This is a genomic window from Pseudomonas fluorescens, from assembly GCF_040448305.1.
Taxonomy (GTDB): domain Bacteria; phylum Pseudomonadota; class Gammaproteobacteria; order Pseudomonadales; family Pseudomonadaceae; genus Aquipseudomonas; species Aquipseudomonas fluorescens_BH.
Genome location: NZ_CP148752.1, coordinates 6,018,330 through 6,074,480, shown reverse-complemented (window position 1 = coordinate 6,074,480; position 56,151 = coordinate 6,018,330). Strand labels below are relative to the sequence as shown.

General features: G+C 61.0%; 56 protein-coding genes (2 of these 56 running past the window's edge). 32 read left to right on the top strand and 24 right to left on the bottom strand.

The genetic code is table 11. From position 1 onward, the window contains the following. The 3 genes from WHX55_RS27705 to WHX55_RS27695 all read right to left on the bottom strand — a co-directional run. Window positions 1-1,035 carry the 5' portion of an ABC transporter permease gene (locus WHX55_RS27705; RefSeq protein ID WP_057713119.1) on the bottom strand. 231 nt of this gene lie to the left of the window's left edge, so only the first 1,035 of its 1,266 coding nucleotides appear in the window; the start codon lies at window positions 1,033-1,035; its stop codon lies off the left edge, out of view. Between the two features lies 1 nt (window position 1,036). Next, window positions 1,037-1,747, bottom strand: coding sequence for an ABC transporter ATP-binding protein (locus WHX55_RS27700; protein WP_150757818.1), 711 nt, complete (start codon window positions 1,745-1,747; stop codon window positions 1,037-1,039). Window positions 1,748-1,882: 135 nt separating this feature from the next. After that, a complete protein-coding gene (locus tag WHX55_RS27695; RefSeq protein ID WP_150755397.1) occupies window positions 1,883-2,473 on the bottom strand; it encodes a DUF2796 domain-containing protein in 591 nt (196 codons plus the stop codon). A 135-nt stretch (window positions 2,474-2,608) separates the two neighbouring features. Here WHX55_RS27695 and WHX55_RS27690 point away from each other — a divergent pair, with 135 nt between their 5' ends. Continuing rightward, entirely contained in the window at window positions 2,609-2,947 is a 339-nt protein-coding gene (locus WHX55_RS27690; protein WP_151214211.1) for a hypothetical protein, read from the top strand. Between the two features lie 104 nt (window positions 2,948-3,051). Here WHX55_RS27690 and trxA read toward each other — a convergent pair whose 3' ends face one another. The 3 genes from trxA to WHX55_RS27675 form a co-directional block, all read right to left on the bottom strand. Then, entirely contained in the window at window positions 3,052-3,924 is an 873-nt protein-coding gene (trxA, locus tag WHX55_RS27685) for a thioredoxin (RefSeq protein WP_353741657.1), read from the bottom strand. Window positions 3,925-4,107: 183 nt separating this feature from the next. Next, window positions 4,108-4,761, bottom strand: coding sequence for a 50S ribosomal protein L11 methyltransferase (locus WHX55_RS27680; protein WP_150726893.1), 654 nt, complete (start codon window positions 4,759-4,761; stop codon window positions 4,108-4,110). Beyond that, on the bottom strand, window positions 4,758-5,222 hold the full coding sequence (locus tag WHX55_RS27675) for a YbaY family lipoprotein (RefSeq protein WP_150755394.1): 465 nt from the start codon (window positions 5,220-5,222) through the stop codon (window positions 4,758-4,760). Before WHX55_RS27675 ends, WHX55_RS27680 begins: the two co-directional genes overlap by 4 nt. A 127-nt stretch (window positions 5,223-5,349) precedes the next feature. Between WHX55_RS27675 and nrdR the strand changes: the two genes are divergently transcribed. From nrdR to WHX55_RS27620, 11 genes are all read left to right on the top strand, one after another. Then, window positions 5,350-5,814 (top strand): transcriptional regulator NrdR, encoded by a 465-nt coding sequence (gene nrdR, locus WHX55_RS27670; protein ID WP_003228656.1) that lies wholly within the window; start codon window positions 5,350-5,352, stop codon window positions 5,812-5,814. Continuing rightward, on the top strand, window positions 5,811-6,944 hold the full coding sequence (gene ribD / locus WHX55_RS27665; RefSeq protein ID WP_150716027.1) for a bifunctional diaminohydroxyphosphoribosylaminopyrimidine deaminase/5-amino-6-(5-phosphoribosylamino)uracil reductase RibD: 1,134 nt from the start codon (window positions 5,811-5,813) through the stop codon (window positions 6,942-6,944). Before nrdR ends, ribD begins: the two co-directional genes overlap by 4 nt. A gap of 47 nt (window positions 6,945-6,991) precedes the next feature. Beyond that, complete coding sequence (locus WHX55_RS27660; protein ID WP_151214210.1) at window positions 6,992-7,657, top strand: riboflavin synthase; 666 nt, start codon at window positions 6,992-6,994, stop codon at window positions 7,655-7,657. 16 nt (window positions 7,658-7,673) lie between these two features. After that, on the top strand, window positions 7,674-8,765 hold the full coding sequence (gene ribBA, locus WHX55_RS27655) for a bifunctional 3,4-dihydroxy-2-butanone-4-phosphate synthase/GTP cyclohydrolase II (RefSeq protein WP_150726897.1): 1,092 nt from the start codon (window positions 7,674-7,676) through the stop codon (window positions 8,763-8,765). 91 nt (window positions 8,766-8,856) lie between these two features. Beyond that, window positions 8,857-9,333, top strand: a complete 477-nt coding sequence (gene ribE, locus WHX55_RS27650; RefSeq protein ID WP_003228649.1) for a 6,7-dimethyl-8-ribityllumazine synthase — start codon at window positions 8,857-8,859, stop codon at window positions 9,331-9,333. Next, on the top strand, window positions 9,330-9,830 hold the full coding sequence (gene nusB / locus WHX55_RS27645) for a transcription antitermination factor NusB (RefSeq protein WP_150726898.1): 501 nt from the start codon (window positions 9,330-9,332) through the stop codon (window positions 9,828-9,830). Before ribE ends, nusB begins: the two co-directional genes overlap by 4 nt. A gap of 28 nt (window positions 9,831-9,858) precedes the next feature. Continuing rightward, on the top strand, window positions 9,859-10,824 hold the full coding sequence (gene thiL, locus WHX55_RS27640) for a thiamine-phosphate kinase (RefSeq protein WP_353741656.1): 966 nt from the start codon (window positions 9,859-9,861) through the stop codon (window positions 10,822-10,824). Beyond that, a complete protein-coding gene (locus WHX55_RS27635; protein WP_007970166.1) occupies window positions 10,821-11,324 on the top strand; it encodes a phosphatidylglycerophosphatase A in 504 nt (167 codons plus the stop codon). Before thiL ends, WHX55_RS27635 begins: the two co-directional genes overlap by 4 nt. A 267-nt stretch (window positions 11,325-11,591) precedes the next feature. Next, window positions 11,592-12,209: a GTP cyclohydrolase II gene (gene ribA / locus WHX55_RS27630; RefSeq protein WP_056728926.1), complete on the top strand. Its 618-nt coding sequence runs from the start codon at window positions 11,592-11,594 to the stop codon at window positions 12,207-12,209. Further along, window positions 12,206-12,625, top strand: coding sequence for an MFS transporter (locus WHX55_RS27625; protein WP_150726902.1), 420 nt, complete (start codon window positions 12,206-12,208; stop codon window positions 12,623-12,625). Before ribA ends, WHX55_RS27625 begins: the two co-directional genes overlap by 4 nt. Further along, the gene (locus WHX55_RS27620) at window positions 12,625-13,425 is read left to right on the top strand and encodes a cobalamin-binding protein (RefSeq protein ID WP_150755392.1); all 801 of its coding nucleotides are present in this window, start codon (window positions 12,625-12,627) and stop codon (window positions 13,423-13,425) included. The genes WHX55_RS27625 and WHX55_RS27620 overlap by 1 nt, the downstream gene beginning before the upstream one ends. A gap of 135 nt (window positions 13,426-13,560) precedes the next feature. Here WHX55_RS27620 and WHX55_RS27615 read toward each other — a convergent pair whose 3' ends face one another. From WHX55_RS27615 to WHX55_RS27600, 4 genes are all read right to left on the bottom strand, one after another. Beyond that, entirely contained in the window at window positions 13,561-15,444 is a 1,884-nt protein-coding gene (locus WHX55_RS27615; protein WP_353741655.1) for a TonB-dependent receptor, read from the bottom strand. 152 nt (window positions 15,445-15,596) lie between these two features. Continuing rightward, window positions 15,597-17,495 (bottom strand): 1-deoxy-D-xylulose-5-phosphate synthase, encoded by a 1,899-nt coding sequence (dxs, locus tag WHX55_RS27610; protein WP_150726906.1) that lies wholly within the window; start codon window positions 17,493-17,495, stop codon window positions 15,597-15,599. A gap of 91 nt (window positions 17,496-17,586) precedes the next feature. Continuing rightward, entirely contained in the window at window positions 17,587-18,474 is an 888-nt protein-coding gene (gene ispA / locus WHX55_RS27605; protein ID WP_150726907.1) for a (2E,6E)-farnesyl diphosphate synthase, read from the bottom strand. Beyond that, window positions 18,471-18,713 (bottom strand): exodeoxyribonuclease VII small subunit, encoded by a 243-nt coding sequence (locus tag WHX55_RS27600; protein ID WP_007970180.1) that lies wholly within the window; start codon window positions 18,711-18,713, stop codon window positions 18,471-18,473. Before WHX55_RS27600 ends, ispA begins: the two co-directional genes overlap by 4 nt. A gap of 368 nt (window positions 18,714-19,081) precedes the next feature. Here WHX55_RS27600 and WHX55_RS27595 point away from each other — a divergent pair, with 368 nt between their 5' ends. The 7 genes from WHX55_RS27595 to WHX55_RS27565 all read left to right on the top strand — a co-directional run bounded on the left by WHX55_RS27595 (window position 19,082) and on the right by WHX55_RS27565 (window position 30,413). Then, window positions 19,082-19,873, top strand: coding sequence for a DUF2135 domain-containing protein (locus tag WHX55_RS27595; RefSeq protein WP_353741654.1), 792 nt, complete (start codon window positions 19,082-19,084; stop codon window positions 19,871-19,873). A 39-nt stretch (window positions 19,874-19,912) separates the two neighbouring features. Continuing rightward, window positions 19,913-21,625 carry a DUF2138 domain-containing protein gene (locus tag WHX55_RS27590; protein ID WP_353741653.1) on the top strand — a complete coding sequence of 571 codons (1,713 nt, stop codon included), beginning with the start codon at window positions 19,913-19,915 and terminating at the stop codon, window positions 21,623-21,625. Further along, on the top strand, window positions 21,595-22,260 hold the full coding sequence (locus tag WHX55_RS27585) for a DUF1175 family protein (RefSeq protein ID WP_353741652.1): 666 nt from the start codon (window positions 21,595-21,597) through the stop codon (window positions 22,258-22,260). The genes WHX55_RS27590 and WHX55_RS27585 overlap by 31 nt, the downstream gene beginning before the upstream one ends. After that, the gene (locus WHX55_RS27580; RefSeq protein WP_353741651.1) at window positions 22,257-26,816 is read left to right on the top strand and encodes an alpha-2-macroglobulin; all 4,560 of its coding nucleotides are present in this window, start codon (window positions 22,257-22,259) and stop codon (window positions 26,814-26,816) included. The genes WHX55_RS27585 and WHX55_RS27580 overlap by 4 nt, the downstream gene beginning before the upstream one ends. A gap of 1 nt (window position 26,817) precedes the next feature. After that, window positions 26,818-28,437 carry a DUF2300 domain-containing protein gene (locus tag WHX55_RS27575; protein WP_353741650.1) on the top strand — a complete coding sequence of 540 codons (1,620 nt, stop codon included), beginning with the start codon at window positions 26,818-26,820 and terminating at the stop codon, window positions 28,435-28,437. Between the two features lie 3 nt (window positions 28,438-28,440). Next, window positions 28,441-29,253, top strand: coding sequence for a DUF2135 domain-containing protein (locus WHX55_RS27570; RefSeq protein WP_353741649.1), 813 nt, complete (start codon window positions 28,441-28,443; stop codon window positions 29,251-29,253). Window positions 29,254-29,483: 230 nt separating this feature from the next. Further along, window positions 29,484-30,413 carry a PDDEXK nuclease domain-containing protein gene (locus WHX55_RS27565; RefSeq protein ID WP_353743090.1) on the top strand — a complete coding sequence of 310 codons (930 nt, stop codon included), beginning with the start codon at window positions 29,484-29,486 and terminating at the stop codon, window positions 30,411-30,413. A 305-nt stretch (window positions 30,414-30,718) separates the two neighbouring features. Here WHX55_RS27565 and WHX55_RS27560 read toward each other — a convergent pair whose 3' ends face one another. From WHX55_RS27560 to WHX55_RS27520, 9 genes are all read right to left on the bottom strand, one after another. Beyond that, window positions 30,719-31,465, bottom strand: coding sequence for a S24 family peptidase (locus WHX55_RS27560; protein WP_150726938.1), 747 nt, complete (start codon window positions 31,463-31,465; stop codon window positions 30,719-30,721). A gap of 229 nt (window positions 31,466-31,694) precedes the next feature. Further along, window positions 31,695-32,222, bottom strand: a complete 528-nt coding sequence (gene ppa, locus WHX55_RS27555) for an inorganic diphosphatase (protein ID WP_007990564.1) — start codon at window positions 32,220-32,222, stop codon at window positions 31,695-31,697. A gap of 113 nt (window positions 32,223-32,335) precedes the next feature. Continuing rightward, window positions 32,336-33,148 (bottom strand): M90 family metallopeptidase, encoded by an 813-nt coding sequence (locus tag WHX55_RS27550; RefSeq protein WP_046041660.1) that lies wholly within the window; start codon window positions 33,146-33,148, stop codon window positions 32,336-32,338. 4 nt (window positions 33,149-33,152) lie between these two features. Then, window positions 33,153-33,809 carry a DedA family protein gene (locus WHX55_RS27545; RefSeq protein ID WP_150757783.1) on the bottom strand — a complete coding sequence of 219 codons (657 nt, stop codon included), beginning with the start codon at window positions 33,807-33,809 and terminating at the stop codon, window positions 33,153-33,155. 270 nt (window positions 33,810-34,079) lie between these two features. After that, a complete protein-coding gene (locus WHX55_RS27540) occupies window positions 34,080-34,541 on the bottom strand; it encodes a GNAT family N-acetyltransferase (RefSeq protein WP_007990572.1) in 462 nt (153 codons plus the stop codon). Window positions 34,542-34,655: 114 nt separating this feature from the next. Next, window positions 34,656-35,480 carry an ethanolamine ammonia-lyase subunit EutC gene (gene eutC / locus WHX55_RS27535; RefSeq protein WP_353741648.1) on the bottom strand — a complete coding sequence of 275 codons (825 nt, stop codon included), beginning with the start codon at window positions 35,478-35,480 and terminating at the stop codon, window positions 34,656-34,658. A gap of 8 nt (window positions 35,481-35,488) precedes the next feature. After that, a complete protein-coding gene (locus WHX55_RS27530) occupies window positions 35,489-36,883 on the bottom strand; it encodes an ethanolamine ammonia-lyase subunit EutB (protein WP_150726941.1) in 1,395 nt (464 codons plus the stop codon). 196 nt (window positions 36,884-37,079) lie between these two features. Continuing rightward, window positions 37,080-38,453, bottom strand: coding sequence for an ethanolamine permease (gene eat, locus WHX55_RS27525; protein WP_353741647.1), 1,374 nt, complete (start codon window positions 38,451-38,453; stop codon window positions 37,080-37,082). A 256-nt stretch (window positions 38,454-38,709) separates the two neighbouring features. Then, window positions 38,710-40,230 (bottom strand): aldehyde dehydrogenase family protein, encoded by a 1,521-nt coding sequence (locus WHX55_RS27520; RefSeq protein ID WP_353741646.1) that lies wholly within the window; start codon window positions 40,228-40,230, stop codon window positions 38,710-38,712. 299 nt (window positions 40,231-40,529) lie between these two features. On the opposite strand from WHX55_RS27520, the gene WHX55_RS27515 reads away from it, so the two are divergent. The 4 genes from WHX55_RS27515 to WHX55_RS27500 all read left to right on the top strand — a co-directional run bounded on the left by WHX55_RS27515 (window position 40,530) and on the right by WHX55_RS27500 (window position 44,812). Beyond that, window positions 40,530-42,443, top strand: a complete 1,914-nt coding sequence (locus tag WHX55_RS27515) for a sigma-54-dependent Fis family transcriptional regulator (RefSeq protein ID WP_353741645.1) — start codon at window positions 40,530-40,532, stop codon at window positions 42,441-42,443. 113 nt (window positions 42,444-42,556) lie between these two features. Next, on the top strand, window positions 42,557-43,906 hold the full coding sequence (gene mpl / locus WHX55_RS27510; protein ID WP_150726945.1) for a UDP-N-acetylmuramate:L-alanyl-gamma-D-glutamyl-meso-diaminopimelate ligase: 1,350 nt from the start codon (window positions 42,557-42,559) through the stop codon (window positions 43,904-43,906). Beyond that, on the top strand, window positions 43,903-44,535 hold the full coding sequence (ubiX, locus tag WHX55_RS27505; protein WP_150726946.1) for a flavin prenyltransferase UbiX: 633 nt from the start codon (window positions 43,903-43,905) through the stop codon (window positions 44,533-44,535). Before mpl ends, ubiX begins: the two co-directional genes overlap by 4 nt. Beyond that, window positions 44,528-44,812 (top strand): YceK/YidQ family lipoprotein, encoded by a 285-nt coding sequence (locus WHX55_RS27500; RefSeq protein WP_150726947.1) that lies wholly within the window; start codon window positions 44,528-44,530, stop codon window positions 44,810-44,812. The genes ubiX and WHX55_RS27500 overlap by 8 nt, the downstream gene beginning before the upstream one ends. Window positions 44,813-44,978: 166 nt before the next feature. Here the strand turns inward: WHX55_RS27500 and WHX55_RS27495 are convergent, their stop codons facing one another. The 3 genes from WHX55_RS27495 to WHX55_RS27485 all read right to left on the bottom strand — a co-directional run bounded on the left by WHX55_RS27495 (window position 44,979) and on the right by WHX55_RS27485 (window position 47,936). Then, window positions 44,979-45,620, bottom strand: a complete 642-nt coding sequence (locus tag WHX55_RS27495) for an oxidoreductase (RefSeq protein ID WP_150726948.1) — start codon at window positions 45,618-45,620, stop codon at window positions 44,979-44,981. 27 nt (window positions 45,621-45,647) lie between these two features. Beyond that, window positions 45,648-47,366, bottom strand: a complete 1,719-nt coding sequence (locus WHX55_RS27490) for a C13 family peptidase (RefSeq protein WP_353741644.1) — start codon at window positions 47,364-47,366, stop codon at window positions 45,648-45,650. Window positions 47,367-47,480: 114 nt separating this feature from the next. Further along, entirely contained in the window at window positions 47,481-47,936 is a 456-nt protein-coding gene (locus tag WHX55_RS27485) for a MaoC family dehydratase (protein ID WP_046041672.1), read from the bottom strand. A gap of 193 nt (window positions 47,937-48,129) precedes the next feature. Here WHX55_RS27485 and WHX55_RS27480 point away from each other — a divergent pair, with 193 nt between their 5' ends. From WHX55_RS27480 to WHX55_RS27465, 4 genes are all read left to right on the top strand, one after another. Then, window positions 48,130-48,492: a CidA/LrgA family protein gene (locus WHX55_RS27480; protein WP_150726950.1), complete on the top strand. Its 363-nt coding sequence runs from the start codon at window positions 48,130-48,132 to the stop codon at window positions 48,490-48,492. Next, window positions 48,489-49,205, top strand: coding sequence for an LrgB family protein (locus tag WHX55_RS27475; protein ID WP_347909344.1), 717 nt, complete (start codon window positions 48,489-48,491; stop codon window positions 49,203-49,205). The genes WHX55_RS27480 and WHX55_RS27475 overlap by 4 nt, the downstream gene beginning before the upstream one ends. Before the next feature lie 10 nt (window positions 49,206-49,215). Next, on the top strand, window positions 49,216-49,806 hold the full coding sequence (locus WHX55_RS27470; RefSeq protein WP_007998442.1) for an LON peptidase substrate-binding domain-containing protein: 591 nt from the start codon (window positions 49,216-49,218) through the stop codon (window positions 49,804-49,806). Between the two features lie 223 nt (window positions 49,807-50,029). Continuing rightward, on the top strand, window positions 50,030-50,398 hold the full coding sequence (locus WHX55_RS27465; protein WP_150755376.1) for a hypothetical protein: 369 nt from the start codon (window positions 50,030-50,032) through the stop codon (window positions 50,396-50,398). A 195-nt stretch (window positions 50,399-50,593) separates the two neighbouring features. Here the strand turns inward: WHX55_RS27465 and WHX55_RS27460 are convergent, their stop codons facing one another. Both WHX55_RS27460 and WHX55_RS27455 read right to left on the bottom strand, forming a co-directional pair. Next, entirely contained in the window at window positions 50,594-51,910 is a 1,317-nt protein-coding gene (locus tag WHX55_RS27460; protein ID WP_353741643.1) for a bifunctional DedA family/phosphatase PAP2 family protein, read from the bottom strand. Between the two features lie 158 nt (window positions 51,911-52,068). Next, window positions 52,069-52,779: a DNA-3-methyladenine glycosylase gene (locus WHX55_RS27455; RefSeq protein WP_353741642.1), complete on the bottom strand. Its 711-nt coding sequence runs from the start codon at window positions 52,777-52,779 to the stop codon at window positions 52,069-52,071. Between the two features lie 177 nt (window positions 52,780-52,956). On the opposite strand from WHX55_RS27455, the gene WHX55_RS27450 reads away from it, so the two are divergent. The 5 genes from WHX55_RS27450 to mrdA all read left to right on the top strand — a co-directional run. Continuing rightward, window positions 52,957-54,228 carry a glutamate-5-semialdehyde dehydrogenase gene (locus tag WHX55_RS27450; RefSeq protein WP_353741641.1) on the top strand — a complete coding sequence of 424 codons (1,272 nt, stop codon included), beginning with the start codon at window positions 52,957-52,959 and terminating at the stop codon, window positions 54,226-54,228. A 1-nt stretch (window position 54,229) separates the two neighbouring features. Further along, a complete protein-coding gene (nadD, locus tag WHX55_RS27445; RefSeq protein WP_150726955.1) occupies window positions 54,230-54,919 on the top strand; it encodes a nicotinate-nucleotide adenylyltransferase in 690 nt (229 codons plus the stop codon). Window positions 54,920-54,991: 72 nt separating this feature from the next. Beyond that, window positions 54,992-55,486 (top strand): ribosome silencing factor, encoded by a 495-nt coding sequence (gene rsfS, locus WHX55_RS27440; protein WP_007975896.1) that lies wholly within the window; start codon window positions 54,992-54,994, stop codon window positions 55,484-55,486. A 9-nt stretch (window positions 55,487-55,495) separates the two neighbouring features. Further along, the gene (gene rlmH / locus WHX55_RS27435; protein WP_003185785.1) at window positions 55,496-55,963 is read left to right on the top strand and encodes a 23S rRNA (pseudouridine(1915)-N(3))-methyltransferase RlmH; all 468 of its coding nucleotides are present in this window, start codon (window positions 55,496-55,498) and stop codon (window positions 55,961-55,963) included. A gap of 10 nt (window positions 55,964-55,973) precedes the next feature. Beyond that, on the top strand, window positions 55,974-56,151 hold the 5' portion of the coding sequence (gene mrdA, locus WHX55_RS27430; RefSeq protein WP_150726956.1) for a penicillin-binding protein 2. It continues 1,718 nt past the right edge of the window; the window shows 178 of its 1,896 coding nt (coding positions 1-178); its start codon is at window positions 55,974-55,976; its stop codon lies off the right edge, out of view.

The window sequence follows — 56,151 nt, the reverse complement described above, 5'->3', positions numbered from 1 at the left end:
GGCAAAGGCCTCGAGCACCAACAGCGTCGCGATGTGCCAGGGGCGTGCGCCCACCGAGCGCAGGATCGCCATTTCCCGGCGGCGTTCATTGAGGCTGGTGAGAATGGCCGTGAGCATGCCGATCAACCCGGTCAGCACCACAAACAGCGAGACCACGAACAAGGCTTTTTCCGCGGTGCCCATCAGGCTCCACAGCTCTTGCAACGCCACGCCCGGCAAGATCGCCAGCATCGGCTCACCGCGGAATTCGTTGATTTCCCGTTGTAGGGCAAAGGTCGAAATCTTGTTGTTGAGACCGAGCATGAACGCGGTGATCGCCTGCGGCGTGAGGTCCATGTTGCGCGCCTGATCGGCCGTGATGCGCCCCTCGCCCCGGGCCGGCACGCCGTTATGCCAGTCGATGTGAATCGCTTCCATGCCACCGAGGCTGATGTGCAGCGTGCGGTCCACCGGCGTGCCGGTACGCTTGAGAATGCCGACCACGGTGAACGGTTTGTCGTCGTGCTTGACCAGGCTGATCGCTGCCACGCCGTGGGCCAGCACCAGTTTGTCGCCGAGTTTGTAGTGCAGCGCATCGGCCACTTCGGCACCGAGCACCACTTCGAACGGGTCGGTAGCGAAGGCGCGGCCATCGCTCAGTTGCAGGTGTTGCTGGCGACCGTACTGATAATGCTCGAAGTAGGCTTCGGTGGTGCCCATCACCCGGTAGCCACGATGGGAATCGCCGAGGGACATCGGGATCGCCCACTTTACTTTCGGGTTGCTGGCGAAGTGTTCGAAGCTGTCCCAGCGGATGTTGTTGGTGGCGTTGCCGATGCGGAACACCGAGTACAACAACAGGTTCACCGAGCCGGAGCGGGCGCCGACGATCAGGTCGGTGCCGCTGATGGTGCTGGCGAAGCTGGCCTTGGCTTCGGTGCGCACGCGCTCCACTGCCAGCAACAGGCACACCGACAAGGCAATGGCGAACGCCGTGAGGATCGCGGTGAAGCGGCGGTTAGCCAGGCTGGCCATGGCTAGACGAAACAGATACATCTCAGACCTCGGACGGGGTGGCGGCGCGATTGAGTTCGGCCAGCGACAGGTTGTGGTCGAACAGCGGCGCCAGGCTCTGGTCGTGGCTGACGAACAACAGGCTCGACCCGGCTTCGCGGCACTCGGCGAACAGCAGGCGAATGAAGTTCTCGCGGGCGTCGTAATCGAGGGCCGAGGTCGGCTCGTCGGCGATCACCAGTTCCGGTTGCCCGATCAGCGCGCGGGCGGCGGCGACCCGTTGCTGCTGGCCGATGGACAGCGAGTCGGCGCGACGAGCGAGGATGTTTTCATCCTTCAAACCCAGGTGGGCGAGCAGCGTCGCCGCCGCTTTGTCGACGCTGCCGTGGCGTTGTTTCGCCCGTTCGGCGCGCAGTCTGGAGAAGTGGCAGGGCAGTTCGACGTTTTCGCGCACCGACAGAAATGGCAGCAGATTGAACTGCTGGAAAATGTAGCCGGTGTGGTCGACGCGAAAGTGGTCTCGGGCGCCGGCCGAAAGTTGCGTCAGCTCCTGGCCGAGCAGGCGGATGCTGCCGCGATCAGGCTTTTGCACGCCGCCGAGCAGGCCGAGCAGGGTGGTCTTGCCGCTGCCGCTGGGGCCTTTGAGAAACAGGGTTTCCCCGCGCTCCAGGCGAAACGCCGGGATGTCCAGCAGCGGCGGGTGACCGGGCCAGCTGAAGCCCAGGTCGGACAGTTCGATGAGTGCTTGGGTCATTTAGCCGATTTCATGGGTGTTGATTGACCTGTGGGAGCGAGCCTGCTCGCGAATGCGGTGTGTCAGAGACATTGATGCAGACTGATACGACGCCTTCGCGAGCAGGCTCGCTCCTACAAGGGATCTTCAGTGAATTCAGAATTTCAGGTTGGCAGCCTTGGCCGTCACTTCAACCCCTTGCTGCCCGCTCGGGCCGATCAGTTGTACCTGAATTGTCCGGGTCGCCGGGAAGCTATTGAAGAGAGTCGCCAGGTCCAGCGACTTCAGTGCCGCCGGCGTGGCGCAGGTGAACTGATAGTGAGCGTGGATTTCGCTGTGATCATGGTGATGTTCGTGGCCGTCTTCGTCCTTGGCGTCTTCGTCGTGATCATCGTCAGCATCGGGCTTGTCGCCGAACAGCGGGCTTTCCAGTTCCTGGTTTTCCACCACGCAACCAGCGGCCTTTGGCAGGTTGAACAGGGCCAGTGGTTGCTCGAGTTGCGCGCGGGCGGCGGCGACTTTGGCTTTGTCTGCGTCGCTGGTGGCGACGTGCTCGAAACCCACCAGGTTCATGGCCGGGCTTTCCAGCTCCAGCTCCAGGGTCTTGCCGTCCAGCGCAGCGTTCAGGCGTCCCACGCCATGTTCGTGGGCGGCCAGGCTGCCATGCTCATGATCGTGTTCGTCGGCGGCATGGGCGACAGCCAGCGGCAACATGGCAAACGGCAGAGCGAGAAGCAGACGACGCATGACGAGTCTCCGAAAAGTAAAATGAAGAAAATGTTATGTAATCTTATAACGCAAGTGCGGAGAGTTTGACTGCCTGCTTGGCGTTGCACAAGTCCCATGGGAGCATGCAGGGATGAAATGTGCGGGAGCAGACCTATGTTGCGAATTCGCGGAAGCATCGGCGACTGGCCGGTGGATTTGACCCTGGAGATGGACGACGCGGACTGGGCGCGACTAGGGGCGCAGTTGCAGGTGGAGAAATCCCCAGTCAGCGTGCCAGCGGCGAAACCGCTGAATCAGGATGATGCGTTGTGGCAGATAGCCAGAGATTTGCTGCGCAAGGCCGGGCAGTTGAGCGGGCCGGATTTGCTCGATCAATTGGAAGGCCTGACCGGCAGTGCGGCGGCGGGCAAGCGCCTGTTAGTGCGTTTGCGCCATAGTCCCGAGGTGAAGGTGGTGAGCGGCGGTGATACACCGATCTATAGCTGGTTGTAGGAGCGAGCTTGCTCGCGAGAGATGCCAGAGCGCCGCGATTACACAGCTAGCCATCGTTATCGTTGGCGTCCATCGCGAGCAAGCTCGCTCCTACAAGGGCGTGATTAGTACAGTGCCGCAAACAACTTGCGGCGGTACGTGCTCACCAACGGATGATCGTTGCCCAGCAATTCGAACACCTGCAGCAAGGTCTTGTGCGGCAAACCTTCGCTGTAGCTGCGGTTGCGGATGAACAACTTCAGCAAGGCATCCAGCGCGGCGTCGTACTGCTGACGGGCCAGTTGCTGGATCGCCAGTTGATAGATCGCCTCATCGTCCAGCGGGTCTTTCGCCAGTCGGGCCTTCAGGTCGGCGGCATCCGGCAGGTCCTTGGCCAAACCGAGAAACTTGATCTGTGCCTTGGCGCCGGCCAGCGCGGCCTTGTGTTCGTCGCTCTTGACCGCATCCAGCACGGCTTGCGCTTCACCCAGTTCACCGCGCTCGGTCAGGCAGCGGGCGTACAGGATCAGCGCCTTGGCGTTGGTGTTGTCTTCACCCAGGATCACTTTGAGCAGCGCTTCGGCATCGGCAAACCGGCTGTCGTCGAACAGCGCCTGGGCCTGTTCGAACGGATCGGCGGCGGCCGGTGGCGGCATCTGCACATGGGGTTCGAGCAGGGCGCGCACAGCGGATTCCGGCTGGGCACCGGCAAAGCCGTCGACAGGCTGACCGTCCTTGAACAGCACCACGGTCGGCAGGCTGCGAATGCCGAAGCGGGCGACGATGTCTTGTTCGAGGTCGCAGTTGACCTTGGCCAGCAGCAACTCACCCTGATAGCTCTCGGCAATGCTCTGCAACATCGGCATCAGCACTTTGCAGGGCGCGCACCATTCGGCCCAGAAATCCACCAGCACCGGCTTGTGGAAAGAGTTCTCGATCACCGACTGGTCGAAATCGGCAGTCGTGGCGTCGAAGATGTACGGCGTTTCCTGACTCATGGGCAATCTCGTAAAAGCGTGAATGGGGCAACTATACGGCTTGGTGGGGGCGCGCCGGAAGCGGGGAGGCCGTTAGAGATGTTTCGTCTGACAGGACGTCATCGCGAGCAAGCTCGCTCCCACAGGGGATTTGTGGACGACACGGATCCAGGGTAGGAGCGAGCCTGCTCGCGAAGCTTTTAGCTAGCGTTGCGCGTGGTACAGGCTCACATGCCGAAACTCGTGGGGCTCGGCCAGATCCGGCAGGGTCATCGCCTCCAGCATCTCTATGCGCCGGTACAACGGATGGCGAAAATCCCGCACTCGGGAATCCGCCACCAGCGCCTCTCGGCCGCGGCTGAGGAACTGGTCGAGCAGCGGCAGGTTGGCCCGGTCGTAAAGCACATCCGCCACCAGGATCAAATCGAAGCGATCGGCCTCGGCGAAAAAATCCGTCGAGTAGTTGAGCTCTACGTCATTGAGCTCGGCATTGGCCCGACACGCGGCAATCGCCAGCGGGTCGAGGTCGCAGGCCAGCACTTCGAGTGCGCCGGCCTTGGCAGCGGCAATCCCCGCCACCCCGGAACCGGCACCGAAATCCAGCACCCGCTTGCCTTCGACCCAATGCGGGTTTTCGGCCAGATAACGGGCCACGGCCAGGCCGCTGGCCCAGCAGAAACTCCAGTATGGCGGCTCATGCAGGATGCGCCGGGTCTCTTCCGGGCTGAAGGCGCGGTCCATGTTGTCGCCGTCGATCAGCCACAACTTCAGGTCGGTCCCTGGTAACTCACAGGCGACCAATTGCGCATCACCGAGCAGTTCACCCAACGCCTTTTGCAGGTCGAGCGGTGCACTCATGGGGCTTTGACGAATTGCAGTTGGCCCAAGGCCTGGGTGGTCGGCTGGGTAATCAGCTGCGATGGCAAGTGCAGGATCAACTGCCCGGACTGACTGGCGCGGCCTCGCAGTTCAACACGGGACCCGACCGGGAAGGCTTCCGGATTGAAACGCAGGTGAAACGCCAGCACCTGGTTGTTGCCGATCAGGCTGGAACTGGCGAGCAATTGTTGCGGGCGGTCCTTATCGTCGATCACCAGCAATGCCAGTTCGACTTCAGCACCGGCCGGTACGCCTTGCAAGGTGCCGCTCAGTTCACGCTGATAGGCGGGCAGAGGACCGAGCTCGGCGGCCTCCCGGGCCTTCTTCTGCGCTTGCTGTGGCGCCGGGCCAGGCGTTGGCGGCTGGGGCTTGGGTGCATCGCTGCCGCAAGCCACCAGCAGGCTGAAAACACTGAGCAAAATGAGCGGACGTAACGACATTGGTGGCTCCATAAAGCTGAATTCCATGGATCAAGTGATCATCCCGTCTGTATACCGCAAACCCTATGGCTTGTCTTGCCACCGGGATGCGCTACCATGGCCCTCCCTTTTTTTGTTGCCTGCCACCATGCACTGTCCCTTCTGCGGTGCCAACGACACCAAGGTCATCGACTCGCGTCTGGTCGCCGAGGGCGAACAGGTGCGCCGCCGGCGTGAATGCCTGGCCTGCGGCGAGCGCTTCACGACGTTCGAGACGGCTGAACTGGTGTTGCCGCGCCTGATCAAAACCGACGGCAGTCGCCAGCCGTTCGACGAAGAAAAACTCCGCGCCGGCATGCAGCGCGCGCTGGAAAAGCGCCCGGTGAGTGTTGAGCGCCTCGAGTCGTCGCTGGTGCATATCAAACACAAACTGCGCGCCACCGGCGAACGCGAGGTCAAATCCCTCGTGGTCGGCGAACTGGTGATGGCCGAGCTGCAGAAGCTCGACGAAGTCGCCTACATCCGCTTCGCTTCGGTATATCGCCGCTTCCAGGACCTCAACGAGTTCCGCGAAGAGATCGATCGCCTGGCCCGTGAACCGGTGAAAGAATGACCACTCCCGCAGAACAAGCCATCCTCGATGCCCATTTCATGGCCCGTGCCCTGGAACTGGCGCGCAAGGGGCATTACACGACGCACCCCAATCCGCGGGTCGGTTGCGTGATTGTGCAGGGCGGGCAGATTGTCGGCGAAGGCTGGCATGAGCGCGCCGGCGAGCCCCACGCTGAAGTCCACGCCCTGCGCGCGGCCGGTGAGCAGGCTCGTGGCGCCACCGCTTACGTGACGCTTGAACCTTGCAGCCACCACGGCCGCACACCGCCTTGCGCCGATGCACTGGTGAATGCCGGTGTGGCCCGCGTTGTCGCGGCGATGCAGGACCCGAACCCGGAAGTCGCCGGTCGCGGTCTGCAACGCCTGGCCCAAGCCGGCATCGCCACCGAAAGCGGCGTGCTGGAAGGCGAGGCGCGCAAGCTCAATCAGGGCTTTCTGAAACGCATGGAGTACGGTTTGCCGTTCGTACGGGTCAAGTTGGCCATGAGCCTGGACGGGCGCACGGCGATGGAAAGCGGCGAAAGCCAGTGGATCACCGGCCCGGCGGCGCGCTCGTCCGTTCAGCGTCTGCGCGCGCAAGCCAGTGTGGTACTGACCGGTGCCGATACCGTGCTGGTGGACAACGCACGGTTGACCGTGCGCGCCGATGAACTGGGTCTGGATGCTGAACAAACGGCACTGGCCATGAGCCGACCACCGCTACGGGTGTTGGTCGACGGGCGCCTGCGGGTGCCGCTGGATGCACCGTTCTTCAAGGCCGGCCCGGCGCTGGTCGCTACCTGCGTGGCGGTGGAAGAGCAATACGCCAACGGCCCGGAATGCCTGATCGTGCCCGGCTATGATGGTCAGGTCGATCTGCGCCAGCTATTGGTTGAACTCGCAGCCCGTGGTGTCAATGAGGTGTTGGTCGAGGCCGGCCCGCGCCTGGCAGGTGCCTTTGCCCAACTCGGTCTGGTGGACGAGTTCCAGATTTTCATTGCCGGCAAGTTTTTGGGTTCCTCGGCGCGGCCGCTGCTGGACTGGCCGCTCGCGCAAATGAAGGATGCGCCCGAGCTTAAAATCATCGAAATTCGCGCAGTGGGCGATGACTGGCGAGTCATTGCCATTCCTACGTCAACCGCGAGCGTATAATTTCCGGTCAACGCTACAGCGCTGGCTTTGTTCTCGAGGAGAACCTCATGTTTACCGGCATCATCGAATCCATCGGCAGTATTCGTGCATTGACCCCAAAGGGCGGTGATGTACGGGTTTACGTCGAAACCGGCAAGCTCGACCTGAGCGACGTCAAACTGGGCGACAGCATCGCGGTCAACGGCGTGTGCCTGACCGCCGTTGAGTTGCCGGGCAATGGCTTTGCGGCGGACGTCAGTCGCGAAACCCTCGACTGCACCGCCATGAACGACCTGAAAAGTGGCAGCCCGGTCAATCTGGAAAAAGCCCTGACCCCGACCACTCGCCTCGGCGGGCATCTGGTCAGCGGTCACGTCGACGGCGTGGGCGAAGTGGTTGCCCGTACCGAGAACGCGCGGGCCGTGGAATTCCGTATCCGCGCGCCGAAGGACCTGGCCAAGTACATCGCCCATAAAGGCTCGATCACCGTTGACGGCACCAGCCTGACCGTGAACGCGGTCGATGGCGCCGAGTTCCTGCTGACCATCATTCCTCACACCCTGAGCGAAACCATCATGGCGTCGTACCAGCCAGGCCGCCGGGTGAATCTGGAAGTGGACTTGCTGGCCCGTTATCTGGAGCGCCTGCTACTGGGCGATAAGGCCGCCGAGCCGACTGCCGGCAGCACCATTACCGAAAGCTTTCTGGCCGCCAACGGCTACCTCAAATCCTGACTCAAGGGGGTGCCTTGTGGCGCTCAATAGCATCGAAGAACTGGTTGAAGACATCCGCCAAGGCAAGATGGTCATCCTCATGGATGACGAAGACCGCGAGAACGAAGGCGACCTGATCATGGCCGCCGAGTGCTGCAAGCCCGAGCACATCAACTTCATGGCCAAGCACGCCCGTGGCCTGATCTGCATGCCGATGAGCCGCGAGCGCTGCGAACTGCTCAAGCTGCCGTTGATGGCACCGCGCAACGGTTCCGGTTTCGGCACCAAGTTCACTGTATCGATCGAAGCGGCCACCGGCGTGACCACCGGCATTTCCGCCGCCGACCGTGCGCGCACCGTGCAGGCTGCCGCCGCCCGTGATGCCAAGGCTGAAGACATCGTCAGCCCCGGTCACATCTTCCCGCTGATGGCCCAGGCCGGCGGTACCCTGGCCCGCGCCGGCCACACCGAAGCGGCGTGCGACCTGGCGCGCATGGCCGGTTTCGAGCCGAGCGGCGTGATCTGCGAAGTGATGAACGACGACGGCACCATGTCCCGTCGGGCCGAGTTGGAAGCTTTTGCCGCCGAACACGACATCAAGATCGGCACCATCGCCGACCTGATTCACTACCGGATGATCCACGAACGTACCGTTCAGCGGATTGCCGAGCAGCCACTGGACAGCGAACTGGGCCAATTCAACCTGGTGACCTATCGTGATTCGGTGGAAGGCGACGTGCACATGGCACTGACCCTGGGCAATGTCTGCGCCGAAGAACCGACCCTGGTTCGGGTGCACAACATGGACCCGCTGCGTGACCTGCTGATGGTCAAGCAACCAGGCCGCTGGAGCCTGCGCGCCGCCATGGCCACGGTTGCCGAGGCCGGCAGCGGTGTTGTGCTGTTGCTCGGTCACCCGCTCGATGGCGACGTGTTGCTCGCGCACATCCGCGAAACCGCCGATCACGCCGTGGTGAAAAAACCGACCACCTACAGCACTGTCGGTGCCGGTTCGCAGATCCTGCGTGACCTGGGTGTACGCAAAATGCGCCTGATGTCGGCACCCATGAAATTTAATGCGATATCCGGTTTCGATCTGGAAGTTGTAGAATACGTGCCCTCCGAATAATGACCGGTTGTTTCCGGCCTTGAATTCGCGGTTCAAATATCACCGAGGGACGCGTACGAGACGCGTCCCGGCTCTTTAAGAGATCTATCGAATGACCCTGAAGACCATCGAAGGTACCTTCATCGCCCCTAAAGGCCGCTACGCTCTGGTAGTGGGCCGTTTCAACAGCTTCGTCGTTGAAAGTCTGGTCAGCGGTGCAGTTGATGCCCTGGTTCGCCACGGCGTGAGCGAAAGCGACATCACCATCATCCGCGCACCTGGCGCCTTCGAAATCCCGCTGGTTGCGCAGAAAGTCGCCCAGAAAGGCGAATTCGCGGCAATCATCGCCCTGGGCGCGGTCATTCGTGGCGGCACTCCGCACTTCGAATACGTGGCGGGCGAGTGCACCAAGGGCCTGGCCCAGGTGTCCATGGAGTTCGGCGTTCCGGTCGCTTTCGGCGTCCTGACCGTTGATTCCATCGAGCAAGCCATTGAACGTTCCGGCACCAAGGCCGGTAACAAAGGTGCTGAAGCTGCCCTGTCCGCTCTGGAAATGGTTAGCCTGCTGGCGCAGTTGGAGGCCAAGTGATTAGCGACGAAAGCGATCGTTTCAACCCGCGCGATCCAAAGCCTGCGGATGCCGGCAAGCCATCGAAAAGCGTCAAGCGTCGCGAAGCCCGTCAGCTCGCGACCCAGGCGCTGTACCAATGGCACATGGCCAAGCAATCGCTGAACGAAATCGAAGCGCAGTTCCGGGTCGATAACGATTTCACCGATGTCGATGGCGCCTACTTCCGCGAGATCCTGCACGGGGTTCCGCAGTTCAAGACCGAAATCGACACCGCGCTCACGCCATGCCTGGACTTGACCATCGAAGAACTGGACCCGGTTGAACTGGCGGTTCTGCGCCTGTCCACCTGGGAACTGCTCAAGCGCGCCGACGTGCCGTACCGCGTTGTGATCAACGAGGGTATCGAACTGGCCAAGGTCTTCGGTTCCACCGACGGCCACAAGTTCGTCAACGGTGTGCTCGACAAGCTGGCCCCGCGTCTGCGTGAAGCTGAAGTGAAGGCTTTCAAGCGCTGATCGGCGCTTGGAATGTCGACACGAAGCCATGGGCGAGTTTGAGCTGATCCGCAATTTCTTCGCCGCCGCGCCTTGTGCGCAGGGCGGCGAAGGCGTTGCCCTCGGGATCGGTGATGACTGCGCCTTGCTGGCTGTTCCTCCCGGGGAGCAGTTGGCAATTTCTACCGATACGTTGGTGGCCGGCGTGCACTTCGCCGATCCCTGCGATCCGTTTCTGCTCGGTCAGCGTTCGCTGGCCGTGGCCGTCAGCGACCTGGCTGCCATGGGCGCCACCCCGATTGCCTTTACCCTTGCCCTGACCTTGCCGACGGTGACCGCCGATTGGCTGCAAGCCTATGCCCGTGGTTTGAACCAGATGGCGCAAAGCTGCGGCGTGGCGCTGGTGGGCGGTGACACGACCCGTGGGCCGCTGAGCCTGACCATGACCGTGTTCGGGCGCGTGCCGGCCGGTCTGGCGCTGACCCGCAGCGGTGCGCAACCGGGGGACCTGTTGTGTGTCGGCGGCAACCTGGGCAATGCCGCCGGCGCCTTGCCCTTGGTGCTCGGCCAGCGCACAGCCGAAGCGAGCATTGCCGAGCCGTTGCTGGCGCATTACTGGTCACCGCAACCGCAGCTCGGATTGGGTCAGGCGCTACGGGGCAAGGCCACTTCGGCAATGGATATCTCTGACGGCCTGCTCGCTGATTGCGGGCATATCGCGCTGGCTTCGAAGGTCGGAATCGAAGTCGAGCGGGATCGTTTGCCGCTGTCGCAGAGCCTGGTCGACTTTCTCGGTCATTCGGCCGCACAGGTCGCGGCCCTGAGCGGCGGCGACGATTACGTCCTGGCCTTCACCTTACCGTCCGTCGAGTTGCCGCTATTGCTGGCCGACGGCTGGCCGATCCATGTGATTGGGCGGGTGGTAACCGGGCAGGGCGTGAGGCTGCTGGACGCCGATGGCAAAGACATCACCCCGCAAACCCGGGGTTATCAACATTTTCGGGAGTCACCGTGACAGATCATCCCAAACAGGTCCCGGCGGAATTCGTACCGCCGTCGGTCTGGCGCAATCCGTGGCATTTCCTGGCGTTCGGCTTTGGCTCGGGCACCTTGCCAAAGGCGCCCGGTACTTGGGGGTCGTTGGTTGCGCTGCCCTTTATCCCGTTGTGGCAGATGCTGCCCGACTGGGGTTACTGGCTGATGCTGGGCATCACCATGCTGTTCGGCTTCTGGCTGTGCGGCAAAGTGGCCGACGATTTGCGGGTACACGACCATGAAGGCATCGTCTGGGACGAAATGGTCGGGATGTGGATAACCCTGTGGCTGGTGCCGGAAGGCTGGCAGTGGTTGCTGGCGGGTTTCCTGATGTTCCGCTTCTTCGACATTCTCAAGCCATGGCCAATTCGCTGGATTGACCGGCACGTACATGGCGGCGTCGGCATCATGCTCGATGATGTCCTGGCCGGGGTGTTCGCCTGGTTGGCGATGCAGGGACTGGTGTGGTTTTTCGCCTGACCGTTTGATTCGAATGCTTTCCAGATCCGATGACCGACATAGAACCCTGTGGGAGCGAGCCTGCTCGCGATGGCGGAGTATCAGTCAATATTGATGTCGCTGACAGCACGCAATCGCGAGCAGGCTCGCTCCCACAGGGTCTGTGTCGGGGCGTATATCAAACATTTTGATAGTTATCGCCGATAATTCAGCCTAAGCGTCCTCCGGAACCTGCTGTTACAATGCCGGCTCTGCGAATCTTCAGACTTTTAGATCAGGAGCACACCGGTGCCTGTCGTTTTTGTCGCCGCTTCCAAGCTGCCAACGCCTTTTGCGCAATTCACCATGCATGGCTTTCTCGATGAAGCCACCGGCCGCGAGCACGTTGTGCTGAGCCTGGGTGAGATTGCCGACGGTGCCCCGGTACTCGGCCGGCTGCACTCCGAATGCCTGACGGGCGATGCCTTGTTCAGCCAGCGTTGCGACTGCGGCTCGCAACTGGAGGCCGCCTTGCAGGCCATCGCCCGCGAAGGTCGTGGCGTCTTGCTCTACCTGCGCCAGGAAGGCCGTGGCATTGGCCTGCTTAACAAGATCCGTGCCTATGAGCTGCAGGACGGTGGCGCCGATACCGTCGAAGCCAACGAACGCCTGGGCTTTGCCGCCGACCAGCGTGACTACGCCATGTGCCTGCCGATGCTGGAGCATCTGGGCGTGAAGTCCCTGCGCCTGATGACCAACAACCCGCGCAAGGTCAAGGCCTTGACCGACATGGGTATCGTGGTCGCCGAGCGCGTGCCGCTGCACACCGGCCACAACCCGCATAACAGACTCTACCTGGCGACCAAGGCCAGCAAGCTCGACCACATGATGGGCAATGAGCATCAGGGCGAGGTAGATCGGGCGTGACCCGCGGTCAGGTGCGGCGGCGACTGTCCGTCAACTGGTGGCAATACCTGGCATTGGCCTTGTTGCCGCTGTTTGTGATCAACGCGGTGTTCGGCCAGAGCGAAGCCATTCTGCCGGTGTTGGCGATGCCGTTGTTCATCGCCGGCGTTGCCTCGATGTTTGTCAGCCTGAAGTTTTTCGGTGCCTACAAACACGCACTGATCGCCACCCAGAAAGCTCTCGATACCCCTGAAGAACCTGGCGCCTGGATCAGTCTGGCGACCAAGCGGCGCACGGCATTCCTGGCCGCCGGGCTGCCGGCCTGGATCGGTGCCCTGGCGGTGTTCGTTGGTCTCGAAGCCGTGCCGCTGATGCTGCTGGCACTGTCGACCGCCGTGCTGTTCTACCTCTACCGTATTCCGCGTCAACTCGGTTGATGCGCGCGATCTGGCTGGCGGTGTTGCTGCTGGCCGTCAGTGGCTCGGCAGTCGCGGTCGAACGGGTTGTCAGCCTCGCCCCGTCGCTCTCTGAAATCGTCGTTGAACTGGGCTCCGCTGACCTCCTGGTCGGTGTGCTAGACGCTGGTGAACGACCTGCCGAACTCAAGAACCTGCCCTCCGTTGGCCGCTATGGCCAGCTGGACATGGAGCGCTTGCTCAGCCTGAAGCCCGATCTGTTGCTGCTATGGCCCGGTAGCGTCGGCCCGGCCCAGCGTGATCAGCTCAAGCGTCTGAATATTCCCACCTACGTCGCGGAACCCCACAGCCTGGACCAGCTCGCCGCACAGATCGAGGCCATTGCCGCTCAGCTTGGTCGGCCTGAACGCGGAACTTCATTGGCCAGCGATTTACGCCAGCGGCTGGATGAATTGCGCCAACGCTATCGACGGGACAAGCCGTTACGGGTGTTTTATCAGGTCTGGGATCGGCCGCTGTATACGGTTGGCGGTGAGCAGATCATCAGCGATGCACTGGAGGTCTGCGGTGCGCAAAACGTATTTGGTGACCTGAAGCTACCGGCACCGCAAGTCAGCGTGGAAGCGGTGTTGCAGCGCAATCCCGAGGTGATTCTGGTCAGCGAACAGGCGCAGCTCGATGCGTGGAAAGCCTGGCCACAGGTGGCGGCGGTGGAGCAGGGCCAATTGCGTTTGGTGACAGATAAAGGCCTGGAGCGACCGAGCGGGCAGATGATTGAGGCAACCGCCAAGCTTTGCCAATTGATTGCGCCAGACCTCTGAGACCGAGGTGCCTTCATCGCGAGCAAGCTCGCTCCCACAGGGATCCGGTTTGATCGCAAATCTGTAATCCAACCGCAATTCTGTGGGAGCGAGCTTGCTCGCGATGAGGCCATTCCATGCGCCGAAAACTTCAGGTCAACTCCCCGGCGTCCAGGTCACCCCGAACATCCACGCCCGACCTTCCTCGCGATACCCGTACTGGCTACCTTGGAAGCTGTACAACGCCCGGCTGTAACCCTTGTCCAGCAGGTTATCGACCTTCAGCTCCAGCCTGATTTCACGATTGAGCTCCCAACTGCTACGCAGTCCCAACAATGCATAACCACCCAACGGCTGTTGATTGTTCAGATCGTCATAGCTGCTGCTGACCGCTTGCCAACTCGCGCCGAGGCCCAGGCGATCGAACTGTCGGTCCAGGTCCCAGCTCAAGGTGCGTCGCGCGCGACGGGCCAGGGTATGGCCCGTGTCACGGTCGCGTGGGTCGATGATCGCAATGCCAAGATTGCTCTGCCAGCCAAACAGTTCCTGCTTCAGTGCGGCTTCGAAGCCGTTGATTCGCGCGGAAGCAACGTTCTCGGGGCGCGAGTTGCTGCCGAAGATGATCGCGTCTTCAAGGTCGGTGCGATACAGCGACGTCTCCAGGCGACTGTTCTCGGTCAATTGGCTGCGCCATTGCAGCTCGTAGCTTTTCGAGGTTTCAGGCTTCAGGTCCGGGTTGCTGAAGTCGGGGTAGTACAGGTCGTTGAACGTCGGCGCGCGGAAGCCTTCGCTGTAGGTCAGCAGCACTTCGTTGTCCGGGTTCAGCGGCAGGGTGAAGGTGCCACTCCAGGTGTTCTGGCTGCCGAACTGCTGGTTATCGTCGTGACGCAAGCCCAGCTCTGTGGAGAAACTGTCGGCCCGATAGTGATGCTGGATGTACGCCGCACGGTTCCAGCGACTGTCCTCATCGAATGCGGTGCTGCTGTTGATGCGGTCTTCATACCAGTCACCGCCGAGCAGCAAACTGTTGCGCTCGTTGAGCGTCAGGTCGTTCTGCCAGTTCACCGAATCGCGGTAGGTGTTGAACACGCTGCGCTCATCGCTGAGCTTGTCCAGGGTCTTCTCGCGGTTTTCGCTGTGGCCGAACTCGATGCGGGTTTTCCACAGATCATTGATGCGCGCGTCGATGTAACTGCTGACACTGCTCACATCGAATTCGTTGTAGGGCTGCTGTTGGACCGACTCGAACGTATTCATGTCGAAGCGCCCGAACGGGTTGTCGAACTCGCTTTTGCCGCGGTTATCCAACGCGTTGGCGCCGATTTCGATGTCATCGCTGAGTGCGTGGCTCAAGCTCAGGCTGAACGACTGGTTTCGGTACTCGTCATGGTCGCCGTCGCTGGGGTATGACTCATGGGTGCGATTGATCCCGGCGGTTTCATCGAGGCTGGCGCCGAGGTTGAAGCGGGTTCGCTCATCACCACCGGACAGGCCAAGGCCGCGCTCCCAGGTCTGATTGCTGCCGAAGCCGACGTGCATCCGCGGCTGCAGACCTTGTTCGCCGCCACGACGGGTGAAAATCTGGATCACACCGCCAATCGCATCGCTACCGTAAATCACCGAGCGGGAGCCACGCAGCACTTCCACGCGCTCGACCTGCTCGATATTGATGTGTTGCAGGTTGCTGTCGCCGGAGGTCGAGCTGCCAATGCGTTGGCCATCCACCAGCACCAGGCTCTGGGCCGACTGGGTGCCGCGGATGTAGATACCCGGAAGGCTGCCGCGCCCGCCGGTCTGCGAGACTTGCACGCCTGGCACCCGACGCAACAGATCAGTGACGCTTTCGGGTTGCAGGCGATCGATGTCTTCGCGGGTGAATACGGTGTTGGCGGCGCTGCTGTCATTGCGTGCTTCGACCTGGCGGTTGGCGCTGATCAATACGTCGGGCAGCTTCAGGGCCTGGTCGCGTTCGAAGGTGTCGGCATAGGCGTTAGCGGTGGGCAGCAGAAGCAGGGGCAGGGCGAGGCGGGAGAACTTCATTGGTAGTCCGTTGGTGTTTCGTGGCGCACACAAATCAAATGTGGGAACGGGCTTGCTCGCGAAGGCGGAGTGACAGTCAACTTCTCAGTTGAATGATCCGACGCTTTCGCGAGCAAGCCCGCTCCCACAGGGTGTTGCATGTATCCAGGGATTTAGATGTTGAGCAGTTGCAGGCGCTCGCGAATGGACGCTTCGATTCCCGCCTCATCCAAACCACACTCAGCCAGCATTTGCGCAGGCTTGGCGTGTTCGACGTAAATGTCCGGCAAGCCCAGGTGCAGCACCGACTTGAGGATGTTCTCGCGAGCGAGGAATTCGCTGACCGCGCCACCGGCGCCGCCCATGATCGCGTTTTCTTCGACGGTCACCAGCAGTTCGTGGCTGCCGGCGATTTCGCGAACCAGCGCTTCATCCAGCGGCTTGACGAAACGCATGTCGACCACGGTCGCGTCCAGCGTCTCGGCGACTTTCAGGGCTTCGGCCAGTTGCACGCCGAACACCAGCAGGGCGACTTTGCTGCCCTGGCGGCGGACTATGCCTTTGCCGATCTCGATCGGCTCGAGGTCTTTCTCGATGGTCGCGTTCGGGCCGTTGCCGCGCGGGTAGCGCACCGCCGCCGGGCCTTCGTACAGGTGACCGGTGGTGAGCATCTTGCGCAGCTCGTTTTCATCGCTCGGCGTCATCACCAGCATGCCGGGAATGCAGCGCAGGAACGACAAATCGAAGCTGCCGGCGTGGGTCGGACCGTCTTCGCCCACCAGACCTGCGCGGTCGATGGCGAACAGCACGTCGAGATTCTGCACCGCGACGTCATGCACCAATTGGTCGTAGCCGCGCTGCAGGAAGGTCGAATAGATGGCCACCACGGGTTTGGCGCCTTCGCAGGCCATGCCGGCCGCGAGGGTGACAGCGTGCTGCTCGGCAATGGCTACGTCGAAGTAGCGCAGCGGGAAACGTTCGCTGAAAGCCACAAGGTCCGAGCCTTCCTTCATCGCCGGGGTAATCCCGACCAGGCGCGGATCGGCAGCCGCCATGTCGCACAGCCATTCACCGAACACACCGGAGTACTTCGGCCCGCTGGCCTTTTTCGGCGCGGCGGCCGGGGCGTCCAGCGGTTCGAGTTTGGTGATGGCGTGGTAACCGATCGGGTCGACTTCCGCCGGGGCGAAACCTTTGCCTTTCTTGGTGACGACGTGCAGGAACTGCGGGCCTTTCAGATCGCGCATGTTGCGCAGGGTGGCGATCAGGGTCGGCAGGTCGTGGCCATCGATCGGGCCGATGTAGTTCCAGCCCAGCTCTTCGAACAGCGTGCCGGGAACCAGCATGCCCTTGGCATATTCTTCGGTGCGACGGGCGATTTCCCACGCACCGGGCAATCGCGACAGCACTTTCTTGCTGCCTTCGCGCATGCTCGCATACGTGCGGCTGGAAAGGATCTTCGCCAGGTAGTTCGACAGGCCACCGACGTTGCGCGAGATCGACATGTCGTTGTCGTTGAGGATCACCAGCATGTTGGCGTCCACTTCCGGCGCATGGTTCAGCGCCTCGAACGCCATGCCCGCGGTCAACGCGCCGTCGCCGATCACCGCGATCGCCTTGCGCTCGCTGTTTTGCAGGCGGGCGGCAATTGCCATGCCCAGCGCTGCACTGATCGAGGTGCTGGAGTGGCCGACGCCAAAGGTGTCGTACTCGCTCTCGGAGCGGCGCGGGAAGGCAGCGACGCCGTCCTTCTGGCGCAGAGTGCCCATGCGCTCGCGACGACCGGTGAGGATCTTGTGTGGATAAGCCTGATGACCCACGTCCCACACCAGCCGGTCGTCCGGGGTGTCGAAGACGTAATGCAGCGCGATGGTCAGCTCGATCACGCCCAGGCCGGCACCGAAATGCCCACCGGTCTGGCCGACCGTGTAGAGCAATTCCAGGCGCAACTCATCGGCCAGGGTTTCCAGCTCGGCTTCGCCTAACCGGCGCAGGCCGTCCGGCGTGTTCGCGCGGTCGAGCAGGGGCGTGGTCGGGCGCTTGCGGGGAATCTCATGAAACGTCGTGGGCATCAGGCGAATCGTTATAGGTATAAAAGATGCGGCAGTTTACCTGATGCATCGGTCCCTGCCCACGCGTTGGTTTTTTTTGGCGGATTCGCCGTCAGCTGCGGCGATCGACGATATACCGGGCCAGATCGCGCAACGGCTCGGCCGCTGCGTCAAACGGTCGCAGGGCGTGCAGGGCCTGGTCGCGCAGCTCCAGGGCATAGGCCTTGGCGGCGTCGAGGCCGAGCAGGGCCGGGTAGGTCGGTTTATCCCGGGCAATGTCGGCACCCTGGCGTTTGCCGAGGGTTTCGGTATCGCTTTCAACGTCGAGAATGTCGTCCTGCACCTGGAATGCCAAGCCGATGGCCTGTGCATAAGTCTGCAGGGACTTGAGTTCGTCTTTCTCGGCACGCCCGCTGGCCAGGGCGCCGAGTTTGACGCTGACCTCGATCAACGCGCCGGTCTTGTGCCGGTGCATGTACTCCAGGGCTTTCTGATCAAGCTTCAGGCCGACCGAGCCGAGGTCGATGGCCTGACCGCCGACCATGCCCGCGGGGCCTGCCGCCAGCGCCAGGGCGCTGACCATTTGCAGGCGGATTTCAGCCTCCGAAGTGCTCAGGCGTGGATCGAGCAGGGCGCTGAAGGCCAGGCTCTGCAAGCCGTCGCCGGCGAGGATCGCGCAGGCTTCATCGAATTTCTTGTGGGTGGTTGGCTGGCCGCGACGCAGGTCGTCATCGTCCATCGCCGGCAAATCGTCATGCACCAGCGAATAGGCGTGGATCAGCTCCACCGCACAGGCTGCGCCGTTGGCTTGCTCGGCCTTGCCGCCCAACGCTTCGCACGCGGCGTAGGCCAACAGTGGACGGACGCGTTTGCCGCCATTCATCACGCTGTAGCGCATGGCCTCATACAGTCGCGCCAGCTCGGGGCTTGGCGCAATGAACAGGGTTTCCAGAGCCGCATTGACACGGGCCTGGCTGCTTGCCGAGTACGCTGCAATCATTCTGGCTGATCCGCGTCGAAGGGTTCCTCGGCCAACTCGCCATCGCGCTCGAGCAGCACCTGAACCTTTTGCTCGGCCTGGGCCAGCGCCGCCTGGCAGTCGCGAGTCAGACCGATGCCTTGCTCGAAAGCGGCCAGCGAGTCCTCCAGCGACAATTCGCCATTCTCCAGACGCTCCACCAGCGTTTGCAGGTCGGCGAGGGATTGTTCGAAATCCAGTGCAGCTTTTTTGCGGGCCATGGCGGCGATTTCCGGTTGACGTTAAACCGGCGCGACACTAGCAGATAGGGGGGTCATGGGCAAATTAAGGGGGGATTCGAAAGCCTTGGTTGTGAGTGCCACAAAGTTCGTGGCAACCCGACGATACGGATTATTCGGCTCACTTTATGAGCCGAATAACATCGCTATTCGGCTCACCGTCCACCCGTTACCGTGATTCCCACCGCAATTTCGGAGCCATTCGATTGTTAAAAAACACCCGAATGGCTAACCTTCGAGCCCTATACGACCTGGCAGTCACGGGTCTTTCAGACGAAACGCAGTATCCACATCTGTAACGCGCCCAGGATCAGGCGCAAGGTTTCGTCATGCATGGCAGGAGGCGTCGCATGCGCTCATTTCTTTTGCTGCTGATCGGGCTGGTTTTCGCGCCTGTGATTCTGGCCGCGCCGAGTGCTGAATTATCGGAACCGGTGGGCGGCTGGCGTTACAACGGTCTGCTGGACCGTAGCGAAAACCCGCAAGTCGCCTATCCCACGCCACCCATCGACCGCGGCGTGCAGCGCAATCGCACGATGATCGAAGGCCAACTGAAGGCCCTGGGCACCCAGCGTGGGCCGCACACCTTGGCGGTCAACGGTAATCCGCTGAATCTCTATACCGACGAGCAAGGGCGTTTCGCCCGGCCCTATGCGTTTGGCGCCGGCTCCAACAGCGTCGAAGTGCGCAGCGCCGAAGGCCAGTCCCTCAAGCGTGTTCAATTCTATGAAGCCAACAACCTGCGCACCCCGGCGCGGATTCGCGTGGTGCTGGGTTGGGACGATCCGAAAGCCGAACTCGACCTGCATATTGTCACGCCCGATGGCCAGCATGCCTTTTGGGCGCATCCGGCCTTGACCAATGGCGGCGGCCTCGACCCTGACGGCGTCGATGGCCCGGGCCCGGAAATGTTCACCATGACCGCACCGCTGCATGGCACTTATCTGGTTTACGTGAACTATTGGGGCAACTTCGGCAGCGGCGGCTATAACTTCGATGAGTCCGGCAACCAGAATGAGGTGATTACCTCGCAGATCAACCTGGTGCTCAACGAAAACACCGTCGATGAAAAACGCGAGACGTTCATCGTGCCCCTGCGCGCAATCGGCGACCTGCTGCTGGTCAAGACTTTCAACTACTAAGCATCCCCGCTCCACGGATGAACATCGGGTTTTGTGAACATGAGTGATAGCACTGTTACTCCGGCCGCTGGCGCCCCAGCGGTCAAACCTTCCCTGCATTGGCCCACGCTGCTGATCGGGATATGCCTGGTCGTTGTTGTGGCCGGTGGGCTGGGGTGGTTCATGCACAAGCCCAAGGCTCCGGCACCTGTGTTGGCCAGTGACAAACTGGGCATGAGCCGCCCGGATGGCCTGCTGGAAACCCATTCCCTGAGCCAGTTGCCCAAGGACCTGCTGGCGGTGCCGTTCCTCAAGGAAACCCTGACCGAAGATTTCGTCTTCTATTACGAAACCCACGCCGATCGCCTGGGGTTGATCGGCAGCTTGCGGCGGATCATCTACGAACATGACCTGAAGTTGCAGGACACCTTGATCGAGCAACTGTTCGATCAACCTGCAGACGTAGCGTTGTGGCGCGGGGCGGATGGGCGGCTCAAGGATTTCCTGCTGGTGATGGATCGCGGCGGGCTGGCCAAGGTGCTGGAGCCGCTGGCCAAAGTGGCGCTGGACGACTCGCAGTTGAGCAAGGTCGCTGACTTGAAAGTCGGTACCGATGACGTGGCGCTCTTTCAACTCAGTTACAACGCCAGCAAGGCGCTGCTGTTCGCGTCCCGTGGCGACAAACTGGTGGTGCTGTCCAACCCGGTGAAACTCTACGATCCGCAAAGTGGCGCAACGGAAGAATCGGGCAGCGTATCGACCACGGCCATTGCCGCGTTGCTCAATGGCGACAAACTGTTCCCCGAAGCCTTCGGCCTGCCGCCTCGTGCACCGGAGGTAAAACAACGCCTGTCGGTGAATGCCAGCGTGCTGGCCATGGGTTACCAACGCTTCATTCCGAACTTCGCCGGCTTGCGCTTCGACATGGACGACAAGGGCTGGCACAGCTTCCTGGCCATGGATGAGCTGGAGAATCAGCCGGACTTCGATTTCAAACCGATCTGGCAAGCCATGCCCATGGGTGCCAGCGCTTGCGTGGCGTTGCCGCTGGCTGCCGAACAACAGAAACCGCTGCTGGTGAAACTCGGTGCCGAAGATGACGTGGCACAAGCGTTGACCGAACACATGGCCGGCGCGGCGGGGCTTTGCTGGTACGCTGATTCGCGTCTGTACACGCCGTTGCTGGTGGCCAGTCTGAACGACGAGGATGGCGGCACGCTCGATGGCGATCTGGGCAAGCTGTTCGGCTCGATGGTCGGCGCCTATGAAGGCAATGTCGCCGAGCACGCATTCCCGGTGGTGGAGAAACAGGAAGGGCAGAGCCATCAGTGGCAGCGGCAAGTCAGTTCCAGTTTCGGCCCGTACAAAGCCAAGGACGCCGAAAATCCGGAGGCGATCAGCGGCAAGACGTTCATGCGTGTGAGCCTGGCCCGCCATGGCTCAACATTGCTGTTTTCCCTCGACGACAAGCTTGTGGATAAGGCCCTCGGCACCCTCGACAAACGCTTCCCGCCGATGGCCGACGTGGTACCGAAAGACCTGTTGATGCCGGTGTATTTCGGCCCCGATTCCATGGCGCAATTGATGCAGCAGGAAACCCTCGACAGCCTGCCTCAGGACATGGAACCGGTGTTCTACAACGCCGCGCAAACCTACCTGATCCCGAAACTGCGCAAGCTCGGCGGCTACGGTAAATACGCCCTGACCTTGCCCGAAGGCAGCGAGCCCGACGGCCATTGGCAATGGCTGCCGCTGGAGTGGAAAGCGCTGTGACGGCGTTGATCCGAAGTCTCGGCCTTCTGGCGTTGTTGCTGAGCGCGGGTGCCCACGCTGTCGAGGCACCATCGCTCGACCCACAGCAATCCCAGGTGTTTCGCGCCTGGTTCGTGCGCATCGCCCAGGAGCAACTCAGCCAGGGCCCGAGCCCCCGTTGGTATCAGCAAGACTGCGCCGGGCTGGTGCGTTTCGCCGCTAACGAAGCGCTGAAAGTCCATGACGACAAATGGCTGCGCAGCAATGGCCTGTCCAATCGTTACCTGCCGCCGGAGCTGCAACTGAGCGACGCCCAGCGCGGTCTTGCCCAGCAATGGCAGCAGGGCGGCGGCAAGGTCGGGCCATACGTCAATGCGATCAAATTGATCCAGTTCAACAGCCATCTGGTCAGCCGCGATGTGTCTCAAGCACGCCCTGGCGACCTGATGTTTTTCGATCAGGGCGATGACCAGCACCTGATGATCTGGATGGGCCGCTACATCGCCTATCACACCGGCACCAGCACACCCACCGACAACGGCATGCGTTCGGCAAGCCTGCAGCAACTCATGACATGGAAGGACACCCGATGGATACCCGACGCAGCCAACCCCAACTTCATCGGCGTCTATCGACTGAATTTTCTTTCCCAATGACCGGTGCCCGCATGCTGCGTTTTCTGTCTCTGATGTTGGTATTGGTGCTGCCTTTCTCGGCGGTTGATGCGGACGACTCGGTCCCGGCCAGCGGCTATGCGCCGGTGGCCGGCGAGAGTTTTTTCCTGCTGGCCGACAGCAGTTTTGCCAGCGATGAACCGGCGATGGTGCGCCTCGAAGCGCCGGGTCGCGACTATCGCCGGTTTCGCATGGAACCCTACGGCGGCGCAGACATTCGGGTGTATCGCATCGACAAGCCGCTGGATTTTCTCAAGCGCCAGAAGAACCTGCATCGGGTGGTCAGCGATGGCCAGTTCAAGGGAGAAGGTCTGTCCAATACCCTCGCGTACCTGTGGGACAACTGGTATCGCAAATCCCGTCGGGTGATGCAGCGGGCGTTTTCCTACGAGTCGCGTAAACAGGTCACCGAGGAAGTGCCGGAACTGAAGATGGGCAACGCGATGGCCGCGCCAACGCCCTACGATGCGCAGCCGCAATTCGCGCTGATACCGGGTTTGCCGGTGGTCACCCAGTTCCGTTATCCGTTGTGGCAGGCCAAGCCGATCCAGCCACCTGCGGGGGTGAACCTGGCCGGTTCTTCCAGTGAGTTCGTCAGCGTCGCGCCGGGCAACGTATACATCCCGTTGGGCAATCTCAAACCGGGTCTGTATCTGGTGGAAGCGCTGATCGGCAAGTACCGCGCGACCACCATGGTGTTCGTCTCCAACACCGTGGCGGTGAGCAAGATCGCCGGTGACGAATTGCTGGTGTGGGCCGCGCGCAAACACGAAGGCAGCTCGGTGCCGAAGGTCAATGTGTTGTGGACCGATGGCCTCGGCGTCATGAGCAGCGGCGCCACCGATACCGACGGCTTGCTGCGCCTGAAACACGTCAGCCCCGAGCGCTCGTTCGTGATCGGCGAAGACGAAGAGGGCGGGGTGTTCGTCTCCGAGAATTTCTACTACGACAGCGAAATCTACGACACCAAACTCTATGCCTTCACCGACCGGCCGCTGTATCGGCCGGGGGATTGGGTGTCGCTGAAAATCGTCGGGCGGGAGTTCAAGAACGCGCGGGACTCGGTGCAGCCAGGCGCGGCCGATGTCAATGTGACCGTGCTGGATGCGACCGGCACGGCGCTGCAATCCCTCGATCTGAAGCTCGATTCCAAGGCAGGCACTCAAGGCCGATTCCAGTTACCGGACAACGCCGTGGCCGGTGGATATGAACTGCGTTTCAACTACAAGGATCAGGCCTACAGCAGCGCCTTTCGCGTCGCTGAATACATCAAGCCGCACTTCGAGATTTCGCTCAATCTGACCAAGCAGGATTACCGTACTGGCGAGCCGGTCAAGGGCAACCTGGTGCTGCTGTACCCGGACGGAAAACCGGTGGCCAATGCGAAATTGAGCCTGAGCCTGCGCGCCCAACAACTGTCGATGGTCGACAACGAACTGCAATACCTCGGGCAATTTCCGGTAGAGCTGACCAGCACCGAATTGACCACCGACGCCAAGGGCAATGCGTCCCTCGATTTGCCGGCAGCGGACAAACCGAGTCGCTACATGCTCACCGTGTTTGCCAGCGACGGTGCGGCGTATCGGGTCAAGACCACCAAGGAAATCCTCATCGACCGTGGCGCGGCGAATTTCCGCTTGAGCGCGCCTCGGCGTTTCAGCGCGGTGGGTGACAAGGTTGCCTTCAGCTACACCCGCGAAGGCGAGCAGGCCGATGCCGTTACGCCGGGCAGCTATGGCTGGGTGCGTTTGGAGGACCAGAGCACCGGCGAAGGCAAACTTGCGGCAACCGACAAGGGGTTCATCCTGGCCTTCGATCGGCCGGGCACCTACAACCTGACGCTCAAGGATGATCATGGCCGGGTGGTCGGCGCCACCGGCCATTCGGTTACCGGCGAAGGTGTCAAAGCCGTACCCGGCACCGTGGAAATCGTCCTCGACAAGTCCGAGTACATCGCAGGCGATGAAGCGCTGGCGCTGATCACTTTCCCCGAGCCAGTGAGCGATGCGCTGCTTTCTCTGGAGCGCGATAAGGTCGAAGCGACCGCGCTGCTGTCCAGGGGCGGCGACTGGCTGAAGATGGAAAAACTCAGCGATACCCAATACCGCGCGCGCATCCCGGTGAAGGACGGCTTCGCGCCGAACCTGACCTTCTCGGTGCTGTACACCAAGGGCGGCCAGTACAGTTTCCAGAACGCCGGCATCAAGGTGGTGACACCACAGATCGACGTGGCCATCACCACGGATAAGGAAACCTATCAGCCGGGTGAAACCGTCTCTGTAGACCTGACCACCCAGTTCGCCGGCAAAGCGATTCCCGCGCACCTGACGGTCAGCGTGGTCGATGAAATGGTCTACGCCCTGCAACCGGAAGTGGCGCCGAGCATCGACCAGTTCTTCTATCACCCACGGCGCAACAACGTGCGCACCAGCGCCAGTTTGTCGTTCATCAGTTATGACGTCGCCTTGCCGGGTAGTCCCGGTGCACCGGGCAAAGCCAACCGCAGTGAACGCGGCGTGAAAGTGCTGGAGCGACCGCGTCGCGAGGACGTCGACACCGCTGCGTGGCAGCCTGAATTGCTGACCGATGCCAACGGCAAAACCCGCTTCACCTTCAAGATGCCTGACTCCCTGACCCGCTGGCGCATCACCGCCAGGGCCATCGCCGATGGCGGGCAGGTCGGGCAGAAGAAGCAATTCGTGCGCTCGGAAAAACCGCTGTACCTGAAGTGGAGCGGCCCGACCCGATTCCGCGCCGGCGACAAACCGGACCTCGGCGTGTTCGCTTTCAGCCAGGCCGAGAAACCGGTCAAGGCCGAACTGGTGACCCGTTACGCCGGCAACGAACAGCGGGTGCCCGTGACCCTGAACAGTGGCATCAACTACATCCCGTTGCCGACCTTTGAACTGGCCAATGGCGAGTGGAGCGCCGAACTGGTGCAGGATGGCAAAACCGCTGATGCCCTGGCGGTGCGCCTGAGCGCGACCGGTGAAGGCTGGCAGGTGACTCAAACCCAGAGCCTTGATGTGGGTGAGGGCGATACGCCGCTGACGTTGCCGGCGGACGCCAGTGATATCCGCCTGCGCCTGGATGACAGTCCGCAAGCGTTGTTCCGTTCTGCCCTCGACGATCTCTTGAGCTACCCCTACGGTGGCGTCGAGCAGACCGCCAGCCGCCTGCTGCCGTTGAGCATCGCCTACCCGACGCTGGCGGCGAATCCGCAGATCCGTGATCGTCTGCGCCTGATCATGCAAAACAGTCGCTTGCGCCTGGTGCAAATGGCCGGCCCTTCGGCGAGCTTCACCTGGTGGGGCATGGACGGCGAGCCCGATGCCTTCCTCACCGCCTACGCCTATTACGCCGACTGGCACGCTAGCCAGGTGCTGGAACTGAGCCTGCCGCCGGAGCATTGGCAGCGGGTGCTGGAGGTCTACGCCAAGCAGGCGAAGAACACGCCGCTGTTGCAGCGGGCGCTGATCCTGTCGTTCGCCAAACAGATGCAGTTGCCGGTCAACACCTTGCTCAGTGGCTTGATGGACGACCTGGCGAATGCGGGCGAGGGCACTGCCGCGAACCTGATGGAGGACGGCGAAGACAGCCTCGTCATGAGCGATCCGGATTCCGCCTTGGGGCTGGCTGCCGCTCGAGCGCTGACGGCATCACTGGCCAGGCAAGCGAAGGTCGTTTTGCCGGACGCGTTCAATCGGCAACTGGCCGACGCGCAGCAACGTCTGGCGGTCAGTTCCCAGCCGTTTGCCGAAGCGCTGAACCTGTCGCTGCAACCCTTCGATCAGGCTCACGCCCAGGCCTTGCTGCAACGTTTGCTGCCACAGCAATCGACTCTGGAACGTGCGTTGGCGTTGACCTGGCTGCAACGCAGCATCGAGCAGGCATCGCCCACCATTGCGTTGGCGCCGGGTGACGGCTGGAAGAAGCAGTACGGGGTTTCTGGTGAGATGTATTGGACGTGGCAGGGGGCTGCGCCAGTGCCGACGGTATTGACGCTGACCGGCGCCCAAGAGCGTCCGCTGCGCGCTGCATTGAGCTACCGCAGCCAACAGCCGGCGGTCGATCCGATGGCCGTGACCATCACCCGTCGCCTGTCGCGACTGGTGCCGGGGGATGAGGCCTTTACCTTCAAACTTGAGGCGGTCGGCAACGCGCCGCTGTCCAGCGACAACCTCTATCTCGACGAAGTGATCGTCACCAGCAAAGCCGCCAAGCCGTTGCGTTACGGGATGCTGGAAGTGCCGTTGCCACCGGGCGCCGATGTCGAGCGCACGACCTGGGGCATCAAGCTCATGGGCAAGGCTGGCACCGAACCGACATCGCTGGAGAAGGCGCGATTCGAACCGGGGCAAATGGCTTACGCCGTTCCGGTCGATGCCTTGAGTGGCGAATTGCGCCTGCGGCACTTGGTGCGTTTCTCGCAGAAGGGCCAGTTCAACTTGCCGCCGGTGCGTTTCACGCAGGTTTATGCGCCGCAGCATCAGGCGCTTGAACAAAAGGCAGCCCTTGGCCAGGTCACGGTTCACTGACGTGCACAGGCTGCTGATAGGTTGGTTGCTGTGTTTGATCCCTGTGCTGGCAGCGGCGCAGGACGAACCTTTGCGCCTGGCCTTCAAGGGCGACTTGTTGTCGCTGAGCCGAACGCAGGTGATCACCCGCGAGCCGTTGCCGCAGACGTTGCAGACGCCGCTGGGCAGTGTGTGGAAGTTGTTCGTCTACGCCTGGCTGGTGGACACCGGCGCGCGTGAGCCGGCTTATGAATGTCGCGGCCAGTCGAAGGAAGAGGTTTATTGCTGCACGGCGGGCGGCAGGATCGAGCGTGATCAGGCGTTGGTGAAGTCATGCGGTCTGTATTTCGAGCCCGCGCGGTTGGGCATCGGCGATGCCGACTGGCGAGCCTATTGGCAGGCGCGCCAGGCGCCGCAATGGTTGCTGGATTTGCCTTCGTTGCAACCGGCTACACGGGTTTCGGTAGCAGAACTGTTGAAGGTGTTGGCCGTGCTGCCGGCGCAGGATCAAGCCCGACGTGTGTTGCTCGATGTGGTGCTCAATGCCGCCGATGGCCATGTCGTCGGCGAACTCGGAAGCCGCCTGCGGGTCAAGACCTGGAGCTGGCTGGCGGATCAGGATGCTGCATCGCGTCAGGGCGGGTTTGCCGGTTGGACGGCGGACGCTACACCGGTCTGGGCCGGCGGGCGCGGTACGAGTCAACGGGTTCTTCGAGATTACGCGCAGGCACTGTCTACGGTGATCCCTGTTGCATGGCCTGTGGATGCAGGGCAGTGCGTAGAGGTCGACCTGTTCTCCCGCTATCCACTTCGGCGCGTGCTGTCAGAGGGCACCGCGTTGATTTCCGGGGCATTGCAGGGTGATTACCGCGTCGAATTCGCCAACGGCAATGCGCTGGATATTCACAGCGACGGTGAACTGTTTCTGATGAGCGACAAGCTCGTGGCTCGTCTGGATCGCGAAGAGTACGTTGCCCGTGTTCTTCAGCGCGAAGCCAGTGCCGAACCGGTCGAGGCCGCCAAAGCCCTGGCCGTGGCCATCCGCACTTACCTGCTGCAAAACGCCACGCGCAGCGGTGACTGCCTCAGCATCGATGACAGCAGCAGCCGTCAGCGGGTCGCACCGCGTCCGGCGTCGTCCGAGGCTCGCGACATCGCCGCCTGGACCAGCGACCTGGTGCTGGCCGGCAGCACCGTCACCTACCATTCCGATCAACCCGGCCCGGACAAACTGTCCTGGCAGCAAGCCGTCGAACAGGCCCGTGCCGGCCAGCGCTACGACGCCATCCTGCTGCACGCCTACCCACGCGCCAGTCTCAGTCGCTGGGACAACCCGGTCGCGTCCTGCGAAGCGTTGCCCGCCGCGCACGAATGGCTGCAGAAACAACGGCGCGGCTGGCGCCAGAAACTTGAAAGCGAAACCGGCTACAACGAAGTCAGCACCTTCGCCGTCTGCCGCCTGGCCTTCGGCCGCCCCTATGTCGACCGTGAACGTCAGCGCATCTACGTGCGTGGCGCGCAGACACTGCAAGACCGCCTCGACCTGACCCACGAATACCTGCACCTGGCCTTCGACGCACACCCCAACGGCCAGGACGAAACCTACATCGAAGGGCTCGCCCGCCACCTCTTGCTGGAATAGTCCATGAAACTCCGTTATCCACAGGTCTTGCTGTTGCTCTGTTCGCTGGTGGCGTTGCCATCGGTGATGGCGGCTGACAGCGTCAAACTCGACACCCCCGCAGGCGGTTGGCGCACCGGCGCGCCTGAGGGCGAAGGGGAAAACTTCCGGCAGACCGTCAACTACCCGGCCTCGTCGGTGAATACCCCGGCAGGGCAGGCCAACACCGCTCGCATCAGCGGGCAGATCAAAGCCACAGCCAAATCCACAGAGCCCGGTCGGCTGATCGTCAACGGAGTGAGCATGCCGCTGAAAATCGACCCGGCCGGCCGCTTCGATCGCCCGTTCTCATTCCCCAACGGCAGCAACAGCGTCGAGGTTCGCAGCCCTGATGGTCAGCAGCGTCAACGCACGCAATTTCTCAACAGCAGCGGCGGTGCGACCCCGGCCAAATTGCGCGTATTGCTGGCGTGGGACAGCGACGGCACCGACCTCGACCTGCACCTGATCACTCCCGACGGCGCGCACATCTGGTACGGCGACCGCGTCGCCCCCAACGGTGCCGCGCTCGACGTCGACGTCACCACCGGCTTCGGCCCGGAAATCTTCGCCATGCCCGCGCCGATCAAGGGGCAATATCTGGTGTATGTGAACTACTTCGGCGGCGGCTACAGCAATGATGAGGAGGGGCAGGAAGACGCGGTGCAAGCGCTGACCACGGCGCAGGTGACGGTGATCACCGAGGAAGGCACGCCGAGCGAGAAGATGGAGACCTTCCTGGTGCCGATGCGTGCGGTGGGGGAGTTGACGTTGGTGAAGTCGTTCAGTTATCCGTGAGGTGAGGTACAACTTACGCAGGCTTTGCACACGGCGAGGTGGAGGCCTATTAGCGTTGTTTCATGCAGAAATACATTGTGAATGTTCCTGCATCGGCATCAGGAGTAATTGAAAGGGCCCTCCAACTGACATGGAAATGCCCTAACGTGAATGAGCTTCGTAGCAATATCTCTCTCGATTCTGCTTTCAACGAAATCACCCAACTGATTGTGGCGGCACGACAACGCGCCATGCAGGCGGTCAACACTGAGCTGATTGAACTGCACTGGCAGGTTGGGGCCTACATCAGTCGCAAAATTGAAGCGGCGGAGTGGGGTGATGGAGTCGTCGCCCAGTTGGCTATGCACCTTGAGCGCACACAGCCTGGACTGCGTGGGTTTACGCGACGAAATCTATTTCGAATGCGCCAGTTCTATGAGGCATACAGGGGCGATGCAAAAGTGTCAGCACTGCTGACACAATTACCCTGGACCCAGAATCTGATCATCCTCAACCAGAGCAAACGCCCGGAGGAGCGTGAGTTTTACCTGCGCATGGCAATCCAGGAGAAGTGGTCGAGCCGCGAACTGGAGCGTCAGTTCAAGGCAGCTCTGTTTGAACGTTCAGTGGTCAGCCCGGCAAAAGTGTCAGCACCGCTGAGACAAATTCATCCCCAGGCCCTGGATGTGTTCAAGGATGCCTACGTGGTCGAGTTTCTGGCTCTGGAGCGTGGTCATGCAGAGACTGACTTGCATGGAGGCCTGTTGCACAAGCTCAGGGATTTTCTGATCGAACTGGGCAGGGACTTCTGCTTTGTGGGTTCACAATATCCGTTGCAGGTAGGTGGGCGGGACTTTGCGCTGGATCTGTTGTTTTTCCACCGTGGGCTGAACTGCCTGGTGGCGATCGAACTCAAGGTCGGGCGCTTTGAGCCGGAATACTTGGGGAAGATGGATTTTTATCTTGAAGCGTTGGACCGCAATGTCCGCAAGCCACACGAAAACCCGGCGCTCGGCGTATTGCTGTGCGCGAGCAAAGAGGACGAAATCGTCGAGTACGCCCTGAACCGCTCACTGTCACCTGCCTTGATCGCGGAGTACCACACCCAATTGCCAGACAAGAAACTGTTGCAAGCCAAGTTGCAGGAGTTTTATGCGCTGAATACTGAAGGGACTGAGTGATTTTTGTTGTGAATCACTTTCTTTCAGGCATTAAAAAGCCGGCTTGTGGCCGGCTTCTCGGGGACTGGCTTGGATCATTTTTGGTAAACCGCGCCAGCCTTCAAAACGTACACCCGGATCTTGCGTCCGGCTGTGGGACCTGGTGAGAAAGTCATCTGCCAGGTCAGTGCATCTGAGCCGCAAGGTGGGTCGATGCGCAAATGTGGGGCGCAGCATACGCAGGTTTGACGCAAATTCCCAGCGGGAAGTGCCGGGCAGAGCCGTTTGGCCACCCGGGTGGGCGGCCGATGGGCGTTCTGGAGCGCTTAAAGAAACGGCACCGCCGGCCGCCGTTTGTTCAGGGTCGACCACCAGAACACCCAGCCCAGCACCCTGATGTTCTGCTCTTCGATTTGTGCGGCCCTGAAGATTTCATCCGGGTACTCGGCGCGGTTGTGGCTGCGCAGTCGCAGGGAGTTGCCCGGTAGTCGGTGCAGGTACTTGATGCGTAGCATGCCGTCATGTTCGATGGCGTAGATCTCGCCATCGATAATCTGAGTCAGGCCACGGTCAATCGCCAGGGTCGAACCGTCTTCAATTTTCTCTCCCATGCTGTTACCGCTCATGAAGACACAGATGGCGTCGGCGTGGTTGATTTCCAGGGAATCAAGGTGGCTGCGGGGCAGGCGGATGGATTGCCCGGGGTCTTCTATGACGTGGGTCTCGTTGGAGCCCGGGGCGATGACAGCTTCTTTGTACAAAGGCAGTTCGACGTCGACAGGCTCGATGACCGTGTAGACACCGCGGATGGTCTGGGCATCGAAGGTGTTGCCGGTTTCGTCGAGCAGGCGCAGGTGTTGGGCGTCTTTCGAGCCTTCGCCGGTTTTCAGCCAGTCGCTGCTGACGGAGAGTTTTCTGGCGACTTCTTCCATGCAGTGGGCGGGCACACCGCGGGTGTACCAGTTATGTACATTTTGCGGAGCCGTATCCAGGAATTCGGCAAATCCGGTGGTCGTGATGCTCGCTGCTTCGAGGAGCGCTTTGAAGCGTGGGCCGCTAGTGTTCTTTTTCATGAACGCGAGTCTACTGGCGGCTAACAAGGGTTTGAATAAACGCCTCGTTCAAATTTTGCGGGAAATTTACGACTGGATGTAAGACGCTCTTGGGGAATTTTAAACAAGTAAAAACCAAGATCGAGGAAGGTTAAACGCAATGTTTAGCGTGCTTATCAAGCGCCCACAAAAAACCCCGGATCAACCGGGGTTTTTCTTGAAGCTTGTCGCTTGAAGCACGCGGCTGCTCTTAACCTTTGTAGGCAGCAACCGACTTGGTGATCGCTTCGCGGGCGGCGTCTGCGCCGGCCCAGCCTTCGATCTTCACCCATTTGCCTTTTTCGAGATCTTTGTAGTTCGCGAAGAAGTGCTCGATCTGCTGGATCAGCAGCGCTGGCAAGTCGGTGTATTCCTTCACGTCGACGTACAGCTGGGACAGCTTGTCGTGTGGGACTGCGATGACTTTGGCATCGCCGCCGCCGTCGTCGGTCATGTTCAGGATGCCGACCGGACGGGCACGGATTACCGAACCTGGAGCAACCGGGTAAGGGGTTACGACCAGCACGTCGAGGGGATCACCGTCGTCAGCCAGGGTGTTCGGGATGTAACCGTAGTTGGCCGGGTAGAACATTGGGGTGGCCATGAAACGGTCAACGAACAGGCAATCGCTGTCTTTGTCGATTTCGTATTTGATCGGCGCGTGGTTGGCCGGAATCTCGATCGCGACGTAGATGTCGTTCGGCAGGTCTTTGCCAGCCGGAATCTTGCTGTAGCTCATTGGGCGTTGCCCCCGTTAGTTGACCAAAAACACTTGGCCGGATTGACCAAAAAGTGGCGGCGATTATAGGCATATTCCTGTATCGACGCCATGGACCAGAAGTCGTATGGCGCTCACTGGTGTGCCTGATAGACAGGATCATGCGCCTGAAGTTGCTTCAACCTCGCCAGCGGGTCCTGGCGATAGAACAGCTTCAACTGCTGGTACACCTGTGGATAGGCCTCGTGCAGCAAATCCGGGGCGCTGAAGAAGTATTCGCTGGTGACGGCGAAGAACTCGGCAGGGTTCTCGGCGGCATACGGGTCGATGGCAGTTTCGGCATCGGGATTGCGTTCCAGTTGCCGGTCGAGGTCGTCGTAGGCCTCTTGCATGACGCTGGCCCAGTCGCTGACGCGCATGTCGGGATGCAACGGCGGCAGGCCGTTGGCGACGCCGTTGAGCATGTCGAGTTTGTGCGCCAGTTCGTGGATCACCAGGTTGTAGCCTTCCCAGCCACCACTGGCCATTACGCCGGGCCAGGCGAGGATGATCGGGCCTTGCTGCCAGGCTTCACCGCTGTGTTCACCGTCCCATTCGTGCTCGACGCCGCTGGCATCGCGATGGCGCTGGGGGCTGAGGAAGTCATCGGGGTAGAGAATGATTTCGTGGAAACCCTGATACCAGTTCAGGTCGCCGAGGTGCAGCAGTGGCAATTGCGCCTGGGCTGCGAGCAGCAAGCGTTGTTCCTGATGCAGTTCGACACCGGGCAGGGCGCTCAGGTGCTTGTCTTCGAGGAACAGCACGCAGGCTTCGCGCAACCATTGGTCTTCGGCGGCGCTGATGCCATCGAGAAAACTCAGGTGATGGCGCACCCGTTGCCACATGTCATCGGCAATCGGGTGTTTTGCCAGGGTGCGCCGGCGACGCCAGGCGCTCAGGGACCACATCGTGTCAGCGCGATTCGGCTTTGGAGTTCGAACCCGCAAGTCGGTTACGCACCATGCCAATGATCATCGGCACCAGCGAGAGCAGGATGATGCCGACTACCAGTAGCGACAGGTTCTTCTTGATGAACGGCACGTTGCCGAAGAAGTAACCGAGCGTCACCAGGCCGCCGACCCACAGGATGGTGCCCAGCACGCTGAAGGCAAAGAAGCGCGGATAAGGCATTTTCCCCACGCCGGCGACGAACGGTGCAAAAGTACGGATGATCGGCAGGAAGCGCGCCAGGGTCACGGTTTTGCCGCCGTGCTTGTCGTAGAAGTCGTGGGTTTGTTGCAGGTAGTCGCGACGGAAGATCTTCGAGTCCGGATTGCTGAACAGTTTTTCACCCGCCGTTCGTCCGATGATGTAGTTGGTGCTGTCGCCCAGGATCGCCGCCAGCATCAGCAGGCCGCCGAGCAGTACCGGGTCCATGCCACCACCGGCCGCCACGGCGCCGGCAATGAACAGCAAGGAGTCGCCCGGCAGGAAGGGCATGACCACAAGGCCCGTTTCACAGAAGATCACCATGAACAGAATGGCGTAGATCCATGCCCCGTAGTTGGTTACAAGCATGTCGAGGTAGACGTCGAGATGCAGGACAATGTCGATCGGGTTGAAATCCATGGATAGCACCTGTGGTGACGGCCCGTCTCAGCAGGCCTGTGCGGATGACTTCGCGTAAGACTACGGATAGGGGTAGTTTTTCTTACAAGCCGGGAATATCGGGATTATACGAGGCGAGTGGTGAAAATCGCGTCGAGATTGTAGCGGGGAATGTCATGACAGGGCTGATGTTTGATAACGAACAGATGGGAGCGAGCCTGTTCGCGATGCCGTCGCCTCGTTGGACCAGTGTAATCCGATCGATGCCATCGCGAGCAGGGTGCAGGTGATTCAGAGTTCGTCGCTGATCGGCAGCACATAGTTCTTGAATTCGGTGTCTTCCTTGAATCCGATGGACTCGTAGGTTTTCTGCGCGACTTCGTTGTTGCTGCTGGTGGAAACACGCATGCGCACGGCATTGGTTTCCTTGGCCATTTTTTTTGCTGTGCGGATCAGGTTGTCGGCCACCAACTGGCGGCGGGCGTCCTCGGCGACATAGATATCGTTGAGGATCCACACACGTTTGAGCGAAAGCGAGGAGAAGCTCGGGTATAGCTGGCAGAAGCCCATCAGTTTGTTGCTGTCGTCATCGGACAGCGCCAGGTAGATCACCGACTCCTTGCGACGCAGGCGTTTTTCGAGGAACGCCCGGGACGAGTCCGGATACGGCAGGGAACCATAAAACTCGCGATATTTGACGAACAACGGGGTCAGCAGGTCCAGGTGTTCGAGGGTCGCTTGAATAATCCGCATGGTAGGTCTCGTCTTCAAGTGGCTGTCTTACGTCTCTGACGGCGATGGGAAACCCTTGGCGGCCGCGCAACGATCCTGCCTGAAACTGGTACGAATGTGCAATGCGCAAGCGGTTCAGGCATTCGGCGGGCCAAGCAGGAAATTACCTTTCATGTCGCCTCCCGTGTCCGACTCCAGTGTCTGAACCTGCGCTTCGTCCTTCAGATTGACCCCTGACAACTGCCGCCGGCAGGCTTCGCGCATCAAATACAGCAAACGGTGTGCCGCCATGCCATAGCTCAGGCCTTCGAGTCGGACATTGGAGATGCAATTACGGTAGGCATCGGTAAGGCCCACCTTGGGATTGTAGGTGAAATATAAACCCAGGCTGTCCGGAGAGCTGAGGCCAGGGCGTTCGCCAATGAGGATCACGGTCATTTTTGCGCCAAGCAACTCACCGATCTCATCGGCGACGGCCACCCGGCCCTGTTCCACGAGTACGACCGGCGCAATAGTCCAGTTGTCCCCGGCCATTTGCTCTTCGAAGCGCGCTAGAAACGGCAGGGTATGGCGATGAACGGCCAGTGCCGACAGGCCGTCGGCGACCACGATCACCAGATCCACGCCTCCCGGATGGGCCGCCGCGTAATCACGCAGGGTCTGCGCCGAGGCACCACTGAGTTTTCGCCCCAGATCGGGGCGTTGCAGGTAGGTGTTGCGATCCGTCGCCGCACTGTGCAGCAAAAGACATTCGCGATCACGTTCGGCCAATTGCGCATTGAGGAAGGCATGCTCAAACGGCAAGTGCACCGCATCCCGCGCCTGAGCGTGGGCGTATTGGAAGTCCAGTTGCGCGCGGGTGGGAATGCTGGTGCCGGTGCGGCCCAGAGCGATTCGCGCCGGCGTCAGGCGCCGCAGTTCCAGCCAAGGGTTGTGTGGATCGAAGGGTAGTTTATCCATGTCAATGCTTATCCCAGTTGCGCCAAGGCCTGCCGGAAGGCTGGCGGTAGGCTGTCGCCGAAGAGAACCCTGCCATCCGCTTGAGTGAAGATGCCCATTTTCGCCAGCCACTGCTCGAACTCCGGCGCGGGCTTCAACCCCAGGGTCTGCCGCGCGTAGAGCGCATCGTGGAACGAGGTGGTCTGGTAGTTGAGCATGATGTCGTCGGAGCCGGGGATGCCCATGATGAAGTTGATCCCGGCGACGCCCAGCAGGGTCAGCAGGGTGTCCATGTCATCCTGGTCGGCTTCGGCGTGGTTGGTGTAGCAGATGTCGCAACCCATGGGCACACCGAGCAATTTGCCGCAGAAGTGGTCCTCCAGGCCGGCGCGGATGATCTGTTTGCCGTTGTACAGGTATTCCGGGCCGATGAAGCCGACGACGGTATTCACCAGGAACGGTTTGAAATGCCGCGCAACGGCATAGGCCCGGGTTTCGCAGGTTTGCTGATCGACGCCGTGATGGGCGTTGGCCGACAGGGCGCTGCCCTGGCCGGTTTCGAAGTACATCAGGTTCTGGCCCAGCGTGCCGCGATTGAGGCTCAATCCTGCGTCGTAACCTTCCTGCAATATATTGAGGTTGATGCCGAAACTGGCGTTGGCCGCTTCGGTGCCGGCGATAGACTGGAACACCAGGTCCAACGGGACGCCGCGATTGACCGCTTCGATCGACGTGGTGACATGGGTCAACACGCAAGCCTGGGTCGGGATTTCGTAGCGCTGGATGATCGCGTCGAGCATCTCCAGCATGGCGCAGATCGAGGCGATGCTGTCGGTGGCCGGGTTGATGCCGATCATGGCATCGCCGTTGCCGTGCAGCAGGCCGTCGAGAATGCTCGCGGCGATGCCCGCCGGTTCGTCGGTGGGGTGATTCGGTTGCAAGCGCGTGGACAGGCGACCGCGCAGGCCCAGGGTGCCGCGAAACTGCGTGACCACGCGGATTTTTTGCGCCACCAGCACCAGATCTTGTACGCGCATGATCTTCGACACGGCGGCGGCCATTTCCGGGGTGAGGCCGGGGGCGAGGGCGCGCAGGACCTGCTCGTCGGCGGCATCGCTGAGCAGCCAGTCGCGAAAGCCGCCGACGGTGAGGTGGCTGACGACCGCGAAGGCTTGTTTGTCGTGGGTGTCGATGATCAGGCGGGTGACTTCATCGGACTCATAGGGAATCAACACTTCTTGCAGGAAGTGGGATAGCGGAATGTCGGCCAAAGTCATCTGGGCCGCGACGCGCTCGCCGTCATTGAGGGCCGCGACGCCAGCCAGAAAATCCCCGGAACGCGCCGGACTGGCCTTGGCCATTACATCCTTGAGGCTGTCGAAGCGATAGGTCTGGGCGCCGACGGAATGGGCATATACGGCCATGGGGCGGGGCCTCCTGTTATGTACAAGTCTTCAGTTCACGACCGACCCTTGTGGGAGCGAGCCTGCTCGCGATGCGGGCGACTCGGTCTGGTATTTACACTGCGGTGATGCAATCGCGAGCAGGCTCGCTCCCACAGGGAATCGGTGTGCACTTCAATAATGCAGGCGCCGGGCAGGGGGCCCGGTGCCGGTGCATTTAGATACCTTCGAGCATAGCGTCTGCCGGTGCCTCGGAACGTTGCTTGGCGGTCAGCTGGAAGTACAGGTAGCCGGCAATCATGAAACCGAGGAAAACCAGGCCGATCACGGTGTTGAACCAGGCCATCGCCACCAGGCACACCACCGCCAGAAACAGCGCGATCCCCGGCACGATCGGATAGCCCGGCGCGCGGAAGGTGCGCTCCAGGTTCGGTTCGGTCTTACGCAGCTTGAACAGGCTCAGCATACTGATGATGTACATCACGATGGCACCGAATACCGACATGGTGATCATCGCCGCCGTCAGGGTCATGCCCTGCAGGTTGATCAGGCCGTCGCTGTAGATCGCCGCGATACCGATCACACCGCCGGCCAGAATCGCCCGATGCGGCGTCTGGAAGCGCGAGAGTTTGGCCAGCCCCTTGGGCAGGTAACCGGCGCGAGCCAGGGCGAAGAACTGCCGAGAATAGCCAAGAATGATCCCGTGGAAACTTGCCACCAGACCGAACAGGCCGATCCATACCAGCATGTGCATCCAGGTCGAATTGTCGCCGACCACGGCTTTCATCGCCTGGGGCAGCGGATCGTTGATGTTCGACAGTTGACGCCAGTCGCCGACGCCGCCCGCCATCACCATCACGCCGATGGCCAGGAACACCAGGGTCAGAATGCCGCTGACATAGGCCCTGGGGATCGTGCGTTTCGGGTCCTTGGCTTCCTCGGCGGCCATGGCCGCACCTTCGATGGCGAGGAAGAACCAGATCGCAAAGGGGATCGCCGCAAAAATCCCGGGAATCGAGCCCATCGTGAACTCGTTCGAACCCGACCAGCCATTGAGCACGAAGTTGCTGAAGCTGAAGCCCGGGGCGACCACGCCCATGAACACCAGCAATTCAGCGACTGCGAGCACGGTGACCACCAATTCGAAGGTGGCCGCGATGCTGACGCCGAGGATGTTCAGGCCCATGAACACGAAATAGGCGCCAACGGCGGCGATCTTCGGGTCCAGTTCCGGGTATTGCACATTGAGGTAGGCGCCGATGGCCATGGCGATGGCCGGTGGCGCAAAGACGAATTCGATCAGGGTGGCGATGCCGGCGATCAACCCGCCTTTCTCACCAAAGGCCCGGCGGCTGTAGGCAAACGGCCCGCCAGCGTGGGGAATTGCAGTCGTCAGTTCGGTGAAGCTGAAGATGAAGCAGGTGTACATCGTCGCCACCATCAACGCGGTGACGAGAAAACCCAGCGTGCCTGCGGTGCCCCAGCCGTAACTCCAGCCGAAGTACTCGCCGGAAATCACCAGGCCGACGGCAATGCCCCATAAATGCAGGGTGCCGAGTGTGGGTTTGAGCTGTGTGGAAGAAATAGTCATAAGTCCTCTCTAGTTTTTATTGTTCGATCTTTTGGACTTTCGGGTACGACGGGTTGGGTGCAATTCCTGAATGACGGGTACGCAAGGCCCGTGCCAGAGCGGCCAGGCGTTGGGTGTTGAGTCATTTAGGACGCTATCGCGAGCAAGCTCGCTCCCACAGGGATCTCTGGTGTGTTGCAAATCCACTGTGGGAGCGAGCTTGCTCGCGATGGCTGCTTGAAGGGCGACACAGAAACACCTGTGTCGCCCCCGGTTTTTAGAAGAAGCCCAGTGGATTGATGTCGTAACTCACCAGCAGGTTTTTGGTCTGCTGATAGTGGTCGAGCATCATCTTGTGGGTTTCACGGCCGACGCCGGACTTCTTGTAGCCACCAAACGCGGCGTGCGCCGGGTACAGGTGGTAGCAGTTGGTCCAAACACGACCGGCCTTGATGGCGCGGCCCATGCGGTAGGCGCGGTTGATGTCGCGGGTCCAGAGGCCGGCGCCCAGGCCGAACTCGGTGTCGTTGGCGATGGCCAGGGCTTCGGCTTCATCCTTGAAGGTGGTGATGCTCACCACCGGGCCAAAGATTTCTTCCTGGAACACGCGCATTTTGTTGGTGCCCTTGAGCAGGGTCGGCTGGATGTAATACCCGCTCGCCAGGTTGCCCTCGAGTTTTTCCACCTTGCCGCCGGTCAGCAACTCGGCGCCTTCGCCCTTGGCGATTTCCAGGTACGAAAGGATTTTGTCGAATTGCTGCTCGGACGCCTGGGCGCCGACCATGGTGTCGGTGTCCAGCGGGTCGCCACGTTTGATTTGCAGGACCTTCTTCATCACCACTTGCATGAATTCGTCGTAGATCGACTCTTGCACCAGTGCGCGGGAAGGGCAGGTGCAGACTTCGCCCTGGTTGAAGAACGCCAGCACCAGGCCTTCGGCGGCCTTCTCGATGAAGGACGGCTCGGCCTTCATGATGTCTTCGAAGAAGATGTTCGGCGATTTGCCACCCAGCTCCACGGTGGACGGAATGATGTTTTCCGCCGCGCATTTCATGATGTGCGAGCCGACCGGGGTCGAGCCGGTGAAGGCAATCTTGGCGATGCGTTTGCTGGTGGCCAGGGCTTCACCGGCTTCTTTACCGAAGCCTTGCACCACGTTCAGCACGCCCGGCGGCAGCAGGTCGCCAATCAGCTCCATCAGCACGGTAATGCCCAGTGGCGTTTGCTCGGCAGGCTTGAGCACCACGCAGTTGCCAGCGGCGAGAGCCGGGGCGAGTTTCCAGGCGGCCATCAGGATCGGGAAGTTCCACGGAATGATCTGCCCGACCACGCCCAGCGGCTCATGGATGTGATAGGCCACGGTATTGCCGTCGATTTCGGCAGCGCTGCCTTCCTGAGCGCGAATGCAACCGGCGAAGTAGCGGAAGTGGTCGGCGGCCAGCGGGATGTCGGCGTTGAGGGTTTCACGCACGGCTTTGCCGTTGTCCCAGGACTCGGTGATCGCCAGCAGTTCCAGGTTCTGTTCGATGCGGTCGGCGATTTTCAGCAGCACCAGCGAGCGCGCCTGGGCGGACGTGGCGCCCCAGGCATCGGCAGCGGCGTGGGCAGCGTCCAGGGCCTTGTCGATGTCTTCGGCCGTGGAGCGGGGGAATTCGGCAATTGGTTGGCCATTCACTGGCGAGGTATTGGTGAAGTACTGACCTTTGACAGGCGCGACGAACTCGCCGCCGATGTAGTTACCGTATTTGGCTTTGAACGAAACGATAGCGCCTTCAGTACCGGGGTGAGCGTAACGCATGGTGGTCTCTCCTTGCTTTTGTGCTTATAGGGAGTCGCGCATGTGCGCTTGCTTTAAGCGTAGAGCAAGGGCCGGGCCAGTGCCTTGCATGTCAGGTAAATCAAGGCCTTGCGCAGTTTTTGTCGGACAAACGGGGTTGGCTTGTGGCGCTTTCGGTACAGCCCTGGTGACACTTTGTACCGTTTGTGGCACAGCTGGTGACCAACCGGTCTTGCAGGCATTGCAATGCGGGCCGGGCTGGAGGATGCTCGGCATCACCTCATGCACGGGACGCCGAGCCCCGGGGAGAATAATAAGAAATGCACGACAACCATTTGAGTCGCCATGCCCAGCAAGTATTGACGGTGACCCAGGGCAAGACCCACCTGCACGGTCCCGGCAGCGATCCGTCCATCGCCCGTTCCTGGCTGCGCTGCCTTGAGGACTATCACCTCGATCCGGCCCTGAGCATCGCGCCGACGGTGCTGGAACATGGCCGTGTCCTGGAAAGCCGCGAACGCTTGCAGCAGGTGCTGCACATCGCCGGCAATGAAATGACCAGCCTGCATCAACAACTCTCCGGCGCCGGCCATGCAGTGCTGCTGACCGACGCCCGCGGCGTGATCCTCAACTGCGTCACCGCGCCCGCCGAACGACAGATTTTCGAGCGTGCCGGCCTCTGGCTCGGTGCCGACTGGAGCGAGGCCTGCGAAGGCACTAACGGTATCGGCACTTGTCTGGTGGAGCGTCAGTCGCTGACCATCCATCAGGACGAACACTTTCGCGGCCGCCACACCGGCCTGACCTGCTCGGCGAGCCCGGTCTTCGATCCCCATGGCGAATTGCTGGCGGTACTCGACGTATCGTCGGCGCGGCGCGATGTGTCGCGGCAAAGTCAGTTCCACACCATGGCGCTGGTCAATCTGTCGGCGAAGATGATCGAGAGCTGCTACTTCCTGCGCTGCTTCGACAATCAATGGCTGCTGCGCTTTCACTTGCAGGCCGAGTCCGTCGGTTTGTTCAGCGAAGGGTTGCTGGCGTTCGACGGAGAAGGGCGAATTTGCGCGGTCAACCAGAGTGCGCTGAACCTGCTGGGGCATATTCGCGGCGGCTTGCTGGGTAAGCCGGTGGAGGCGTTTTTCGATTGCTCGCTCGATGAGTTGCTCGGTCGCGCGAGCACCAATGCCGCCGCCAGTTGGCCGTTGCGCACCCGTGATGGTCGCAAGCTGTTCGCGGTATTGCGCGGTGAGGCACGGCGGCCGCTGCCGATTCCGATGGTGCCAGCGGCCAAGGTTGCACAAGCACCGCGCCTGTCGGGCATTTGCCTGGATGACGTGACGTTGCAGGCGGACTTCCGCAAGGCCTTGCGCGTCTACGAACGCGACGTGCCGCTGCTGATCAACGGCGAAACCGGGTCCGGCAAGGAGGCCTTTGCCAAAGCGGTGCACCACGCCAGTCAGCGGGCGGAGAAAGCCTTCGTCGCTCTCAATTGCGCGGCCATTCCCGAAAGCCTGATCGAAAGCGAGCTCTTCGGTTATCGCGGCGGCAGCTTTACCGGTGCGCGCAAGGAAGGCATGCGCGGCAAGTTGCAACAGGCCGATGGTGGGACCTTATTCCTCGATGAAATCGGTGACATGCCACTGGCCATGCAGACGCGCTTGCTGAGGGTGCTGGAAGACCGGCAAGTGGTGCCAATCGGCGGCGAGCCGGAATCGGTGAATGTGCGGATCATCAGTGCCACTCACCGTAACTTGCTGGACCGTGTGCAGGACGGCAGCTTCCGTGAGGATTTGTATTACCGCCTCAACGGACTGGAAGTCGCGTTGCCGCCGTTGCGCGAGCGTAGCGACAAATCCCAGTTACTCGACTTTTTGCTGGCCGAGGAGGCGGGCGGAGAAACGGTGTTGATCGAGGGGCCGGCGCGGGAGGCCTTATTGGGGTTCGCCTGGCCGGGTAACGTGCGGCAGTTGCGAAATGTGCTGCGTACGTTGGCGGCGCTGTGTGAGGACGGGCGGATCGGTCTGGAGGATTTGCCGGCGATGATTCGCCAGGTGCGGCCGGTAGTGTCGACGATTGAAGAGGCGTCGGAGCATCCGCTGGAAGATGCCGAGCGGCTGGCGTTACTCACGGCGCTGGAGCAGACGCGCTGGCATATGACCCACACGGCGGAGCAGTTGGGGGTCAGTCGCAATACTCTCTATCGGAAGCTGCGTAAACACGGTATCGCCCGGTAGACCGCGTCGCGCCCTTCGCGAGCAGGCTCGCGAAGGCGTCTTCAGATCTGAAACACAAGGTGCGATTTTCCCCTTCCTAAGCTAACCTGCGGCCATGTTTTACGAGGTCGACTATGCACATTCATATTCTTGGTATCTGCGGCACTTTCATGGGGTCAATGGCGGTTCTGGCCAAGGAGCTGGGCCATCACGTGACGGGCTCCGATGCCAACGTCTATCCGCCGATGAGCACTCAGCTGGAAGCCCAGGGCATTGAATTGACCCAAGGCTACGACCCGGCGCAACTCGATCCGGCCCCTGATCTGGTAGTGATCGGCAACGCCATGTCCCGGGGCAACCCGGCTGTGGAGTACGTGCTGAACAAAGGCCTGCCCTACGTCTCCGGCCCGCAATGGCTGGCCGATCACGTGCTGCAAGGTCGCTGGGTGCTGGCGGTTGCCGGTACGCACGGCAAGACCACCACCAGCAGCATGCTGGCCTGGGTGCTGGAGCACGCGGGCATGGCTCCGGGTTTCCTGATCGGCGGCGTGCCGCAAAACTTCTCGGTGTCGGCGCGCCTGGGCGATACGCCGTTTTTCGTCATTGAAGCCGACGAATACGACAGCGCGTTCTTCGACAAACGCTCCAAGTTCGTGCACTACCGTCCGCGCACGGCGATCCTGAACAACCTCGAATTCGATCACGCGGACATCTTCCCGGACCTGCCGGCCATCGAGCGGCAGTTCCATCACTTGGTGCGGACCATCCCGAGCGAAGGCCTGGTGATTCATCCGACCACTGAGCCGGCCTTGCTGCGCGTTATCGAGATGGGTTGCTGGACGCCGGTGCAAACCACCGGTGCTGGCGGTCAGTGGCAGGTCAAATTGCTCAGTGAAGATGGCTCGAAGTTCGAAGTGATGTTCGAAGGCGTCGCCCAAGGCGTGGTCGAGTGGGACATGACTGGCCAGCACAACGTCGCCAACGCCCTGGCGACGCTGGCTGCCGCACGCCACGTCGGTGTGGTGCCGTCCATGGGCATCGCCGCGTTGAGCGCCTTCAAAAGCGTGAAGCGCCGGATGGAAAAAGTCGCGGAAGTCGGTGGCATCACCATTTATGACGACTTCGCTCACCACCCGACCGCCATCGCCACCACGCTGGATGGCCTGCGCAAACGCATCGGCGATGCACCGTTGGTCGCGATCATCGAGCCGCGTTCCAACTCCATGAAGCTTGGCGCGCACCGAGACGGATTGCCGGAAAGCGTGGTCGATGCCGATCAGGTGATCTGGTACGCACCGGCCAACCTCGGCTGGGACCTGGCGGGCACCGCCGCGCTGTGCACCGTGCCGTCGATTGTCAGCGACTCCCTGGAAGGCATCATCGAGCGCGTGAAGAGCCAGGCGCAACCCGGCACCCACGTGGTAATCATGAGCAACGGCGGCTTCGGCGGCCTGCACGGCAAACTGGCCGAGGCGCTCAAATGAACAACGGCCCGGACCGCATCACCCTGGCGATGACTGGCGCTTCAGGCGCCCAGTACGGATTGCGCCTGCTCGACTGCCTGGTGCGGGAAGATCGTGAAGTGCACTTTCTGATTTCCAAGGCCGCGCAGTTGGTGATGGCCACCGAAACCGACGTCACGCTGCCGGCCAAGCCGCAGATGATGCAGGCGTTCCTCACCGAATACACGGGGGCTGCCGCAGGGCAGATTCGGGTGTACGGCAAGGAAGACTGGATGTCGCCGGTGGCTTCGGGCTCCGGCTCCCCGGCGGCGATGGTGGTGGTGCCGTGTTCCACGGGCACGTTGTCGGCCATCGCCACGGGTGCCTGCAACAACTTGATCGAACGCGCCGCAGACGTGACGCTGAAAGAACGTCGGCAGTTGATCCTGGTGCCCCGTGAAGCGCCGTATTCGAGCATTCACCTGGAGCACATGCTCAAGTTGTCGAACATGGGCGTGACGATCCTGCCGGCATCTCCGGGCTTCTATCATCAGCCGCAAACCATCGATGACCTGATCGATTTCGTCGTGGCGCGGATCCTTAACCTGCTGAATATTCCTCAGGACATGTTGCCGCGCTGGGGCGAGCATCATCTGACCAGCGATGAATAAGTTGCTGGTGATGGTGCTGGCGCTGCAATTGGCCGGGTGCGCCACTGTGCGGACCCTCGATGCGGCCAAGCCGGGTGCGCCTGTGGTGTACTCGGGGACTCGCCTGGATTTGTACGCGATGAACGGTGGGTGCTGCGCCATGGACCGTTTCGGTGCCGAAGCGCCGAGCTACCCGGGCGTTGATCTGCCGGCCAGTGCGTTGCTCGACACGCTGCTGTTGCCGTTGTCATTGCTGACGGTGATTGGGGTGAGTTTTCAGGCGACGGGTGGGTTGTAAGAGAGCGTTGTGGCGAGGGGGCTTGCCCCCGTTGGGCTGCGGAGCAGCCCCAAAACCGGCCATCTCCATTTTTCTGATACACCGCGAGTTCCATATTTACGACTGCTACGCAGCCGAACGGGGCGGTGCGGTGTTCCGACAAGCCCCCTCGCCACAGGTCCGCGGTTTACTTGCCCAACTTCCTCAGCTCATCCGACTCGACAATCCTGACCCCGTCCTGCTCTTCCAGCGCCAGGCGCCACATTGCCCGGGCCAGTTGGCAGGCCTCGATACCATGGTATTTGCCAGGGATCAGCCGAGACAACGGGCCGGCGACTTTTTCGCCCAGTCGCGGTTCAGTGCGATCACCCAGCAACAACGAAGGGCGGCAAATAGTCAGCTGCGGCCAGTCCTGCGCGCGCAATGCGTACTCCATCTCGCCTTTGACCCGGTTGTAGAAAATCGAGGATCTGCGATCGGCTCCCAGGGCACTGATCACGATCAAATGCCTTGCGCCCATTTCCCGGGCACGCTTGGCGAATGCCACCACCATGTCCAGGTCCACCGCGCGAAACGCCTGTTCCGAGCCGGCCTGCTTGATCGTGGTGCCGAGGCAGCAATAGGCGATATCGACTCGACCGTTCAGCTGCGGCAGAAACTCCGCCGGGTCGCCGACGGGGTTTTCAAGGTGCGGGTGCCCGGCCAATGGCCTGCGTGAGGGGGCCAATACCCGGGTAATCGTTGGTTCGTTAAGCAGTCGATCAAGCAGATGCTCACCCGTCAAACCGGTGGCTCCGGCGAGCAGCACGTGCTGAGGCGTCAAGTACATAGTGTCTCTCCCTTGATACTATTCAGCTTAGTTGCTGTTTGCATCCTTGCTTTCGATGGATGCACTTTGCAGTGCTTTTCGTGCCTGCTGTTTGCGCAGTAGTTGCCAATGCGAGAGGACGGTTTTCGGTGCCCAGATCTGTGGTTCGGACGCTTCAAAACCGTCCGCCAGCTCACGTTCGGCGACAGTGGCCTTGGTCAGTTTGAAGGCTTGCTCCAGATCATCGGTCTGGTTCAGGGCCTGGGCGAACAAGGCATCGCCGAAGTAAGTGAAGTTGGCTTCCTCCGAGCAACCGAAGGATACTCGGTCGGCCCGCGAGGCCGTTATGATCAGGGTCCGTTCATCCTTGAGGGCGGGGATGAAGCCGCCGGAGTAGCAGGACGAAATCACGATGATCTTGTCGCGGTTTTTCAAGGGGGCGAGAACCGCGGCCAATTCGTCGGCTGGCAGATCGGCCAGTTCCATGCGCGGCTGGTCGAGCACCAGTTCGTGTTCACTGGTGCCGTGGCTGGTCAGGTAGATGAAAATCAGGTCTTCCGGACCGCTGCGTTCGGCCAGCGTCAGGGCAGCGCGGCGCAGGTTTTCCCGGGTAGCCATCGGGCGGTCGGCGAGGTGGTCACGATGGTTCACCAGGCGGATCTGGCCAAAGGTGCCGAAACGGGTGGTGAGCATGTTGGCGACGTAGTCGGATTCGCGCAGAAACACGCTTTGCTTGCCATCGCCACCCAGGGTCAACGAATACAGCTCCACCGCCGGGGTCGAGGGTGGAACGTTGGCCAGCGCGGCGTCGAGCAAGCGCCCCTGGGCCAGCAGGCCGAGCTCCAGGGTGTCGGGCAATAATTTGCCCTCGGCGTCGCGTACGCGCTGGCCGTTGATCCAGGTGCCGCTGAGCACGGTGCCATCGGTCAACACCAATGTGCCGCGCCCCTGGTAACTGTCGTTGTCGAACTGGCCAGTGTAAAAACTGCCGTCGGACAGGTTCAGGCGGCCCTGGCCGGAAAAACGCCAGTCATTGAACTGGCCGATGTAGTGGCTGCCGTCAGTGCCGATCAACTCGCCCTTGCCGCTCAGCGAGCCTTCCTTGAACTGGCCCAGCCAGACATCGCCGTCGGCGTTCTCGTAGCGGCCCTTGCCGTGCAGTTGATTGTTCTTGAAGCTGCCGACATAGATGTCGCCGTCGGCGCTGTTGAAAGTCCCGTTGCCTTCCAGCTGGCCGTCGACGAAGTGCCCGGTGAACTGATTGCCGTTGCCGTCGCCGCGCAGTCCTTCGCCATTGGGTTTGCCGTGGGCGAACTGACCTTGATAGGAGCTGCCGTCTTCGAGTTCGAGTCGACCCAGGCCGGCGTATTGATCGGCCTTGAACTCTCCGCGATAGCTCATGCCGTTTTCTTTGAGGGTGCCTTCGCCGTTGCGTCGGCCGGCCTTGAAGCCGCCGCTGTAGCTGCTGGCGTTGGTGGTCAGTGCCCCCTGGCCGTCGAACAGTCCCTGATTGAACTGCCCGCGATAGACTTCGCCATTGCTGCCATGCCATTCGCCCTGGCCCTGCCACTGGCCCTTTTCGAACTCGCCGGCGTACCAGCTGCCGTTCGGGTAGTCGATACGCCCCTTGCCTTGCAGCAAGCCATTGACCAGGTCACCGCGATAGCGTCCGCCGTCCGGCAGGCGGGCGTCGGGAGGCAAAGGCGATTCGCCGTCGCCGCAAGCGGTGAGCATCAGGGTCAAGGCAAGGAGTGCAAGTGGGCGCATAGCGGATTCCGGGCAATTAGGCGAGGGAGTATGCCGCAGCTATGTGTCCATATATAGGGTGAGGTACCGCGTGAGGGCGCGAAACAGCATGAGCTGCTTCGCATCCAGGACGGTTTATACGAAGCACAGGGACAGAGGTTCGGCGATGTACGCCGGTTTGTCCGAACCTTCGATTTCCAGGGTGGTGGTGGCTTTGAGCAGCCATTGGCCGGGTTTCTTCTCGATGACTTCGGTCAGGTCGACCTTCAGGCGCACTTTCGAATTGACCTTGACCGGCTGGATGAAGCGCACGCTGTCGAGGCCGTAGTTGACCACCATCTTCAAGCCTTCGGGCATGACGAGGATGTCTTCCATCAGTTTCGGGATCAGCGACAGCGACAGAAAGCCGTGAGCGATGGTGCTGCCAAATGGCGTTTGCGCGGCCTTGACCGGGTCGACGTGGATGAACTGAAAATCCCCTGTGGCTTCGGCGAACAGGTTGATGCGGTCCTGATCGATGGTGAGCCATTCGGAACGTCCAAGTTCCTTGCCGACATAATCTTTGAGCTCTGCAACTGGAACATAGGGCATTGAGACTCTCCTTGGGTTCATCGGTTTTATAGTTTTGGCTTGCGGGGATCTAACCTCCCGGCTTACCACTTTAGATCAACATGACCAAACGCTCCGGTCAACTGACCATGCTTTTGGCGAATGCCGGTCTATAGCGCGAGCATGCTTATAATGCCCTGCCAATGCGGGTAACGGATTTTGCGGGAGATCTTTGATGTTGTTACGGGGCCTGACGTGGCTGGTGCTGTTCCAATTGCTCGGCACCGCGATCAATCATTTGTTCTTGCCGGTGCTGCCGGGGCCGATTGTGGGGTTGCTGCTGTTGCTGGTGTACCTCATCTGTCGCGGACAGGTCGGCGAGCCACTGAACCTGGCGGCCAGCAGCCTGCTGCGCTACCTGCCGCTGTTGCTGGTGCCGCCGGCCGTGGGCGTGATGGTCTACGCCGCTGACATTGCGGCGGATTTCTGGGCCATTGTCGGTGCGCTGGTGCTGTCGCTGCTGCTTTCGATGGCCTTCGCCGGGGTGCTGATGCAGCGCATGGTCAAGCGTCACGCTCAGCCTGAGGACGGCCAATGATCTTCGACTGGCACGGCGCCTGGACGTCGGTAATTCATCATCCCTTGTTTGGTATCGGTATTACCCTTGGCGCCTATCAACTCGTCCTGGCGGCATTCGAGAAAACCCGATGGATCTTTTTGCAGCCGGTGCTTGTCTCCATGTTGCTGGTGATCGGCGTGCTGGTGGGCTGCGGCCTGACTTACGCCGAGTACCGCAAGAGCACCGAGATTCTAAGCATCCTGCTCGGCCCGGCCACTGTCGCGCTGGCGGTGCCGCTTTATCTCAACCTGCGACGGATTCGGCAGTTGTTCTGGCCGATATTTACTACGCTGGTGATAGGTGGGGTGGTGGCCACGGGGATGGGCGTGTTGCTGGGCTGGTCGTTCGGTGCCGAGCACATGATCCTGATGACCATGGCGCCGAAATCGGTGACCTCGCCGATCGCTATGTTGGTGGCTGAGCAGATTGGTGGTGTCGCGGCGCTGGCAGCGGTGTTCGTCTTGATTACTGGTGTGATCGGGGCGATTTTCGGTCCGGCCCTGTTGACCCGCCTCGGCGTGCACAGCCCGGAAGCCAGGGGCATGGCACTGGGCATGACGGCCCATGCGGTCGGCACGTCGGTGGCGTTGCAGGAAAGTGAAGAGTGCGGCGCCTTCGCGGCGCTGGCGATGAGCCTGATGGGTGTGGCCACGGCGGTTTTCCTGCCGTTGGCGGTGTCGATGGTGGTCTAAGGAAATGTCTATGAGTCTGCCGCTTTTTCCGCTCAATACAGTGCTGTTCCCAGGCTGCATCCTCGACTTGCAGATCTTCGAAGCGCGCTATCTGGACATGATCGGCCGCTGCATGAAGCAGGGCGGCGGATTCGGCGTGGTGTGCATCCTCGATGGCGAAGAAGTCGGGATCGCCCCGGCGGGTTACGCCCTGGTCGGGTGTGAGGCGCTGATCACCGATTTCAAGCAGCAGGACAACGGCCTGCTGGGGATTCGGGTTCAGGGTGGACGGCGTTTCCATGTATTACGAACGGAAGTCCAGCGCGATCAGTTGACCGTCGCCGAGGTCGAGTGGCTGGAAGACGAACCCGAGCAGCCACTGCAGGATGAGGACGCCGATCTGGTGGCCTTGCTCAAGGCTCTGGCGGAACACCCGATGGTCGAAGCCTTGAACATGGGTACCGAAGCGACCGGCCAGCAGTCGCTGGCCAATCAGTTGGCGTACCTGTTGCCCTTCGCTGAGCTGGACAAGATCGATCTGCTGCAACTTGACGATCCGCAGCAGCGACTGGATGCGATTCAGGCGCTGCTGGATGAGTTGCAGGGGGAGTTGTTTGCCTGATTAATAACGGCAAGTCATCGATTGTTTGGCTGAGTGTTGTTATTTGGTTGAGGCTTCAATTTAATGGTTGGTTGTTCAGAGGGTTATAGTCAGTTTGCCTGACTGGTCTTTGTATTGATTTCTAATAAGTGCGGAGAGTGGTTTGTGTTGATTGGTCAGGTTTGGGTGATTATATTTGCTCCGCCTGCATGAAGCAGGCATTGCATATATAAGGGATTATTTTATGAAAGATTTAAATGGCGATGAGCGTAAGTTGTGGGGGGCGTGCTTTTCCCGGATTATGGTCCGGTATGTTTTCGCAAATGCACCGCGGGCCGAAGTTGAGTTTGCGGCGGACTCGGCGGCGAATGCGGCGGATGCGTTGATCCTGGTGCGACGTTCGGATTTGAGTGGCGGCCACGATAGATTTGAGCAGCAGCTCTGGGATGATTATGTGGGGGAGGCGATGATCAAGTTTTCCACGGAAGTTCGTTGGAAGCTGGAAGACTATGTCGTCGTCGCTGGGAAAGTTTCCAAGCAGGCCGATATAGCCATTGCGAAATATCGTGGTGTTGAAGAGTCAGCTTTGCCAAGCTTCCCGTTCGGGGGCTGAAGCTTAATATAAGTTGTCAGGGGGCGCTGTTACTTAATTTCAAGGTGGTTCTTGATTGGCCTGCTGTGATTGGGTGAGTCGCCGAGAAATTGTTTGCCTGGCATTATTGAAAGGATCGCAGCCTTCGGCAGCTTCTACAGGGCGAACACCCCCATTCATGTAGAAGCGACTGAGGGCTGAGATCTTTTGCTTTATCTAGTACGCATACCGCAACATCGTATGCGGCAAGTGCTGCAACACGAAGAAGCCGAACAATGCCACCAACGCCGGCAACACCAACCACCAAACCTTGGGTGGCAAGGCGTTGAGCGGTTCCTTGCGCTGGATCAGCCACAGGCTGGCCGCGCAGACACATGCCGCCAGCATCGCGCCGGCCAATACATCTGTCGGCCAATGCGCTCCGAGGTAAACCCGCGAAAGCGAAATCGCCATTGCGGGCAGGCAGCCCACCAATAACCAGGTCAGGCGCATCCGAGGCGGTTGTCCGCGTCCCGCCAGGACGGCGAGGGTCAGGAACAGCGCGAAAGACCCTGAAGCATGGCCGCTGGGCATGCTGTAGCTGGTGAGCGGATCGCTCAACACTTCGGGGCGCACGCGGGCGAAAAAGTACTTGGTCGCGGTATTGGCCAGTGCCGTGAAGAGCAACGTGCTGCCCGCGAAAATCGCGTGCCGCCATTGCCGCATCAGCAGCAGCAAACCGGTCAGCAGTGCGCTGAAAAATAGCATGTTGCGGAATTCGCCGATCAGCGTGAAGACCACCGCCACTTCATCCAGCATCGGTTGGCGATGCTCCTGCACCAGCGTCATCACCCCTTGATCGAGTGCGGACAGGTGCGAGTAACCGATAAACAGCCCCGTCAGAATCAGCAGACTCATCCCGGTAATGAACAACGTCGCGCGGCGATGCCGGCGCAGGCTGCTGGTCGCGCTCAAGCCGACCATCACCGCAATGCTGCCAGCAACAACCCCGGCCTGGAGCCAGAAGCCTTCGGGCAACGGCAAGCGGATTGCCGCGCCCGTGGCCCAGCCAGGCATCAGATAAGCCACCGACCAACCCGCGCCGGCCAATAGGCTGACAGCGAAGAAGCGCGGGAAAGGCATGTCGCACATGCCGGCCACCATCGGCAGCATTGGCCGCAGGGGGCCGATAAAACGCCCAACCAGCAGGCTGGCGATACCGTAGCGCTGGAAATAAGTCTCGGCCCCGGCGATCCATTCCGGATGATGGCGCAAGCCCGGCAGGCGCCGGATGTTCTGATGGAAGTGCCGCCCCAGAAAATACGAAATAACGTCGCCCAGCACCCCGGCGACGAAACCCAGCAAGAGCGTCTCACTGAGCGTCAGCGCGCCACTGCCTGCCAGTACCGCCACGGCGAACAGCAACACCGTGCCGGGAACGATCAGCCCGGCAATCGCCAGGCATTCCACAAAGGCCACGATGAATACCGCTGCTGCCAGCCATTGCGGGTTGACCGCCAACCATCCGGTCACGCTATCGAGCCATTGGCCCATAAAAACCACTCCATCAAATGTTCAATTTTCTACTTGTAGGAGCGAGCCTGCTCGCGATAGCGCACTTTGAGTCAACAGTGATGCTGATTGTGCTGACCTCATCGCGGGCAAGCCCGCTCCCACAGGGGATTTCTGTTTGCATCAAGTCTGAGTCAATTTCAGGACAGCACAAAATAATCGCGCCCTTCGGTCTGCCCCCGTCGTAGCGGGTTGCGCGTGCAATAAGCCGCGTAAGCAGCGTCGACGAAGCGGTACATCAGGTGTTCATCGCGCCCATGGGGGATGCCCAGGCGCGTAGTCTGGATGATGTGGACGGGCGTCTGCCCGACGTGTTCTACCAGCAGCACCTCATGGTCGAAGCGTTTGGCGTCCCACACCGGCACTTTCAGGCCCAGCGCCTTGCAGAGCAGGGTTTGCCCGGCGCAGAGTTTTTGTGATGGGCGAGGGTGGCCCTGGGCATCGGGATTGTTCAATAGCATCTGTGCCAGGCTGCCCGGTCCGCTCAATTCATCGACCCATGGGTAGGCGGATTTGATCAGCACGGCGTTACCCGGCCCCTGGGCACTGAAGTTCAGTGAATCGCCGCCCCGGGCGTAATACATATAGATGTGGCCGCCATCCAGAAACAAAGCCTTACGCTTTTCTGTGTAGCCGAGGGACGCGTGGCTACCCTTTTCTGCGCAGTAATAGGCTTCGGTTTCGATGATCCGGGCGCTGAGCCACAGGTCACCAACCCGATGGCGGATGACTTTACCCAGTAGCTCCCGGGCCAGAACTTGCGCGTCACGGTCGAAAAACGCGTCCGGGAGGCCCGTGGGCAGGCTCACAGCGGACGCTCGAACAGTCAGATTGGACATGATGACCGGCATTTGTCAGGGCTGAATGAGTCGTGATGATAACAATTTGCAGCTTAATCCCGGCTGAACATCAGCAAATTGCCCTCCATTTCGACCATCCGCCCGTCACCGCTGTTAGTCGGTGGGCGCGACAGCTATAATCTGTCGCTTTACTCTTTACCAAGACCTAATCAAAGACCACGCCAGACCATGACTGAGTCCGTTCTTGACTACATGACCCGCCTGGGTTGCGCTGCCCGCGAAGCTTCCCGCGTGATCGGCCGTGCCAGTACCGCGCAGAAAAACCGCGCCCTGCAGGCCGCCGCCAATGCGCTGGACGCTGCCCGCGCCGAGCTGACGGCGGCCAATGAACAGGATTTGGCCGCCGGTCGCGCCAATGGTCTTGAGCCAGCCCTGCTCGAACGCCTGGCGCTGACCCCGGCGCGTATCGACGGCATGATCGTCGGCCTGCGTCAGGTAGCAGCGCTGCCGGACCCGGTTGGTGCGATCCGCGACATGAGCTTCCGTCCGTCCGGTATTCAGGTCGGCAAGATGCGCGTGCCATTGGGCGTGATCGGAATCATCTACGAGTCGCGGCCGAACGTGACCATCGATGCCGCGAGCCTGTGCCTGAAGTCCGGTAACGCGACCATCCTGCGCGGCGGTTCCGAGGCGATTCATTCCAATCGCGCCATCGCCGCCTGCATTCAGCGTGGCCTGGCCGAGGCCGATTTGCCGGCCGCGGTGGTGCAAGTGGTCGAAACCACGGATCGCGCTGCCGTCGGCGCGCTGATCACCATGCCAGAGTACGTCGATGTCATCGTGCCGCGCGGCGGCCGTGGCCTGATCGAACGCGTCAGCCGTGATGCCCGCGTTCCGGTGATCAAGCATCTGGACGGCATCTGCCACGTTTATGTGAGTGAACACGCCGACCTGGCCAAGGCCCAGCGCATTGCGTTCAATGCCAAGACTTACCGTTATGGCATCTGCGGTGCCATGGAAACGCTGCTGGTGGATCAAGCCGTTGCCAAGGATTTCCTGCCGGCGATGGCGGCCCAGTTCCGCGAAAAAGGCGTCGAGCTGCGTGGTTGCGAACGCACCCGGGCGATCATCGATGCCGTGCCGGCCACCGAGGAAGACTGGAACACCGAGTATCTGGCGGCGATTCTGTCGATCCGCGTGGTCGACGGACTGGGCCAGGCCATCGAGCACATCAATCATTACGGCTCCCATCACACCGATTCGATTGTCAGCGAACACCAGGGCGACACCCGGCGTTTCGTGGCTGAAGTCGACTCCTCGTCGGTGATGATCAATACCCCGACATGCTTCGCCGATGGCTTCGAATACGGATTGGGTGCCGAGATCGGCATTTCTACTGATAAGCTGCACGCCCGCGGCCCGGTGGGCCTCGAAGGACTGACCTGCGAGAAGTACATCGTGGTCGGTGACGGGCAGCTGCGCGGACAGGAGCCGGTCTGACTTGGGCGACTTCGACCCGTCAGCCCCGGTCACCGTCAGCGAGCCAGCCCCTCGCCGCATTGGCGTGCTGGGCGGAACGTTCGACCCGGTGCACATCGGCCACTTGCGCGGTGCGCTGGAAGTCGCTGAAACACTGGTGCTTGATGAGCTGCGTCTGACACCCAGTGCCAGGCCACCCCATCGGGGCAAGCCGCAGGTGTCGGCGAAAGACCGTCTGGCGATGGTCGAGTGCGCGGTGGCCGGTGTGGCACCGTTGGTGGTGGACGCCCGCGAATTGCAGCGGGACAAACCGTCCTACACCATTGATACCCTGGAACTGATGCGCGCCGAACTGGCCGCGGATGACCAGGTTTTTCTGCTTTTGGGCTGGGACGCTTTTTGCGGCCTGCCCACTTGGCACCGCTGGGAAGAGTTGCTCCAGCATTGCCATATCCTGGTGTTGCAACGCCCGGATGCCGACAGCGAACCACCGGATGCCTTGCGCAACCTGCTGGCAGCGCGCTCGGTGAGCGACCCGCTGGCCCTCAAAGGGCCGAGCGGACAGATTGCATTCGTCTGGCAGACACCGCTCGCGGTATCCGCCACCCAGATCCGTCAACTGCTGGCCAGCGGTAAGTCGGTACGTTTCCTGGTGCCCGACGCGGTCCTGGCCTACATCGATGCGCACGGACTCTACCGTGCGTCGAACTGAATAGGAGTGCTTCAAGGCACGTGGCAACAACGTGTATCGAAGCCCCGAACATACGAGCAAAACGAGTTTTATATGACGAGCAACAACGAAAGCAAAGTAAAACGCAAAGGCACATTCAAGAGTGCCCCGCTGCCTGAAAAGGTTCTCGCCGCCGAGCCGCCTAAAGGCGACGAGCTGGTCAAGATCGCCGTAGCCGCCCTGGAAGACGTCAAGGCCCAGGACGTGCTGGTGATTGATGTTCGCGACAAGCAGAGCATCACTGACTACATGATCATCGCCACCGGTACCTCCAACCGCCAGATCGGCGCGATGCTGGACAAGGTCCGCGAGGCCGTCAAAGCCCTGGGTATCAAGCCGCTGGGTGAAGAAGGCAAGGGCGACAGCGACTGGGTGCTGTTGGACATGGACGACGTGATCGTCCACATGATGACCTCCAACGCCCGTCAGTTCTACGACCTGGAGCGCCTGTGGAAAGGTGCCGAGCAGAGCCGTGCGGCCGATGGCAAGCACCACAGCCCTGAAGTTGGTCACGAGCACTTCAACAAGCTCAACAAAGACCAGGAATAAGGGACCGCTGTGCGACTGCGACTGATCGCCGTCGGTTCACGCATGCCCAAATGGGTGGAAGAAGGCTGGCATGAATATGCCAAGCGTCTTCCGTCCGAGCTGGCGCTGGAACTGGTGGAAATACCGCTCAATACCCGTGGCAAGAATGCCGACGTGGCCCGCTTCATCCGTCAGGAAGGCGAAGCCATGCTGGCCAAGGTCGGGCCGAACGAGCGGATTGTCACTCTCGAAGTCCATGGCAAGCCCTGGAGCACCGAGCAACTGGCGGTCGAGCTAGACCGCTGGCGGCTGGACTCGCGCACCGTCAACTTCATGGTCGGCGGCCCCGAAGGGCTGGCGCCGGAAGTCTGTGCCAGGGCTGACCAGCGCTGGTCGTTGTCGCCGCTGACCTTGCCGCACCCGCTGGTGCGGATTCTGATCGGCGAACAGTTGTACCGTGCCTGGACCGTGCTGTCCGGTCACCCTTACCACAAGTAGTTCTGCCCTCATGTCCCAGCCGATCCGCATCAAGGACCACGAAAAAGACGCCCGTCTGGTGCGTGGCCGCGTCGTGTTTGGGGCAATTGCGGTGGTGGCGCTGATCTGCGTGCTGATCGCGCGTTTGTATTTCCTGCAGGTGATCCAGTACGAGTACCACTCGACCCTGTCGGAAAACAACCGCGTCC

Coding starts and splice junctions, on each gene's coding strand:
- WHX55_RS27700 (WP_150757818.1), bottom strand. CDS start 1,747: ATGACCCAAGCACTCATCGAACTGTCCGACCTGGGCTTCAGCTGGCCC.
- WHX55_RS27695 (WP_150755397.1), bottom strand. CDS start 2,473: ATGCGTCGTCTGCTTCTCGCTCTGCCGTTTGCCATGTTGCCGCTGGCT.
- WHX55_RS27690 (WP_151214211.1), top strand. CDS start 2,609: ATGTTGCGAATTCGCGGAAGCATCGGCGACTGGCCGGTGGATTTGACC.
- trxA (WP_353741657.1), bottom strand. CDS start 3,924: ATGAGTCAGGAAACGCCGTACATCTTCGACGCCACGACTGCCGATTTC.
- WHX55_RS27680 (WP_150726893.1), bottom strand. CDS start 4,761: ATGAGTGCACCGCTCGACCTGCAAAAGGCGTTGGGTGAACTGCTCGGT.
- WHX55_RS27675 (WP_150755394.1), bottom strand. CDS start 5,222: ATGTCGTTACGTCCGCTCATTTTGCTCAGTGTTTTCAGCCTGCTGGTG.
- nrdR (WP_003228656.1), top strand. CDS start 5,350: ATGCACTGTCCCTTCTGCGGTGCCAACGACACCAAGGTCATCGACTCG.
- ribD (WP_150716027.1), top strand. CDS start 5,811: ATGACCACTCCCGCAGAACAAGCCATCCTCGATGCCCATTTCATGGCC.
- WHX55_RS27660 (WP_151214210.1), top strand. CDS start 6,992: ATGTTTACCGGCATCATCGAATCCATCGGCAGTATTCGTGCATTGACC.
- ribE (WP_003228649.1), top strand. CDS start 8,857: ATGACCCTGAAGACCATCGAAGGTACCTTCATCGCCCCTAAAGGCCGC.
- thiL (WP_353741656.1), top strand. CDS start 9,859: ATGGGCGAGTTTGAGCTGATCCGCAATTTCTTCGCCGCCGCGCCTTGT.
- WHX55_RS27620 (WP_150755392.1), top strand. CDS start 12,625: ATGCGCGCGATCTGGCTGGCGGTGTTGCTGCTGGCCGTCAGTGGCTCG.
- WHX55_RS27615 (WP_353741655.1), bottom strand. CDS start 15,444: ATGAAGTTCTCCCGCCTCGCCCTGCCCCTGCTTCTGCTGCCCACCGCT.
- dxs (WP_150726906.1), bottom strand. CDS start 17,495: ATGCCCACGACGTTTCATGAGATTCCCCGCAAGCGCCCGACCACGCCC.
- ispA (WP_150726907.1), bottom strand. CDS start 18,474: ATGATTGCAGCGTACTCGGCAAGCAGCCAGGCCCGTGTCAATGCGGCT.
- WHX55_RS27600 (WP_007970180.1), bottom strand. CDS start 18,713: ATGGCCCGCAAAAAAGCTGCACTGGATTTCGAACAATCCCTCGCCGAC.
- WHX55_RS27595 (WP_353741654.1), top strand. CDS start 19,082: ATGCGCTCATTTCTTTTGCTGCTGATCGGGCTGGTTTTCGCGCCTGTG.
- WHX55_RS27590 (WP_353741653.1), top strand. CDS start 19,913: ATGAGTGATAGCACTGTTACTCCGGCCGCTGGCGCCCCAGCGGTCAAA.
- WHX55_RS27585 (WP_353741652.1), top strand. CDS start 21,595: ATGGCTGCCGCTGGAGTGGAAAGCGCTGTGACGGCGTTGATCCGAAGT.
- WHX55_RS27580 (WP_353741651.1), top strand. CDS start 22,257: ATGACCGGTGCCCGCATGCTGCGTTTTCTGTCTCTGATGTTGGTATTG.
- WHX55_RS27570 (WP_353741649.1), top strand. CDS start 28,441: ATGAAACTCCGTTATCCACAGGTCTTGCTGTTGCTCTGTTCGCTGGTG.
- WHX55_RS27565 (WP_353743090.1), top strand. CDS start 29,484: ATGCAGGCGGTCAACACTGAGCTGATTGAACTGCACTGGCAGGTTGGG.
- WHX55_RS27560 (WP_150726938.1), bottom strand. CDS start 31,465: ATGAAAAAGAACACTAGCGGCCCACGCTTCAAAGCGCTCCTCGAAGCA.
- ppa (WP_007990564.1), bottom strand. CDS start 32,222: ATGAGCTACAGCAAGATTCCGGCTGGCAAAGACCTGCCGAACGACATC.
- WHX55_RS27550 (WP_046041660.1), bottom strand. CDS start 33,148: ATGTGGTCCCTGAGCGCCTGGCGTCGCCGGCGCACCCTGGCAAAACAC.
- WHX55_RS27545 (WP_150757783.1), bottom strand. CDS start 33,809: ATGGATTTCAACCCGATCGACATTGTCCTGCATCTCGACGTCTACCTC.
- WHX55_RS27540 (WP_007990572.1), bottom strand. CDS start 34,541: ATGCGGATTATTCAAGCGACCCTCGAACACCTGGACCTGCTGACCCCG.
- eutC (WP_353741648.1), bottom strand. CDS start 35,480: ATGGATAAACTACCCTTCGATCCACACAACCCTTGGCTGGAACTGCGG.
- WHX55_RS27530 (WP_150726941.1), bottom strand. CDS start 36,883: ATGGCCGTATATGCCCATTCCGTCGGCGCCCAGACCTATCGCTTCGAC.
- eat (WP_353741647.1), bottom strand. CDS start 38,453: ATGACTATTTCTTCCACACAGCTCAAACCCACACTCGGCACCCTGCAT.
- WHX55_RS27520 (WP_353741646.1), bottom strand. CDS start 40,230: ATGCGTTACGCTCACCCCGGTACTGAAGGCGCTATCGTTTCGTTCAAA.
- WHX55_RS27515 (WP_353741645.1), top strand. CDS start 40,530: ATGCACGACAACCATTTGAGTCGCCATGCCCAGCAAGTATTGACGGTG.
- mpl (WP_150726945.1), top strand. CDS start 42,557: ATGCACATTCATATTCTTGGTATCTGCGGCACTTTCATGGGGTCAATG.
- ubiX (WP_150726946.1), top strand. CDS start 43,903: ATGAACAACGGCCCGGACCGCATCACCCTGGCGATGACTGGCGCTTCA.
- WHX55_RS27500 (WP_150726947.1), top strand. CDS start 44,528: ATGAATAAGTTGCTGGTGATGGTGCTGGCGCTGCAATTGGCCGGGTGC.
- WHX55_RS27495 (WP_150726948.1), bottom strand. CDS start 45,620: ATGTACTTGACGCCTCAGCACGTGCTGCTCGCCGGAGCCACCGGTTTG.
- WHX55_RS27490 (WP_353741644.1), bottom strand. CDS start 47,366: ATGCGCCCACTTGCACTCCTTGCCTTGACCCTGATGCTCACCGCTTGC.
- WHX55_RS27485 (WP_046041672.1), bottom strand. CDS start 47,936: ATGCCCTATGTTCCAGTTGCAGAGCTCAAAGATTATGTCGGCAAGGAA.
- WHX55_RS27480 (WP_150726950.1), top strand. CDS start 48,130: ATGTTGTTACGGGGCCTGACGTGGCTGGTGCTGTTCCAATTGCTCGGC.
- WHX55_RS27475 (WP_347909344.1), top strand. CDS start 48,489: ATGATCTTCGACTGGCACGGCGCCTGGACGTCGGTAATTCATCATCCC.
- WHX55_RS27470 (WP_007998442.1), top strand. CDS start 49,216: ATGAGTCTGCCGCTTTTTCCGCTCAATACAGTGCTGTTCCCAGGCTGC.
- WHX55_RS27465 (WP_150755376.1), top strand. CDS start 50,030: ATGAAAGATTTAAATGGCGATGAGCGTAAGTTGTGGGGGGCGTGCTTT.
- WHX55_RS27460 (WP_353741643.1), bottom strand. CDS start 51,910: ATGGGCCAATGGCTCGATAGCGTGACCGGATGGTTGGCGGTCAACCCG.
- WHX55_RS27455 (WP_353741642.1), bottom strand. CDS start 52,779: ATGCCGGTCATCATGTCCAATCTGACTGTTCGAGCGTCCGCTGTGAGC.
- WHX55_RS27450 (WP_353741641.1), top strand. CDS start 52,957: ATGACTGAGTCCGTTCTTGACTACATGACCCGCCTGGGTTGCGCTGCC.
- rsfS (WP_007975896.1), top strand. CDS start 54,992: ATGACGAGCAACAACGAAAGCAAAGTAAAACGCAAAGGCACATTCAAG.